The sequence below is a fragment of the uncultured Slackia sp. genome (genome assembly GCF_934630525.1).
GTDB lineage: Bacteria > Actinomycetota > Coriobacteriia > Coriobacteriales > Eggerthellaceae > Slackia.
This window is the reverse complement of sequence record NZ_CAKTVX010000001.1, coordinates 1-57,671: the sequence shown is the minus strand read 5'-3', so window position 1 is coordinate 57,671 and position 57,671 is coordinate 1. Positions and strand designations below refer to the sequence as shown.

The window sequence follows — 57,671 nt, the reverse complement described above, 5'->3', positions numbered from 1 at the left end:
CTGTTTGGGGGCGACCAGAAAAATGCACTGCGATGCACGTCGCACCGCGGCGAGCCATGCGCCACATGGCAACGGGCGAATCGATGCCCGAAGAAAGCAGGCACACCACTTTGCCAGCCGTACCGACCGGCAAGCCGCCCACGCCGCGCATGGTTTGCGCGTACACATATGCCATGCCCTGCACGACCTCGACATGCACTTCGACGTCGGCGCCCTTCATCTTCACCTTTTTATCGGGGAAAAGCCCGCATAGATGCTCGCCCACGATTTGGTTGATTTGCATAGAATCAATGGGGAAATCGGTATGATTCCTGCGACCGACGACCTTCCACGTGCAGAAATCGCCCGCTTCGCCGAGCGCCTGATGCGCCGCCTCGCAAATATCATCCATATTGCGCTCGCACGCGAAGCCGCAGCTTACGCGGGCAACGCCGGGAACGCGCGCAATAAGCTGCGCAGCCTTCGCAGGAGCGTCGGCGCCCGCAGCCGCATCGTAGACCACGAGCACGCGGCCGGAAATGCGCGTGATTTCATGCACGGGCGCATCTTCGAGCAGCACTTCCAAATTGCGCATAAGGCGCTTCTCGAACGTGGCACGGTTATGGCCTTTCAGGCCAAGCTCATGGTAATGCACGAGCGTGATTCGCTGAAAATGCATCGGAGTCGCTTTCTCTCGTCTCTTGTTGGGCTGGAATGCACAAGGGCATCCCAGGCAAACGAAAGGCCCTCTTCAACGGAAGAGGGCCCGGTGCGCAGGTGCGCTTATGCGCATAAACGCTTAGTGCTCTTTGATATCGATCGTCTCGGGATCGAAGGAAACCTCGCCGCGAGCGATTTCAGCGAAAGCCATGGAAAGCGGCTTCACGTGATTCGCCTTGGCGATTTCGACAGCGCTGGAAAGCTGGATGGCGCGATCGCGCTGGCCACGCATCATGTCGTTGATATCGTGGGCGCGCTTGGACGCCAGAGCGCACAGCAGGAAGCGGTCGTTGTCGGTTTCGTCGAGCAGGACGTCGATTTCAGGGTCGATAATGCTCATTTGCTATTCCTCGCACATCTTAGCTTGGCTCTCGATGTATGCGACCAATTCATCGGTGCATGCTTCGAGATCATCGTTCACGAATTGCTTATCATACTCCATTTTATGCGAAAGCTCCACCTGCGCGTTCTTCATGCGCACGGCAATGCTTTCTTCGGAGTCGGTGCCGCGGCCGCGAAGCCGGCTTTCGAGCACTTCGAGCGACGGAGGCTCGATGAACACGAGGTGGGCCTCGGGAATTTGCTCGCGAATCTGGAAGCCGCCCTGCACGTCAATCTCGAGAAGCACTTGGCCGCCCTTGGCCATGTGTTCCTCGACGCGGGCGCGCGGCGTTCCGTAACGATTCTCGTGGACACGGGCCCACTCGAGAAAACCGCCCGTTTCGACCAGCTGGTCGAACTCGGCATCGTCGACGAAGAAGTAATGCACTCCGTCGATTTCGCCCTCGCGCGGAGAGCGCGTGGTGTCGGAAACCGACAGCCACGCATCGGGCACGCGTTCAAGAACCCTCTTGACCAGCGTGCCCTTGCCCGCGCCAGACGGCCCGGACAAAACAAACAAGTTGCCCTTGCGCTGCATGCCACAGACCTTCTTCAAATCGAATTACGCGAGGCGCTCGAGCAAAGCTGCTTCCTGGCGCTCGCCAAGGCCCTTGAGGCGACGGCTTTCGGCGATCTTGAGTTCGCCCATAATTTTCTCAGCCTTGGCCTTGCCATAACCGGGAAGCGTCTCAATGAGCGTGGAGACCTTCATGCGACCAACGATAGGATCGTCTTTCATAGCGAGAACGTCCTGCAGCGACAGCTTTCCATTTTTGAGGTCGTCACGAACCTGCGCACGCTTAATGCGGGCAGCCTTAGCCTTTTCCAGCGCGGCCTGACGCTCTTCAGCACTCAATTGTGGGATAGCCATACGTTGTTCACTCCTTCAGTAAAAACCCGTCTTCGATGACGGCGATTCGGCATAATAGCATATCAAACCGCTTATTCAAGAATTCGGTTCTGCATTATTCGAATACTGCGCTTTTCTCTATGAAATGGCAACATATTAGGCTCTGACCTGTGCATTTCGTGAATTAAATCGCAAAATGCACAGGTAAACGAGAACTTAGAGCTCGGTGACGATGGCTTCGAACGCTGCGACGGGATCGGCGGCCTGGGTAATGGGGCGGCCTACCACGATATGGGAAGCGCCCGCATCGAATGCGGCCTTCGGGGTCGCGACACGGCTCTGGTCGCCCAAATCAGCGCCCGCGGGACGCACGCCCGGGGTGACGATAAGGGCATCGGGGCCGAGCAACTCGCGAAGCATAGCGGCTTCCTGCGGAGAAGCGACAACGCCCGAAAGGCCCGCCTCTGCTGCACACGAAGCAAGCGTTTTCACCTGATCGGTGAGCTCGCGCGTGACGCCCGTGGCGGCGAGGGTTGCGGCATCCATGCTCGTAAGAACCGTGATGGCCAGCGTCGCGGTGTCGCAGCCGGCGTTGTCGACGGCAGCCTGCGCGGCCTCCATCATGGGAACGCCGCCCACAGCGTGCATGGTGATCATGTCGGCGCCCGCCTCGACGGCCGACGCAGCAGCGCCTGCGACCTGGTGCGGAATATCGTGGCACTTCAGGTCGAGGAACACCTTATAGCCCAGAAGCTTGAAGATTTCGACGATAGCAGGGCCTTCGGAGTAATACAGCGTCATGCCGATTTTGAGCCACTTGGCCTTGCCCTGCAGCGCAACGGCAAGATCGAGCGCCTTGGCACGGGGGCAGTCGAGCGCGACGATAACGCGGTCGGCGCGGGGAATGCTTTCAAATGCTGCTAACATTGCAGCCCTCCAATCAAATCGTTCACGTCTGCGACGCCTTGCTCTTCACAATATGCCTCAATGCCGGCGATAACCTCGTCGACCGCATGGGGATTGGTGAAGTTCGCGGTGCCAACGGCCACGGCGGTAGCGCCGGCGAGCATGAACTCCACCGCATCGGTTGCATTGGAAATGCCGCCCATGCCCAAAATGGGAACTTTCACCGCGTTGTGGCACTGCCACACCATGCGCAAGGCAACAGGCTTCACGGCCGGGCCAGAAAGGCCGCCCACCACGCGGGCAAGCACGGGCTTGCGCGTGCGGGCGTCAATCGCCATGCCCAAAAGCGTGTTGATGAGCGAAATGGCATCGGCACCGGAAGCTTCGGCGGCCTTCGCGATTTCGGCGATATCGGTGACGTTCGGAGTGAGCTTCACGATCATGGGCTTGGTGGCCGCCTCGCGGCATGCGGAAACCACGCGCTCGACGCTGGGCACATGCGTGCCAAACGTAAGGCCGCCGGCGTCGACGTTCGGGCACGAGATGTTGATCTCGTACGCGTCGGCCTGGCCATCCTCTTCAAGCGCCTCGACCACGGAAACGTATTCTTCGAGGCTGTGGCCCGACACGTTCACGATAGCCGGCACGCCCTGGCTCTTAAGCCACGGCAAATCGACTTCGCACAAGTGCTTTACGCCGGGGTTTTGCAAACCGATGGAATTGAGCATACCCGAAGGCGTCTCGGCGATGCGCGGCGAGTCGTTGCCTTCCCAGCCGTTGAGCGAAACGCCCTTGGTGGTAACCGCGCCCATTCCGGCAACGTTCACGAAGTCGGAGTATTCGCGGCCAGCGGCAAACGTGCCGCTGGCATCGGTCACGGGGTTGGCCATAACGAGGCCACCCAAGTTCACCTGCATATTCACGGCCATTACCACACCAGCTCCTTCGCGTTGAACACCGGGCCGTCAACGCATGAGCGGCGCTTGCCCGCCTGCGTTTCAACCACGCACGAAAGGCATGCGCCCACGCCGCACGCCATGCGCTTTTCCATGGAAACCCAGCACGGCACACCCGCCTCTTCGGCGATTGCCGCAACCGCGCGCATGAGCGGAGTGGGGCCGCAGCAATACACTGCGGAATAGCCGCCGCGCGCAAGCTCCTCGCGCACGGGCTCGGTGCAAAAGCCCGCGTGGCCGAGGGAGCCATCGTCGGTGGCCACAATGGGATCGCGGCCCAAAAGGCTCGCGTAGTCGTCACGCGTCACCATCATGCTGGCAGTTTGGGCGCCAAGCACCACTTCGACCTCGCGGCCTTCACGAACGAGCTGCTCGGTGAACATGAACAAAGGCGCGGCACCCACGCCGCCGCCCACGATGAGGCTTTTGCCCTCGCTCGGCTGCCAGCCGTGGCCCAAAGGCGAGATGAGCGAGCATACGGCGCCCGCCTCAACCTCGGTCAAATACGCCGTGCCCTCGCCCACCGTTTGGTAGATGATTTCGACGTTGTCGCCCTTGGCGGCATACACCGAGAACGGACGGCGCAGAATATGCGCGCCGAAGCCCGGCAGCAGCATGTGCACGAACTGGCCGGGACGAATGGCCGCAGCGGTTTTCGGAGCGGCCAGCGTGATTTTATACAGGCGCGGACCCAGGTTCTCGTTCGAGACGACGCATGCGCGCTCCTCAAACGCCGGGGTGCCGTTATGCGCTTCGCATTCACACATGGAAAACCCTTCACTTCATAATACAGATGAGGGCAAAGGCGCATTCGCGCCTTTGCCCGATATATCATACGCGAGCGAGCCACGATTGCGCCCGCGCACATGTTTGCTATTCGACGATAGCGCCGTCGCAAAGCGTTGCTTCGCCACCGACGAACACGTCGGTCGCGCGGCCCTTGAGCGCGCATCCGACGAAGCCGGAATTGTGCGCCTTCGAGCAGAAGTCATCGACGGCCACGGTCCATTCGACGCTCGGGTCGAACACAGTGATGTCGGCGACGCTGCCCTCGGCGATCTTCACCGGCTCCAGGCCGAGAATATCGCGCGGGGCGACGGCCATGAGGTCGACCATGTCGGACAGGTCGATGATGCCCGGCTCAACGAGATTCGTGAGCACCAGGCCGAGGCTCGTCTCGAGGCCCGTCATGCCGAAGGGCGCGAGTTCGAATTCACGAGCCTTCTCCCATGCGGCATGCGGCGCATGGTCGGTGACGATGGCGTCGACCGTGCCATCTTTGATGCCCTCGATAAGAGCGGCGGCATCGGCGGCGGTACGCAGCGGGGGGTTCACCTTCAGGCTGGTTTCATAGGCGTCGGTCAGCGCATCTTCGGTAAGGAAGAGATGATGCGGCGTAACCTCGCAGGTCACAGGCAGGCCGGCTTCCTTGGCCTTGCGAACCATCTCGAGGCCCTTGGCCGTGGTGATGTGCTGGATGTGCAACGGGCAGCCCGTGAGCTCGCACAGCTGGATGTCGCGAGCGATTTCGAGCTCCTCGCCCGCAGCCGGCCAGCCGAGCATGCCGAGGCGCGTGGAAACGACACCCTCGTTGACCTGGCCGTCGCCGACAAGGCCGTTATCTTGGCAGTGTGCCATGAAAACCTTGCCGAACATCTTGCCGTAATCCATGGCGCGGCGCATCATGCCGGCGTCCTGCACGCCCTTGCCGTCATCGGTGAAGGCAACGGCGCCGTGGGCAACCATGTCGCCCATCTCGGCGATGATCTCGCCCTTCAGGCCGTGGGTGATGGCGCCCGACGGGTACACGCGACACTTGCCAACCTCGGCAGCGCGGCTCTTCACGTATTCGATGACCGCGCCATCGTCGGCGACGGGATCGGTGTTGGGCATGGAGCAAACGCCCGTGAAGCCGCCATGGGCAGCCGCGCGCGTGCCGCTCGCGATGTCTTCCTTGAACTCATAGCCGGGCTCGCGCAGATGCACATGCATGTCGATAAGACCGGGCACGAGCACCTTGCCCGTAAGGTCTTTCACCTCGGCGCCTTCGGCGGCAATGCCCTCGCCCACCTGGGCGATTTTGCCATCTTCGACCAACACGTCGCACACGCAGTCGAGCTCAACCTGGGGATCGATAACGCGGGCGTTCTTAAGCAGCATTGCCATTATTCGGCACCTCCCAAAAGCAGATACAGCACGGCCATGCGCACGCAGATGCCCGCATAGACCTGTTCGAGAATGACCGAGCGCTCGGGGTGGTCGGCCATGTAGCTGTCGAATTCCACGCCGCGGTTGATGGGACCCGGGTGGCACACGATGGCGTCGGGGCGCATGAGGTGCTCGCGCTTCTTCGTGAGGCCGAACAGCTCATGGTATTCGCGAAGGCTCGGGAACGGCGCACCCTCGAGGCGTTCGCGCTGGATGCGCAGCATGTACACCACATCGAGCTCGGGCAAAACGTCGTCGAGGTACGGCGTCACATGGTCGGCGCCCAGCATCTCGGGGCATGCCGGCATGAGCGTAGCGGGACCGACGACGGTGACTTCGGCACCCATGATTTTCAGTGCGGGAATGAGAGAACCGCACACGCGAGAGTGTCCGATGTCGCCCACGATGCCGACCTTCAGGCCGTTGAAGTCGTGCTTATGCTCCCAGATGGTGTACAGGTCGAGCAGCGCCTGCGTAGGATGCTGGTGCTTGCCGTCGCCCGCGTCAACGACGCTTGCCGGCGTATGCTCGGAAATGATACGCGGCGCGCCCGCATGCTTGTCGCGGACGATGATCATGTCGATCTTGTACGCATTGAGCGTTTCCACCGTGTCGATGAGGCTCTCACCCTTCACGGAGCTCGTGGAGGAGCCGCCGAAATTCAGGCTGTCGCAAGAAAGGCGCTTCTCGGCCAGCTCGAACGACGAGCGCGTACGCGTGGAAGGCTCGTTGAACATGTTCACGACCGTAAGGCCCTTGAGCGTGGGGACCTTCTTGATCTTGCGCTGATTGACCTCGGACAGCGTTTTGGCCGTCTCGAGAATCGTCATGATGTCGGTATCGGAATACTCATTGATGTCGATGAGATGCTTGTGTTCGAAAGCCATACGACTTATTCACCCCCCAGCGGCGCCGCATGCGCGCGGTCGCCCGGCTTCATATCCAGAATTTCAACCGCAGACGTTCCGTCGACCTCTTCGAGGAACAGGCGGACGTTCTCGTCGCGCGACGAGGGCACGTTTTTGCCCACGTAATCGGCGCGGATGGGAAGCTCGCGATGGCCACGGTCGACGAGCACCGCAAGTTGAATGGAAGCGGGACGGCCCAAATCCATGAGGGCGTCGAGCGCGGCGCGAATGGTGCGGCCGGTGTAGAGCACGTCATCGACGAGGACGACGGTTTTGCCGTCGAGCGAGAATGGGATGTGCGTGCTGTGCACTTCGGGGGAAAGGTAGGTCAGGAAGTCGTCGCGATAGAAGCTGATGTCCAAGCTTCCCAAGGGCGGCTGCTCACCTTCGATTTCGGCGATCTTGTCGGCCAAGCGCTTGGCCAAAACGTCGCCGCGGGTGACGATGCCCACGAGCACGATTTCATGCGCGCCGTGGTTCGCCTCCAGAATTTGGTGCGCGATGCGCGTGAGCGATCGCTCGATCTCGGATTCGTCCATCACGATCGATTTCACCTGGTAGGCGTCTTTCATACACACTCTCCTCTCTTTGACTGAGTGCGTACAGCTGACCCGTGCTGCCGGCCCACCAGGGCAAAAAAAATGCCTTGGCCAGGGCTGGCTAAGGCTTCCGTGGGCACCATTATGTTCACGATCGGTGCCTATCGCGTGCCTTGCCGGTCTCTCTGTACCGTCTTAAAGGACGCTTGTCAGTATACACACCCGTCCGCGCTCACGTAACCCCCTGGCGCGAATTTACGGAAAATGGTGGCGAGCGGCACATGCGAGAATCGGCTTTCAAGCATCGCTCGATTCGAGATGGTTCCGTCTGGCATGGGCCCGCGCGGAAACCCTCTGCGTTCAAGCTCGTTCTTCTTTCAAAGTTGAACGCAGCGAGGTGAGCGCATAGTGAGCCGAAGGCGAACGGTAGCGAACCGTGGTTCCGCGCGGGCCCATGCCAGGCGGAACCACGGACGAGAATAGCTCCAAGCGAAGTTGCTTTAAAAAGCCACGACGCGCAGTCGGAGAGAGGCGCGGCCCCTACCCCAGCAAGCCTGCGAGTTTCGGGTTCATGAACAGGTTGTAGTACGTCGCGAGGGCAATGGCGATAAGCCCCACGACAATGCTCGCAACCGCCCAGATTTTTTGACGCTTCAGATAGGTTTCCTTCGATACCCCCATGCTCAAAGCTCGATGGAGCGCGAACGGCTGCGATACGATGGAAAACGCCACCGTTCCCGCCGTGAGCATAGCGAATACCAAAATGCCCAGAGCAATGGCCACGGGCGTATGGAAGGCAATGGCGTTCACGAAGCAGGTGTCGGCCACGATCCACAGCGGATAGAAGATGATGGTCGCCCACATGCCATGCGCCGCTCCCCAGATGGGCGGCATGAACAGCGCGCCAATGTTCACGCGCGGCACGCCCTGCAAAAGGCGCTCTTCGGCAGCATATTGCTCTTCCGTGATGACCGGCGCGCTCTGCACCGTCTCGTTGCGTTTGCTCACAATCTATTCCTTACGGGTCGAAAATCCAAAATCGGCAGGCTTCGCAGGCTCGATCGCCTCGATGGCGTCGACACGCTCGGCGTCGCTTGGCGAAGGCGGCACAAAGGGAGTGCCGTCGGCGTTGCGGAACTGCACGCCCAGGCGCACAAGCTCAGCAAGCACCGAATCGACAAGCAGGGGCAAAGCCGCATGAACCTGAGGCGTGAGGCCCTCGATAAAGCTCGCAGGGCTCATATTCTTCACCTGAATGCCGAAGCACACGCCATCGGCCTCGTGGCCCATAAGCGATGCAGACGCGAGCAAATCGGACAGGCGCATGTCGTGCAGCGACTGCATGACGCCGTGGCCCGCAATATCGCCCGGAGCGAAACGGAACACCGTGCCAGGCTGCTCGCCCGTTCCATCTACCGCGTCGACGACGATGACGAAATCGGCTTTGCACACATGCGGCAGCAAGTCCATAGTCATGCACCCCGCATCGTAGAGCGCGACATCGCCGCCGAAGCAATAGCCCGCCTCAAGCGCGTCGTACACCGCCGGCCCCACACCGTCGTCGAGCATAAGGCGATTGCCAATGCAGAGAATCGCGATTTTCATCAATGCCTCCTACTGACCGAGTTCCACGGGCGTCACACGCGTCGAGCGGCTCGGGTCGATAGTCATGCTCTGGAAGCGGTCGGCCATGAAATCGTTGCCGTAGTACTCCTCGAAGAATCGCTCCATGGCATTCACCGGCTCCATTCCAGCCTCGCGCTGATACCAGCAGTCGAATGCGAGCATGGTCATAACGGCATTGACGAGCATGAGCGCAGCGCACACCGAGGTAAGGCCGTATCGCCATTTCCAAGGAATCGCATTCACGATCTTGAGCATGCGCGGCAAAAGCAGCTTGATCCACACGCAGCCCAAAACGCCCCACATGGCCATGAACATGCCATTGGTTCGACCGTCGATAGAGAGGAACGTGCCCGTGTAATCCCAGGCCATGATGCCGAATGCGAACTGGAAGAACCAGCTCACCAAATACTCGAACGCGCCGCCGATAACGGCGCTCACCAAGAAAATCACCAGGAAATTGGCCTTGTGGAAGCGGTTGAGCGCAATGGTCATGAGCACCGCCCCAATGCCGTAGATCGGCGAAAACGGCCCATACAGAAGGCCCGCGCGGTCTTGGTAGACGCCTGGCTCAACGACGGCCATGTGGTAGATAACCTCGATAATCAAGCCGAGCACGCAGCAAACCACGAAAATCCAGAACAAGTTGAAGAAGTTCAACTCGATATAGCCCTTGCCCGTTTCGTCGCGGCCGAGGGTTCCGTCTTCGGCGCGCTCGCGCGTCTCAAGGTCTGCCAGCTTGCGCTGAAGGCGACGCTCTTCCGAAAGAGAGGGGTCGATATACGACAACAGGGCGACAAGGAACACCAAATGCAGCACTTCGTAGAGGCCTGGGCCATGTAAGCCCGAAAGCATGACCTCGCACACCATGACGGCGACGTTGATTGCCACGAGGATTTCGGCCGCAATGCGCGCGCCGCGACGGCGGTCGCGAAGCATGCGCACGCCCAAAACAATAGACATAACCGCGCCAACGCCCGTAAGCGCAATTTGGATTATGGCGATAACAAGCGTCGTCGTGTCGATCGGCGTTCCGGCATCGCTGGTAAGCGACGGCAGGTAAAATCCCAGAATCGCCGCAATCGGAATCGAGATTACCGACAGCGCGATGAGCGCAACCGCATATATCTTAAGCAGCAGCGGGAGTTTCTTTTTTGGAGGCGTCGCAAGCGAAGTCGATACGGTCATATACCTTGGGCCCTTCCCAATCTTTCGAACATGCACAGCAGTGTTCCTATAATAACCATGCGCAGCGCGTCAAAAGCACGCAGGCACCCGTTCTTCGCTCAAAAGCCAAGTTGCCCAGGCGAAGGCCACGCATCAGAAACGCTGCGCGTCGCATGGCGCAATTGGCAACAGGGGCAACGCACCGGCCGAGCCGCGCAGCCCACGCGAAATCGCAAAAGCGAGAACGCATCGGAACTTGCATGGCTCGATTAGATCACCGCGCAGCGCGCAGCGCCAGTTTGGTTACGGCACCGTCACGCCCCGCGAAGTTGGTTACGCCGCCGTTACCTTCTTGCGATAGAATCGGCGTAAGAAACAAGCACGAACACGGACGCGTTACTCGCTTTCAGAGAGGCAGCTATGGCTTCTTCCAAAAACATCGGCGACCAGATTTTCAATGCGGTGCAAAACGCCGTGGACTCGCAGGATTTCAGCAATCTTCAGTCAACCATCGAGAAAAGCATCGGCATCGCCGCCGAGGGAATCGCGCGCGGCCTAAGTTCTGCGTCGGATGGCATTCGACGGGGCCAGGAACAATATGCCCTTGCACAGGCCAAGAAGCGTCACGAAGAACAGATGGCGGCGATTTACGCGAACCCCAGCGGGCAACGCAGCGTTGGCATCGCGCTCGTCGGATGGGGCGTCGTTTTGGGCGTGCCGGGCCTCGCTGGAACGGTTTTCACGATTGGCGCGGGCTCGATTCTCGTGGGAGGCATTCTTGCGGCGGCGACGGTCGCAGGCGGCGCCCTGTTCGCGATGGGCATCAAGCGCCTGAACCTCGTGAACCGTTTCGAGCGCTACCGCGATGCCATTGGCCTGCGCGATTTCTGCTATCTCGACGAAATCGCGGCCAGCACCGCCGACACGACCGAAAACGTGCGCCAAAACGTGAAGGCGATGCTCTCGCACGGGCTTTTCAAGCAAGCGGCGCTCGGCGACGGTGAAAACTTCTTGGCGCTCACCAACGACGCCTATCAGCAGTATCGCCAGGCGCGCGGCAAGGCGCTCGAAAAGAAGCAGCAGCAAGCACTCACGCAAAGCGAGCATTCGCAGCTTGACGCCGAAACGCAAGCCTTGCTCGCACGCGGAAATGCCTATATCGCGCAAATCCGCGAGAGCAACAAGGCCATCCCAAACCCGGAAATCAGCAAGAAGATCGACCAGATCGAGCACGTGGTGCGCACGATTTTCGATCGCGCGGCCGAGCGGCCCGAAGTCATCGACGACCTCGACCATTTGATGGATTACTACCTGCCCACCACGGTCAAGCTTCTTGATGCCTACCGCGACTTGGACGCGCAGCCCATCCAAAGCGAAACCATCTCGCAGTCGAAACGCGAAATCGAAGGCGCGCTCGACAGCCTGAACGTCGCGTTCGAGAAGCTGCTCGATTCGGTATTCCGCGATATGGCAATCGACGTTTCCTCAGACATTTCGGTGCTGCATACCGTGCTTGCACAGGAAGGCCTGGTGGAAAGCCCATTCGATAAGCAAAAGAGCGAATAGTCCCCCTGGGACGCGCGAGTCTCAAAGAAAGGCATAACCATGACCGACGTCAAAACCGAAACCCCCACCGTCGAGCTCACGCTCGCGCCGACGCTCGATGCCGCGCCGGTGCCCACGCTCGCCAACGCGAACGGCGACGCCCTGGCCCCCGCGAGCGACGCCGCCGAAGTGCCTGCGAAGCTCGACGACAGCATGCTGACCGAAGAAGAGAAGAAGATGGTCGAAAGCTTCTCGCAGCAGATCAACGTACGCGACACCGCAATGGTCCTGCAGTACGGCGCCGGCGCCCAAAAGAAAATGGCCGATTTCAGCGACACCGCGCTTGAAAGCGTGCGCACGAAAGATTTGGGCGAGGTCGGAGGCCTTCTTACCGACGCCGTGACCGAACTGCGCAGCTTCGATGCGACCGAGGAAAAGGGCCTGTTCGGCTTCTTCAAGAAAAGCGCCAACAAAATCGAATCGCTGCGCGCCCGCTACGACAAAGCCGAGGCTAATGTCGACAAAATCGTGAAGGCGCTGCAAGGCCACCAAATGACCCTCATGAAAGACGCCGCCACGCTCGACAAGATGTACGAGCTCAACCTCACCTACTTCAAAGAGCTCACCATGTACATTCTTGCCGGCAAGAAAAAACTCGCCGAAGTACGCGAAGTCGAGCTGAAGGAGCTTGTAGACAAGGCGAAAGCCACGGGTCGCGCCGAAGACGCGCAGGCCGCGCAAGACCTCGATGCCATGTGTACGCGCTTCGAGAAGAAGCTTTCCGACCTCGACCTGACGCGTACCATCGCCATGCAAACCGCGCCGCAGATCCGCCTCGTGCAGAACAACGAAATCACGCTGGTCGAGAAAATCCAAACCACCATCGTGAATACCATTCCGCTGTGGAAGAGCCAAATGGTTCTGGCGCTCGGCATAGCGAATTCCGAAGAAGCCGTGCGCGCGCAAACCGCCGTCACCAACATGACGAACGATTTGCTGAAGAAGAATTCCGAGATGCTGCACTCCTCCACCGTCGAAGTGGCGAAGGAATCGGAACGCGGCATCGTCGACATTGAAACGCTGAAGCAGACCAACGAGACGCTCATCAAGACGTTCGACGAGGTTCTGCAAATTCAAGCCGAAGGCCGCCAGAAGCGCGCCGAAGCCGAAGTGGAGATGCGCCGCATCGAGGCCGACCTCAAGCAGAAGATGCTCGAGATTCCGCAACTTCCTTAAGCAAACCCCCGCCGAACGCTTTTCGCGCATTCGCATCGCACGAAAAAGGCGCCGCCCCTCTCGCAGGGACGGCGCCTTTGCTTTTAACGGCTTGCGATTTAGAGAGCTGCGCTCAAATCGCCCGCAGCCTTCACCTTCACGCGGTTGGTGTGGCCGGGGTAATACTGCAGCGGAACGTCTTCGGAATCGATGATTTCGACGGTTTCGCGCACAGCGCCCGCCTCGACAGCAGCCTCGATTGCGGCAGCACGAGCAGCCTCGAGCGCCTGGTCGCGAGGAGTCTCGTCATAATCGATGAGCGCCTCATAGGTGCCGCTCACCTTCGAGATGGCGGAACCGATCGCGTTCGCGCATCCCGAGAACTCGGGCTTCACGCAGGTCGCGGTACCAGCGAGGTCGGTCGGTAGAATGATGCAGCCACCGCCCACCAGAATGGCGTCGATGTCGTCGTTGGACACCTTCATCATGTCGATGCCCTCTTCGACCATCTCGCGCATGGCGGCCATGGCCTTCTTGGCAAACTCCTCGTCGATATGCGCGACCTTGCTCGCATCGCCCACTTCGGCCATGCCAAGGCGCACCGCGATGTCGGTTGCAGTAAGAGTGTCGCCGCCGAACACGAGGGCTTTCTTGGTGATTTCGTAACCCACGGAATCGGGGCCGACGGTCACGCTGCCATCTTCGTGCTCGCGAACGATGGAGCCGCCGCCCAAACCGATGGAAATGACGTCGGGCATGCGGAAGTTGGTGCGCACGCCGCCGATGGTCACGGCAACGCCGCTCTCGCGCGGGAAGCCGGCCTGCAGAACGCCCAAGTCGGTGGTGGTGCCGCCCACGTCAATGACGATGGCGTCGTCCATGCGGCTCAGGTAGCTTGCGCCGCGAATGGAGTTCGTGGGGCCGCATGCGATGGTGAGAATCGGGTAACGGCGAGCGTGATCGATGGTCATGAGCGTGCCGTCGTTCTGAGACAGATACACGTCGGCCTCGGTAATGCCACGCTCGGCCAAGCTCTTCGCAAAGCCCTCGGTGAAGCGCTCAGCAACCAGGTGGAGCGCCGCGTTCAAGATGGTGGCGTTCTCGCGCTCGACCAGGCCCATAGAGCCGATCTCGCTCGAGATGGAAATGCGCACATCGTCGCCGAGCACCTCGCGGGCGATGGCGGCAGCAGCCAGCTCATCATCGTTGCGCACGCCAGCGAACACGCAGCTAATGGCGACAGAGTCGACCTTGCCCTTCACGCCCTCGAAGAAGGCGCGGCACGCAGCCTCGTCGAAATCGGCCAAACGCTTGCCGTCGAATTCGAAGCCGCCGCCAATAATGGCAGTATCAACGGCAACCGCGGAAATATCGTCGGACCAGTCAACCATGGGAGGAATGCCCACGGAAGCAGGCGCGCCAATACGCAGAATGGCGATGGGAGCCAAGCCCTTGCGCTCGACGATGGCGTTGGTGCACTGCGTGGTGCCAAGCATAGCCTGCTTAATGAGTTTGCGATCGATGTTCGCCTGGGCGAGCACGGCGTCAACTGCGCCCATGATGCCCTCGTAGATATCGCCCGAGGTGGGGTTCTTCACCGCGGCGACGACCTTCAGGTTCTCGTCGATCAAAACGGCGTCGGTGTTGGTGCCGCCGACATCAATGCCAAGTTTGTACATATCTCCTCAACTTTCTTCAAGTTGCAGTTCTTCTTACCGCTCAGCCGGCTTCGCAGCCGAACCGAGCTCAAAACACGGAGCTCCTACCGCTCGCTTCGCTCGCTATGCGTCGCTCCTCGCATTCTCAGCATTAGAAAAAGAAGTTTGAGAAATGCGAAGTTTTGTTCTCGGCTCGGCTGCGAGGCCGGCCCGCATAACGCATTGGGCTAGCAGCTCCCGCACGCGGAGGCGTTGGCGAAATTTCGTTTTCCTCATTCTTACTTTATAAAAAACTGGAAAAAACGAGGCGCAACGCATAGCGAGCAAAGCGAGCGATAGGCGCGCCGCATTTCGCAGACGCCTCCGCGCGCGGGAGCTGCGGGCGAGATTCGCTACCCCTTACATCTCTCTTCGACAGGGACGTAATCGGTATTGAGGCCGAAATAGCGCGGTCCCACCAATTCGATGCCCTTCTCGGTGCGCCACAGGTGGTAGCACGGAAGGCCAACGACCAGCACGCGCTTGCCGTACTTCAACGCGTCGGTGGGCACGGGCGTGAACGTTTCGGTGTCGACCAGGCAAATGAGGTCGGGGGTCGTGGCGAGAATTTCGCCGTTCACCGTCGCGCACAGGTTCTCGTTCTGGAAATCGACTTCCGCATGACCGCCCTTGTCTTCGCCGATGCCCTCAAGCACGACCTTGCCGAAGTTGAATCCGCCGCGGGTCTCGCGCAGCACGTCGGCGATCTTGCCCTTGAACAGGCGGAAACCGCCGGTGTAGTCGAAGAAGTATTCCTCGGGCGTCATATTCTCGGGGCAGTTCTTGATGCCGCGAATCGCACGACCCAGTTCCTGGCTGCGCGTGACAATGCCGCGCACACCGAACTCGCGCACCTGCGAAGCCGTCATGACATACTCGGTCGACACCACGCTGCCGCCGCATGCGGTGCAGCCGGCGCGGCAAATGTTCTCGACCCACTTGTTGTTGATGGTCTCCATAAGGCCCATGTTGCCCTTCTCGTCGATGAAGAGCATGGGGCTTGCCGACACGCCGCCAATGGTGAACGTGACCATTTGGATTTCGGGGAACGCGCGGCCCATGCCGTCGACGTCGACCATAGGAAGGCCCAAGCGCGCTGCCGCGGCGATGGGCAGCATGGAATTCACGCCACCGGCCTCGATGGGCATGATGGCCGTGATTTTCTTGCCGTAGTAGGAACCCACCATATCGATGAGCTTGGTGAACTCGTTGGAACCCACGCCCTTCTCGGTGAGAATCGTCGGGGCGCCCACGCTTGCCACGGGCACGACGATATCGTCGTCGGAAAGCTCGTCGACATCGATAAGCGACACCTCGCCGCATTCCTTTACAGCGCCAATGGCGAGCAGCTTGCCAATATAGGGGTCGCCGCCGCCGCCCGCGCCCAAAAGCGCTGCGCCCAAAGCGATGTCTTCGATATCGGAAATGCCGATCTTACGCATGGCTCTCCTCCTTCGAAAACTCGGCGTAACGCTCCTCGATAGGGCGATACTCGACGTCTTTCAAGCCGAACCATGCGGGACCGGCGAGCTCAAGGCCGCGAGGCGTACGCCATGCAGCGTCGCACGGCAGGCCCACGACGAGGGCGCGCTTGCCGTATTTCAGGTTCTCGGTGGTAATGGGCACGAACGTCTCGGAGTCGACCAGGCAAATGAGGTCGGGCACCGTAGCCACGATTTCGCCATCGACTTCTGCGTAGATGTTCTCGTTCTGGAACTCGACCACGGCTTTCTTGCCCTTGTCTTCGCCGATGCCCTCAAGCGTCACGCGGCCGAAGTTGAAGCCGTCGCGCGTTTCGCGCAGCACGTCGGTGATTTTGCCCTTGAAGAAGCGGAAGGCTCCGCTTTCGCCGAGGAAGAACTGCTCGGGGTTGTCGGCGTCGGTCGCCGTGCGAATGATGCGACCGAGCTTTTGCGCGTAATCGACCGTGCCAACGACGACGCTCGTCTTCATCTTCTCGCCGCTCATGGGCGATGCGAGCGTGGTCACCTGGCCGCCGCATGCGGTGGTGATTTCGCGGCCGATTTCCTCGGTCCAGTCGTTGTTGATGGTCGTGAGCACCGTGCAGTTGCCCTTTTCATCGGCAATGATGAAGGGGTTGGTGGACACGCCGTTCAGCGTGAACGTGTCTTGCTGAATGCCCGGGAACGCGCGACCCATGCCGTCAGCGTTAATGAGCGGCAGGCCCGCTCGAGCGGCGGCGGAAATAGGCACCATGGAGTTCATGCCGCCCGCTTCGGAAAGCAAAAACGCATCGAGCTTGCGGCCAAGCATGCGCTCCATCATGGCGCGAACCTTGGGATACTCGATTCCGTTCGTGCCTTTCTCGAGCGACACGCTCGGAGCGCCGACGCCACAAATAGGCGCGACGGTCCAGGTATCGGGCACTTCGTCAATGTCAAGCAGCTCGACGGGGCCATACTTCTTCACGGCTGCGATGGCCTCCAAGCGACCCATGTACGGATCGCCGCCGCCACCCGAACCCAAAAGCGATGAGCCAAGCGCGATGTCGTCGATATCTTCGATTCCGATTTTCCTCACGCGAGCCCCCCTTCCTTGTTCAGCCCCGCCACACGCGGCAGGGCGCTTTACACATATGCCGCTTACCTTCAGGCGCCCTCGCGGGGCACCCCAATTAAAGCAAAGCCGCCCTTGCGAGCGGCTCGTAGCGCAACAGTTCTAGACTACCCTATTCGGCCGACTTCTTCGTGAAAAGCACGATAGAACCGTCAAATGCAGGCAGCTTCATGGCCTTGTAGATAACCACGTACAGAATCATCGAGACGACGATGCCATTCACGGGGCCAATAAACAACGGGAAATCGAGCATTTCGAGCGGCGTGCCCACGAACGTGCCGCCCGTCACCATGGCAAACACGGCGCCCACCGCGAAGCTCACGACGCCCGGCACCGAGATGCCCTCGAGGGGCTTGAAGTTCTCGGGGCGGCCTTTACGAATGAGGAAGTAGTCGGCGATCATGGTGCCGGCGAGCGCGGGAACCATGGCCGAAAGGAACGTTAGGAACGTGGTGAAGTAATCCATGATGCCCACGGCAGCGGCAATGAGGCCGACGATGCCGGCGATCATCGTGGTGACCTTGTACGATTCCTCGCCCTTGCCCGCCATGGCCGTAAATGCCAAGCCGGCGGAATAGGCGTTGCCAACGTTGACGGCCCACGTGGAAGCCACAATAGCGACCACGGAGATAAGCGCCAAGCCCATGCTCGACAGCACGAGCGTGATGTCGCCGCCCGAATCGGGAACGGCAATGGCGAGCACGGCGCCCATCATAAGCACGAGAATGTTCACCGGCCACACGCCGACGACGCTCGAAACAACGGCGGCCTTGCGGTCTTTCGCGTAACGCGTGAAGTCGCCTACGCCTGCGCCGCCTACGGCAAACAGGCCGACGGAGATGCTAATGCCGGCAGCCAAGCCCATGCCCTCGACGGGCACATAGTTGAAAATGGAGTCGGTGCCGGTGCCCGCGATAGAAATGCCCAAGCCGTACACGCAAATGACGAACAGCAGCACCGCGGAAACCGTGTTCACCCACTTCACGCCATCGAAGCCGTAAATCGCCGATACGAGCATAAGCGCGCCAAGCACGACGGCGGAAATCCATACGGGAATCTCGAAGCCCGTAAGGTCGGCGAAAGCGACCGAGAACGACGCACCGCACACGGCCGCCTGCACGCCGAACCAACCCACGAGCGACACGCCCATGATGAAGCCGACGATGTAGCGTCCGCCCTTCTTGCCAAGCGCCGCCGTTGAAAGGGGCGCCGTAGGAAGTCCCACGTCGGCCGATTCCATAGCCACGAAGCTCATGTAGGCGACGATGATGCCGAAGCCGATGAACGCGGCCAAGAAGCTGTCAAACAACGTGAGGCCCGCGCCAAGCGCGGCACCAGTAATAAGCGTAGAGACATTGAAGCCGTTGCCAATCCAAATACGAGCGATTGACCACCAACCCTGGCGTTCCGATTCCGAAACGTACAGGCCCTCAGCTTCAAAGCTCATGGCTTCTTGTTCAGAAGACATGGGAAATTCCTTCTTTCCAGACGGGGCAATAATTCGCGCAGTTTAGCACACTAAAGCACGAATGTGGTAAAGAAGGACCGCCATAACGGCATATTCAAGAAAATGCATATTGCAGAGGATTATTCAGAACCTCGTTCGAAAACGGGCGAAAAGCGGGCGCTACCTTCCCTTGCGCGCCCAGGCAAGGCGGCCAGGCGATTCGGTGGCGGGCATTCGGCACATTGCCCGGTCCTATGCCAAACCGAACTTTCTGCGCACGCGCTCGAGCTTGCGACGCCACGGGCCGTACAGGGCAAGCAGGAACACAACCGTCGCCACGCCGTGCACGATATCGAAAGGCAGGGCCGTCGCATACACCGCCAAAATGCCCGCCCATCCTGACGCCTGAGCGTGGAAGAAGCTCAAAATGCTCCACGCGTTCAAAATAAAGCCGTACCCGAGGCACGCCAAGAAACCGTATGCGTACACGATGATGGGATGCGCATCTATAAGACGGCGGGCGGCGTAGGCGCAATTTTCTTTTCCAGTGTGCGCTTGGCAAGGCGACGAGGCGACGCTTTCCAACTCCCCATCGGCCGAAACGGAGCACAAGGAACCGCACGTCATACCGAGCGCTTCCCCACCACGAACTCGGCGAGATGCTTTCGCACCTACCGCCCTTTGCTTTGCAGGCACCATCGCGAGCAGCCCGGCTCCGTAGCCGACCAAACCCCAGGCATACATTTGCCACGGCGTCCATGGGCCTTGGCCGAAGAAGAAATTCGAAGCGAGCGCCGCCAAGGCACCCACCATGAAGCCGCTTTTGCGCCCAAACGCGACGCCAGCGATAATCGCGATGGCGCTCACCGGCTTGAAGTCGGGAATGGGCGCGAACAGGATGCGACCCGCCGCGGCAAGGGCGGCCAATACCACCGTGGGCATGATGTCGCGCAGACGCGGACGCGACGCCTCGTAGCTCGCGAAGAAGATGCCCATGCTCGCAAGCACCACGACGAGCGTGAGCAGCGCAGTCTGGTCGAAATTCGCGATGGTGCACGCCGCCAGCACAGCAGGCGTGGCCGCAATGGCGACGATTTCGGCCGCGATGCGAGCGTAAGCGCCAACGCTCCTGTTTGCTGCGTCCATTACGCACGCTCGCCTTCTGCCGCGATTTCGCCGAAAAGACGGCTTTCGGCGTTCGGTCGATAGACGATGTTATTTGCAAAGAACGCCTGAACAGGCTCGGTGCACGCGATTTCCCCATCGAAGGGCATCGACACGAAATCGGCCGTGACAAGCGCGAAATCAAGATCGTGCGTCACGAAAACGATCGTTTTGCCCCCATCGGCCAGGGCGCGCACAATTCGAGAGACCTCCGCGCATGACGCCGGGTCGAGGCCCTTGGTGGGCTCATCGAGGAAGAGCACCTCGGGGTTCGCGAGCAGAAGCTTCGCGAGCGCGAGTTTTTGCTGTTGGCCGCCCGAAAGGTCATACGGATGGCGCGCGCCCAAGTTCGCAAGCCCGAAGCGCTGCGCCATTGCCGCGGCTTCACGCTCCCCATAACTGCAGCGAGCCGACCACTCCATAAGCTCCTCGCGCACCGAATCGCATACGAACAAGGCTTTCGGATCTTGTGGAAGCAGAGCCTGGGAATGCCGCAGAGCGTTGTCGATACGGCCGCGCTGGGGCTTCAGCACGCCCGCCAAGCAGCGCAGAAGCGTGGTTTTGCCGCAGCCGTTGCCCCCTACGAGCGCATGCACGCAACCGCGCGCGATATTCAAATCGATGCCGCGCAACACCCACGGATCGTGGCGGTCGAAGCGAAAGTGCGCATCGCGAACGCGAATCGCCGCATCGGCGTGCGCGCATGCCGCCGCACGCGCCTCCCAACGGGACGCAAGGACCGCTTCCGCCGATTCGCGCGGCGCAGGAGCGCCTGATGTATCCAGGTCGATGCGCTGCGTCGCGTACGCCTCAACATCTTCAGGGGAATGCGTCGCGACGACCACGGTAATGCCAAGCTCACGATTCACGCGGCCCAACAGGAACAAGAACTGCTTCACGGCATTCGGATCGAGCTGCGCCGTGGGCTCGTCGAGCAGCAGCACGCGCGGACGCAGCGCCAACACGCTCGCCAAGTTCACGATTTGCTTCTGGCCGCCCGAGAGGTCTTCGGTTTTCTTGCGCACCCAAGGCTCGATGCCGAAAAAGTGCGCGACTTCCGCCACGCGCCTGCGCATTTCATTTTGCGGCATGCCGACGTTTTCAAGCCCGAACGCAAGCTCATGCCATACCGTATCGCATACGATTTGCGCGGCGGGGTCTTGCATCACGAAGCCAATCGACTGCGCCGACTCAAGCGCCGTAAACGTTTGCTCGCCCCGCACGCCTTCCCCACTTGCGACACGGCCCAAAACGCGTGCCCAGCCGCGATATACGCCCGCAGGCACAAGCTCGGGCTTCAACGAGCGCAAGAGCGTGGTTTTGCCCGAACCCGTCGAACCCACCACGACGCAAAAAGCGCCTTGATCAATGCGCAGGTCGGGCCACGAAATCTCAAACGCGGGCTCGCCGCTGCCCACAGGGTATGCGAACGCAAGCCCACGCGTTTCCACGGCGGGCGCGGTATTGTGTTCGTTCGTCATTCGCACGACCTCCATTGCAACCAATCGCGCAGCCACAACGCCGGAGGCACCAATATGAGCAGCGCATAGGGAAGATACAGCCAAAACGGCGCGACGCCCGCGACCACGGGATAAAACGAGAAGCCAGAAAACGCCAGCCACGCGCACACCGCGCTTGCAAGCGCGAGGGCGACCAGCGCAGCAAGCACCGCGGTGTCAGATGCGCCCAGGCGAAAACGAGCATATGTCGTGCGCCGCGCACCGCAATCGTAGCCGCGTGCGCGCATGGCGCAGCTTCGCCCCAGGGCGTCTTCCATGCCCCAGCCCATGAGCACACTCACGATGCGCATGCGCCCCTGCGCGGCATCTTTCTTCGTGCGGAAAGCCGCGGCGCTCATGCAGTCTTGCACGTCGGCGATGGCACGGCCGCGCGAAACGAATTGCGGCACCAAGCGCAAAACCTGCGAGACCATGAGCGTGGTGACGGGCGCGGCGTTTCCGAACAACGCGAGCGAGTTTTCGGAATCCATGCAGGCCGAATACGACGCGAACCACAGGAACACCGACGCGAACATGCCGCCCGAGCACAAACCGTACAAAAGCGCCTCGGCATAGATGGCGCGATGCCCGATTCGCAACAGCTCGGTTGAGCCCGAAGCCACGAAAAATGGGTTCGCTGCGGCAATGACCAGGCACAACGGCACAACCCACCGAAGCGAGAGCAGCGTGGCGCGGCCGCCGCGACACACGCACGAGCACGCGAGGGAGCCCGCGAGCGACAAGGTCGTGAACACGGGATGCAAACACGCCATGGACAGCGCAAGGGCGCTTGCCAAATAGACAAACGCCACTGCAGGATGATATGTATGAAAAACGTTGGTCATACTAGCCCGTCACGTAATACCAGGAAACGGAATCGCCGTTTGAGAGCACGTAATTGCTGCATGCCGTCATGGGAACGGCCCCGTTCACCGAGTACATCCAGCCGCTATTTCCGCCGTGTTCTTTTTCGGCAAGGCCGCCAATGGCCCTTACATATATGCCGTAACCCGTGTTCGACGCACTCATCGAAAGGCCGCACGCGCACAAGGCATCGTAGACCGTCGCACCTTGGTTGAATGTGAAGGTTCCGCCGCCCGAAACGGGGTTGCCCACCGCCGAGCTCGATACGGATACATATACGGTTACCGTGCCGGCAGGTGCGGAAGCGCCCGGCTGAGACGAGCCGCCCGCCGAAGAACTCGAGCTTGAAGGGCCCGACGAGCTCGAAGAGTCACTCGAGGAAGAGGAGCTCGACCCCGAGCCTGCGTTCGAAGACGAAGCGCCGTTTGAAGACGAAGAGGTGCCAGAGCTCGAATCGGAAGAGCCGCTGGAGCCTGAGCTGCCAGAGGACCCATCGCCTTCCGATTTCGACTCGTCACTTCCGGAGGCTTCGTGCGACGCGTCTTGCTTATCTTCAGATGTGCCATCAGCTTTATCGGCTTTGTGCGATGCGGCGCCCTTGTCAGCCTTCGCATCGTCGGCACCATTGACGGACGAGTTTTCGACATCGGACGTGCGAACGATGCCGATGCTTTCCGCGGCCTTCATGACGGGCGAATCGGCCGGAAGGCCAAAGCCGTTCGTCAAAGCGAATGCCGAAGCGCCGATGAACAGCACCGACACCACCGCGAGAGCCGCGATGCCCACGCGCGTCGCCAAAGAGAGTGATGTGCGCTTCGATGCCGCACCCGAAGACGCCGTTTGAGATAAGGAAGACGAAGACGGCGACCCCACGGTAAGGGCCGCCGCTTCCGCCGAATCACGGCGAGGAGCATCCCCCGCCGTGATTTTCGCGTCTTCCGAAGCGGATTTCATTTCGTCAGACATGTTTCGCTATTCATCCCCATCACGTTTGCGGCGGGCGACAACGAACCACACGATGGCGGCAGCAAGGCCAGCGACGCCGACTGCCAAAACAATGTAAGGCCAGATGGGAGCACTCTCGGTTGAAGACGCGCCGTCATCTGCGGCAGCCGCCGACTCGATAGCGCCATCGTTTTCGGCCTTCGAGGAAGACTTCGCATCGCTTGCCTTCGCGCCCTTCTGGTCGTCGGCCTTCTTGCCGTCGTTGGCCTTTTCATCATCGCTCTTGGAAAGCGCGCTTTGCGACAAAGGAAGCGAAGAGGGTGCCACGGAACCGCCCTGCGAAGCTGCCTGCGTGCCCGTGTTGTCCTTCTCGCCATCGTCCGCATTATCGGAGCCAGACGACGATCCAGACGAAGACGTCTCGTTCTTCGTCCACTTGGCATACAGCGTCATATCGGACGTCACCGCAGTCGCGAAATCGTAGGCCTTCGTGCATGCTGCATCGGTGTACCAGCCACCGAAGGCATACCCTTCGCGCGTCGGATCGGCAGGCTTGGTGACCGTCGAACCAGACGCGGGCGTCTGGTTGCCAACAGAAGAGCCGCCCTGCGAATCGAACTTCACACGATGAGCTTGAGACTTCACGCAGAAGAGGTGGCCCGAATCGTTGGTGTAGTACAGATTGCCGAACCGATCGCAGACAACCGATGCCATGCAGTAGTTGGCATACCCAGAACCGGGAACGAATACCTCGGTCGCCTCGGCATCGCCCAGCTTGTACATGTACACGCCACCGCCGCTAGTGTAATTAGGCCAATTGCCCTTGGCACCGTTCAAGGTGAAGTATACGTACGTCTCGCCATCATGCGTCGAGACGAGCGGTGTGCTCTTGGACTCAAAGCCAAGCTCTTCGCCATCGGCCTTCGAAATCTGCTTCACACTCATATCGGAAAGATCAACGATTGAAAGCAGGCCCTTAGCGTTCCAATTGTTCGCGGTTGCGCCGCCAATAAAGGCGTAATTTCCGCTGAAAACAGGCGTCGAAGTCGAATAGGCGGCAAACTGAACTGCCGCAGCCTCAGTAAGAGAACCATCAGAGCCAATGGCAAGCCTGTGCAACGTGCCGTCATCGCGCGTAACGGCATATATATAGCCGTCATGAACGGTGAGCGCCGAGCGAATATTGCCGCCAGAGAGCTTAATCGAGCCAACAAGCTTAGACAGATCTGCGGAATACACGCGCACCTGGCCAAAGTCTCCGCCAACGACATAGTAGCCGTTGACCATCAGGCCACCAGACCAGTAGTAACCGCCGTCGGTAACGGAGGCGCTTCCAGCAACGGCGCCCGTGCGAATATTGATACGCTTAACGGTACCGTTTTGCACGTCGTTGTCAGACCAATAATCCAGGGTGTTGATATAGACGTAATCGCCATCAACGGTCAACGAAGACAGATTCTGCTTAGTGAACGCGTCGGAATACCACAGCGTTTCAAGCGTCGTTGTCGAAACAGCTTGCAGATAACCGCCCGAAAGCGGAATCAAAATGATGCCTTGCGCAACAACAGGACGGCACGTGCTGTCCATGGAAGAACCGAGCTCAAGAGAGCGCACAACGGAGCCCGTTGCGGGATCGATCTCGTTGAGAACAGCGTTCCACGTCTTTCCACCCCATACCGAAGCGCCCGTAATAAGGTACACCTTTCCGTTCGCGACAATGGGGTCAGACGCAGAGACGCTTGCGCCCGCCTTCTGCTGCTCTTCGGTCAGAAGGTTGAGCGCCCATGAGGGCGTATCGGTCTTTGCCGTAGGCGTAAGGGCATCCGTTGCAGAGCCAGCACCGCCATTTGCAAAGCCGTTCCACGGGGCATCGACATCGGGATGTTCCGTTCCAGGATTGGTAGCGGGTGCCGTCGAGGGCTTCTGCGTGCCGTCGCCCTTGACGTAACGGAATTCAACGCAATCATCGTTCTTGAGGTAGTAGCTCGGAGCACCAACGCTCGCGTACCCATTGTTCACAAAGAACGACCAGTAGCTGTACGGCTCAGTGCTCGTCGTGCTAAGCACGCGACCATCAGGCATCGTCGCGCTCGTAAGGCCCCACGCATTCGTCTCGAGGTCAGTGCAACCGGCAGTCGTCATGAGCTGCTCGAGGACCGACTCGGCAGTCGTGTCTTCGTCGGCAGGAAGCGTGAGCTCGGTCAACGGCACCACCGACTGCTCGGTGTAATTGCCGTCGGCATCGCTCGCGGAAACGCCCGTGACCTTGGCCGTCACCGTAATAGTCTTGCCCTCGTTCGGGTTATCGAGCCCCGTCGTTCCCTTGACGGTCACCGTCGCAGAAACGTCCATGCCGGCGAGCGCGGCATAGTCTTCATTTTCGGGATAGCGTTCAGCGTAACGAGCAAACCGCTCGCTTTTAAGGCAACCGCTAATCGTGACTTCCGTGTTGTACTCGGGCTGCGTAAGCAGAAGGTTCTCGTGCGAGATTACGCTCGGCTTGCTCGACTTGAGCAGACGATAGGTATTCTCCGTGCCGCCGGGGAGTTCGCTGAACACAAAGCCATAGTGGCCAGCGGCTTCCTCGGTGGTGTAGCACCAGTTAACAGCATGTCCCTGGCCATACACCTTGAGCGGCGCATGCAGGTTTCCAGTCACATTGGAGACATCCTGGCCGTCAAGAATGGCCTGATAGAAAGACAACTTTGCAAGGCTGAGGTGGAGCAGCTCAGTATTAAGCTCGTTCTGATCCTGCGGAGCAATGGCGAAGTCGAGGGCCTTGCTTGCCGTGACCTCGGCGTTCGACTTATCAGTCACCGTGAGGGTGATCTTGGTGTTTGCAGCCTTGGCTCCGGGCAGCGGCTGATAGACCGTGCCCTTGTAACCGTTGAACGTGATGTCATCGGTGCTGGCGGAGTACTTGACCTCGTAGTACTTGCCGTCGATATTGAGCGTGCTCGTACGCGGCATCTGCAGGTCGGCGGTCAGGCCGTCCTTGTCGGCAACCGTGTCGGTACCGGAGTACTTGATGTTGTCGTAGGTAAAGGCCGCATCGACCTTCTCCTGCAGCGCCTTCTTGTCGGCGGCGACCTTCTCGGGATCGCCCTTGACGGTCACGGTGAAGTCGCGCGTGCCCTTAACGTCAGACGGGCCGCCGCTCACAAACGAGACCGTCGCGGTCAGCATAATGTCACGATCACTCGAGAGACGCGTCACCTTGCCGGTGTAGTCGCTCCAGCCATAGCCGGAGGGCCAAATGACATCGCCGTCGGAGCTCTTCCAGCTGACCTCGAACTTGCTCTTGGAGCCTGCGCGATATGGCAGCGTGAGGTTGGACGTTACAGACTCGGCCGAATCGCCCGCGGCATAACCGATGGCGATTTGCTCGGCAGCATCGTCGAGCATCTGCTGCACGCGAGCCTCGTCCCAAGCAACCTGCACCGTCTTGTTAGGCTGGTAGTACTCGGTCTTGCCGTCGCGCGAGAGCTCAAACACCACGTCGGCGCTGCGCAGGCCGTCGATGTTATAGCCCGTGTAATCGTTAGGGTCGATATAGAAGAACGTTACATCGCCATTGGTCTTATCCTGAGCGTCGGAAATGCCGACCGAAGCCTTGGCATCCTCGGCCTTAAAGAGCACGCCGCCCTCGGAGACCTTGACATCGATATCGGTAAAGCCCAGATCGGCAAGCTGCGCCTTCAGCGCATCGTTGACGTTTCCGCCCTTGGCACTGTAATCGACAACAATCTGCTTGTTGCTATCGGTGAGCTTTTGGACCGCGGCCTCGAGCGAGCCCGCGGCGATAACCTTGTTGGCGGAGACGAGCTCGACCGTCGAGCTGCCGCTCGTGGCAACAGCCTTCAGATACTTGCCGGCAGCAGAGGCCGAGACCACCGCCTCGGCGCCCGACATATCGGACAGCAGCGTCCAGTCGGCCGCCGGAGCTTTCGCATCCTCAGCCGCATACCACACAACCGTCGTCTGAGCGGTCACGTCAATACCATTGGTGGTCGAACCGTCAGCGCGCTTGGCCTGCACCGTCGCCTTGACACTGTCGCCCGAAACGAGATGAGTCGAGTCGCTATTGATTTGCGGGTTGGCGATCACGCGCAGCAGGTTGTACTCCCCCGCCGCGGTAACGCTGTCGGACGAAACCCACTCAACAGTGTTGTCGAGGGCGCTTGCCGTAACCTTGATCTTCTTGCCAACAAGCGCGTCCGAGATGGTCAGGCTGCCATCGGTCGTATCGATGCCGTCGGTAAGCTCGGTCCAGTCGGTACCGTTCTCGCTGGCATACCACGCCATAGTGAGCTCGGCATCGTCGGGCACGTCCTTGGTCGAGCCCGACCAGCTGCCCGGAACCTGCACGCTCGGCGTGATCTTTGAACCCACGTTCAGCGTAACGTTCTTATCGGCAAGCTCAATGCCTGCCAGCTTGTATTGGCCCTTGAGCGTCACCGGACCGAGCGGAGCAACAGACTGCGTGCCGTACGAACTCATCTTCTGCGTGCTGGAAATGGTATTTTCGCTCGTCACCTTAACGCGCAGGTACTTGCCGGCATAGGCGGCGTCAACGGTATAGGTGGCCTCGGTAGCACCGGGGATATCGGTATAGGCGGGGTCATCGCTCGAGCTGGAATTTGCATACTGCCACTGGTAGGTCACATTATCGGTGCGGCCGATATAGCTGTAGCTCGAACCATCCTTTTTGCGGACCTTAGTCTTGAGCGTATCACCCACACGTACGCCGTTGGTGGCAGGAGAGCCCTCAAACTGCACGTCGTAAAGCTCAACCTGGCCAGCGACGGAGACAGGACCCGCCGCGTAGTAAGAAGAAGGCCTCTGCTCGCCGTAGCCGCCGTTGGCCTTCGCCACGACGTAGCAACCCTTAAGGGCAGCGGTCACCGTAAGGGTATTGCTGGTCTCGCCTTCAATAGGCGTATTGCACGAGCTCGCGTAGCTCGAAGTTCCCTTGTACCATTGCCACGTGACGTGCGAATCGGAGGTAACGTCAGCAGAACCCGCTTTGGCGGTTGCCGTAATCGTAGATCCGACCTCGACCTTGCCCGAAGACGGGCTCATGGTCACGCTCGTGACGTTAATAGAACCGGAAGCGGCAACAAGAGCGCCCGTCGAATTAGTCAAGCTCGAAGAGCCGATCTTCGAGGACACCTTGCACTTGAGGTACTTGCCACCCAAAGCGTCGGTAAGCTCGAGGGTCTCACCCGTAGCGCCCGCGATATCGGTATACGCGCCGTTCTTGGTGTCAGAGCACTGCCACTGATAGTTGAGCTTGCTCGTGTCGACGAACGCGCCGTACGCGCCGCCCTTCTCTTTGGCGCGGGCCTTAGCGGTATCCCCCACCGCGAAGACACTCGTGTTGTCCTTGGTGTTAACGATAGACACGGCCGAAATCTCGACTGCGCCGGCCTGCTTGACCTTGCTGGAGGTGGTCTTGGTCACCGTATTAACGCCAGCTGTAGCCTCGACTTTGATGTACTTGCCTTCAAGGTTATCGGTCACCGTAAGCGTAGCGCCCGTCTCGCCCTCAATCTTGGTAAAGCCAGAGGAAGAAGAGGTGGACGCGAACCAGGTGTAGGTAACCTTGGCGTCAGAGCCCGCGGGGCTCGACCAATCTTTGTACGGAGTCGCCGTAAGGGTGTCGCCTATGCTTGGCGTGTCGCTGTTCAGCTTGACGCTGTAAAGCTCCATCTGCCCGGCGCCCAGCACGGGGCCAGGAATGTAGTTGGCATTGATGCCCGAGCCGTAAGAAACAGACGGACCGTAGTAGTCCTTGCCGTCAGCTGTTACCTTGCAGATGAAGTACTTGCCTCCCATCGCGGCAGTGACGGTGAGCGACTGCTCGTAACCTACGACATCGGTGTAGTCGGCGACGTTGTCGCTCGCCCTAACTGTGCCGGCGAGCCAGGTGTAGGTCCAGGTGCCGGGGTTGGCAACCGATTTGGTCTCGGTCGTAGGGTCGCCCCAGTAGTCCTCGGTCTCGACCTCGTCGTACATGTTGGCCCAAAGCGTATCGCCCGCGTTGAGCGCACCAGACTTCCACTGGGAAGAATAGGAGTTGTCCTTATCCTTGGCGTCTTGGATGAAGACCTTGGCCTCGCTGGAAAGCGTCGCGGCGGAAGCGGCGGCAACGGCGTTTGCATCGCCCTGGTCCGAGGAAACCGCAGCCACAGAGGCGGGCGCTTCGGAGTTCACTTCTTCAGCATTCGATAAGTCGCCAGAAGGCGCCTCATCGGCAAAGGTGCCCGCAACGGCCGAAGCATCGCCCGCAGCACCAGCAGCGCCAGCAGCATCGGCGCCCTGTTCAGCGGATGCGTGGTCCGTTCCAGCTTGGGAATCGCTTGCGTCCGCATCGCCCGAAACAGCATCGGAAGAAGCAGAAAGCGCTGGCTGGTTAGCAGTAGCGCCCTCGGCGTTTTCATTTGCGAAGGCCGCGCTCGGAGTAAGCGACGTCGCCATAGACACCGCGACAAACACGGCGACCACGCGCTGCCAAAGAGCCTTTGTATATTGATGGGAATCATTCTTGGCGACGCCGCTTGGGGGCGTGCCATCCGTCGCATTGCGACGAGTTGCGAGCATTTCTCCGCGCGCAAAGAGTGGACCGAATCTCATCGGTACCTCACTTCCAGGGCTCAGTGCGATGGATGAGTGTTCCGACTTTGCCTCACTTGAACGGCCCACGTGCCCGCGGTTTTACTTGCAAGCCATTACGGTATGAAGCATACGCATCATCACTATCGCATGCACGTTCCATTACGCAACAGCCAGCCCGTCCATCGGCGTATACGGTTCCTGGTAGAGCGCGGGACTTCCACCCGCATTCCCTCAAGCGTGCGCGCTCTTCGCCCACGCCCGCGTCGTGCCCGACGCAACCATCTTGCCAATAACCTCTGAATTTTACCATGACTCGCATGCGCATGCTCAAAAGCACCCTCGAATGTGGCATAGTTCCGCAGCCTCAAACAGCACTGCTCCTATCTCATCTTATTTTCCCAGGTCAAAAGCCCGTCAGTTCAACTGCATCTGAGAGTTTCGCGACGCAGCGCCAGAAAGGAGCCAAATATGCCACATTCGAACCCCTTTTATACAAAAGTCTTAATCAGCTGGCGTCCAACAACATCCACCCAAGAAGCCTCTCCTCAACGCGCCGCTTCCAACAATGTTCCGCCCAAGCGACCCCTTTAATGCACGGCATCCAATATGGCCCACCCAAGAGCATCCCCTATGCTCGTGCGCGCTATCCAATTCCGAGAGCATCCCCTCCTAGACAGAAAAAGCCGCCCCACAAACGTGGAGCGGCTTTCTATAAAACCATGCGAAGTTTCAACCGGGCTTGGGTTCAACCATCCCAAGCCTTCGATCAAGAACGTGCTCGGCGCGAGATTTACTCAGCGGCCTCTTCAGTCGCGGGCTTCTCAGCCTTGGGAGCAGCAGCCTTCTTTTTGGGCTGACGCGGCTCGGGAGCCTGGATGGTCTCGTCGACCTCAACCTCAAAGCCCAGGTCGTGAGCAGCGGCCTTCATGGACAGGCTGATGCGACGACGGTCGGGGTTGATGTCCATAACCTTGACCTTGACGTCCTGGCCGACCTTGACGACCTGCGCCGGGGTGTCGATGTGCTTGGCAGCCATCTCGGAGATGTGAACCAGGCCCTCGACGTTGTTGCCGAGCTCGACGAAAGCGCCGAACGGAACAACCTTGGTGACCTTGCCATCAACGATGGTGCCCACGGGGTAGCTCTCGATGAGCTTCAGCCACGGATCCTCGGTGGTCTGCTTCAGGCCGAGCGAGATGCGCTCGCGCTGCAGGTCGACGTCGAGAACCTCAACCTCAACCTCGTCGCCAACCTTGACGACCTCGGAGGGATGGTTGACATGGTTCCAAGACAGCTCGGAGATGTGAACCAGACCGTCGATGCCGCCCAGGTCAACGAAGGCGCCGAAGTCGACGATGGAGGAAACGGTGCCCTTGAGGCGCATGCCCTTGACGAGCTTGGAGAGGATTTCGGCACGCTCGTTCTTGCGGCCTTCCTCGAGCAGCACGCGGCGGGACAGCACGACGTTGTTGCGGTTGCGATCCATCTCGATGACGCGAGCTTCGATTTCGGTGCCCAGGTAGGCGTCGAGGTCCTTCACGCGGCGAAGGTCAACGAGGGAAGCAGGCAGGAAGCCACGCAGGCCGATGTCGAGGATGAGGCCGCCCTTGACGACTTCGATAACCTCGCCGGTGACGGTCTCGCCGGCCTTGAACTTCTCTTCGACGCTGATCCAAGCGCGCTCGTACTCAGCACGCTTCTTGGAGAGGATCAGGCGGCCGTCCTTGTCTTCCTTCTGAAGAACAAGAGCCTCGATTTCGTCGCCCAGGGCAACAATCTCGGAAGGATCGGCATCCTTGCGGATGGACAGCTCGCGAGCAGGGATAACGCCCTCGCTCTTGAAGCCGATGTCGAGCAAGCACTCGTCATGCTCGATTTTCACGACAGTGCCCTTGACCAGATCGCCTTCGTCGAACTCGGTCAGGGTGCCATCGATCATCGCGTTCATCTCGTCGTCGGAGATGTCCTCGAAATCGATGACATTCGTGTTCTTGATTTCGGTCAAAACGGACCCCTTTCAAGTACAGGGACCCTTCGTCATGGTGGTTGAACTCAACATGTCTCGGGGGCCTACAGATACAAACCCGCGCGGTTTTCCGAACGGGACCTGGCGCCTTTCGGCGCACAAGCTCGGTTAGTTTACCATAACGCGCGGGTTTTCGAGACCTACTATTTTGCGCATATGCGCAGCTTCACAAGGTTTTTGCAAACCGCGTCGGTAAGCGGTCGCAGCCCTCCGTTGCAGCAATTGGTCGCGGCTTTCGGTCTACTCGGCCTTGGCGGGCGCGTCGAATGCAGCGGCGCAATGCGGGCAGCGCGTGGCGCCTTCCTTGACTTCCTCCAAGCAATACGGGCACACAGGCGCAGCCTTGGGGGTCTCTTCTTCCTTGCCCGTGAGCTTGTTACCCAGATCCTGAGCCTTGTTCACCGCTTTCACGAGCAGGAACACAACGAAAGCGACGATGAGGAAATTGATGCAGGCGCTGATGAACGCGCCGAAATCGATGTCGGTACCGGGAACAACGAGGCCCGAAATGGTGTCGGCGCCGCCGCCCGCGATAACCGAGATGAGCGGGTTGATGATGTTCGTGGTGAGCGCGGTAACGATGGACGTGAATGCGCCGCCGATGATGACCGCAACGGCCAAATCCATCACGTTGCCGCGGTTGATGAACTCCTTGAATTCGTTGAGGAACTTCTTCATGATGCTTCCTTTCTTCGCTTGCGGGCACATTGTAAACGAAGCGGGACAGAAAAAGAGGAAGGCCTCGCCATGGGTGAAGCCTTCCTGCAGCATGGTATGTTTTGCCTGATTTGCGGCGTTATTTCACAACGAGCACCGGTACCTTGGTTGCGCCGAGCAACTTATGGCTCACGCTACCCAAATACTGCTTCATGCCCGAAAGCCCGCGCGAACCGATAACCACCATGTCGTAGCCGTTCTTTTCGATAAGCTTGGCGATTTCCGATGCGGCGTCGGTTCCTAAAACAAGCAGCGTATCCACGCCGTTTTGCTGATGCTTGCCTTCGAACTGGTTCAAAGCGTCGGCGAGCACCTCTTCGGCGTCGGATTTCATAAGGTCCAAAATCGCGGCGAAGCTCGAAGCCTGATCATCGGAAAGCATGGGAATGGAAACCACATTCACGATATCGAGATGAATGCGAGCGTCGGGCGCGATGAGTTCGGCGGCGGTGTCGATTGCACGCTTCGAGGTTTCAGAGCCGTCATAGGCGACGAGAATGTTCTTCATGGCAAAAGCCTCCTTCTTATGTGCGCTGGCGACAATCCCCTGCCAACGCTCGTCTCAAGTATAGCGCTGCACGCCCGCAAATACGCCCGATGACGAAACGTTATTCGGCCGTTGCCAAAGATACCGCCGCCACAAACTCGAAAACCTGTTAAACGCTACGAGCATTTAGCAGGTCGGCAGGCTCGCCTACTCCGCGAGCTTCGCGCGCAGAATGCGCAGCGCGTTGCCGCGATGGCTGATAGCGTTTTTCTCGTCTTGGGAAACCTCGGCGAGCGAGCGCTCGAAACCAAATTCCTCGGGCATGAACATGGGGTCGTAACCGAAGCCCTCGCTGCCGCGCAGCTCGTGCCCAATGCGGCCTTCGACCGTGCCCTCGACCGTCGTTTCGTTTCCCGCTTCGTCGATGAATGCGAGCGCACACACGAAACGCCCCGTGCGTTGCTCGTCAGGCACGCCCTCGAGCTCGGCGAGCACCTTGGCGTTGTTCGCGGCATCGTCGCCGTGCGTGCCCGCATAGCGCGCCGAGTACACGCCCGGCCTGCCATCAAGGGCGTCGACCACGAGCCCCGAATCGTCAGCGAGCGCTGCCATTCCCGTGGCCTCATGGGCGGCGCGAGCCTTGATGAGCGCATTGCCGACAAACGTATCGGCGTCTTCCTCAGGCTCGGGATACGGCTCAACCTGCGACAAAGTCAGAAATTCCCAGCCCGGAAAGTCGAGCGCGGTCTCGATTTCTTCAACCTTGTGCTTATTGTTGGTTGCGATAACGACTTTCATTTCTCTCTTGCTCCATTCCGCGAACGAAAACTGCGTGCGCCACGAATCCCGCACGCGGCCGCCTTCCTGCTATTCGATGCCAAGCACTTCTTTCTGAGCGGCCAGCAGCACCTTAATGCCCTCTTCGGCCATATCCAAGAACTCATTCAGGCGATCGCGCGAGAAGCTCACCTGCTCGCCGGTACCCTGGATCTCGACGATCTCGCCCTTGGCATTCATGACGACGTTCATGTCGATTTCGGCGTTCGAGTCTTCCTCGTAATCGAGGTCGAGCATGAGGCGGCCCTCAACCAGGCCAACACTCACCGCGGCAACCTGGCCAAACAAGGGGTTCGTCTTAATGCGGCCCGCGGTCTTCCACATCTCGAATGCATCGTAAGCGGCAACCCACGCGCCCGTAATGGCGGCCGTGCGCGTGCCGCCATCGGCCTGCAGCACGTCGCAGTCGATGGTCATGGTCACTTCGCCGCCCATGGCGTTCAGGTCGCACACGTTGCGCAGGCTGCGGCCAACGAGGCGCTCGATTTCCATGCTGCGGCCATTGCGGCCGTTCGTCTCGCGGCGCGTGCGCTTATTGCCCGCAGCAGGGAGCATGGCGTATTCAGCCGTGAGCCAGCCTTTACCCGAGCCCTTGCGCCAACCCGGCGCGCGGTCTTCGATGGTCGCAGTGCACAGCACGCGCGTGTCGCCGAATTCGGCAAGGCAGCTGCCGTTGGCGTTCTTCATGACGCCGCGCGTAAGCTTCACATCGCGCATGGCGCGATCGTCGCGATCGTTTGCCCTGTTAGCAAGCATGGTTTCCTCCTATCAAGCGGGCAGGCCCGCATACATACAGAAAAGGCCGACGCAATGTCGGCCTTCAGATTATAAGCGAGAAAGATCGATATGGGTCGGGCGCTCGATGGGTTCGCTGAACACGCGAGACCCGAACGACTGGAATTCATCCAAATTCGGCGCGGAAGTGAAGAACTCATGCTTGGCGATATTGCCCTCATGCGCAAGCTCACCGCGCATGCTCAACGTCTCGCGCACCTCTTTCGCCATTTCCTCGGCGGAAGAGACGAGCAGCACATTATGACCGACAACGCCGCCGATAAGCGCTTTGAGCATGGGGTAATGCGTGCAGCCAAGCACGAGCGTGTCGATTTCGCAACGGCGCAGCGGCTCTAAGTAGTCGCGAGCAATCTCTTGGAACGCGGGGCGAATGTAGACTTTGCTCGCAAGGCTCGTGAGGTCTTCGATGGGGCCCCTCGACATGCGAATTCCCTGCTCGACGATGTCGACGAACTTCGGCGTGGCCGTGGAAAACACCGTGATGCCCGCATCGATATTGCGAATAGCCTGCGGATAGCAGCCCGATTCAACCGTGCCTTTCGTGGCGATAACGCCCACGCGGCGGTTTTTCGTCGCACGTGCGGCGGCGCGAGCGCCAGGAATAACGGCGCCGATCACGGGAATGCTGAAACGTTGCTGCGCGTGTTCAAGGCCAGCGGCGGTCGCGGTGTTGCACGCGATAACGAGCAGCTTCACGTCGCGGCCAACGAGCCATGTGCAAATTTGTTGCACGAAACCGTCGACCTCGTCTTGGCTGCGGGGGCCATAGGGGCATCGCGCCGTATCGCCAAAATATACGATGGATTCCTCGGGCAGCTCCTTGGCGATTTCGCGCGCCACCGTAAGGCCGCCAAAACCGGAATCAAAGATGCCGATAGGGGCGTCATTAAACGGCCTATTTGATAGTACCCTGTCAGAAGAAACGATCATGCATCCTCTTTTTAATCAATGCCCGGTTTATTTACCCTGGGCTGAATAATGTCGCTCGTTACCAAGCAATTGCCATTTTCATAATAAAGCCTATCGCACAAACCGCAAAACGAGCATTGGCACGCACGCGAATAGCGGAATCCAAAATGCGCGGCAAAACGGCGATTAAACGGGCGCATGCCTCCTTAAAAGCACGAAAGCGCACGTCAGAAGCCTCTTTTGCCAAGCCCTCAAGATGCCCAACCCTTACGGACATCCACAAAAAACGCCGCTCAAAAGAACGGCGTTTGTTGATTCTGGTGGAGGCGCGGAGAATCGAACTCCGGTCCATACTACGTTCTTGCTCAGGCTCTACAAGCTTATTTCGCGATCGAATTTCGGAAGATGTCGGTTCGCGAACCAACGTCGAGCTTCCTAGCCCGTTCTTTCTTTTCCAAAGCCATACAGACTACGTGCTTTGAAGCAGTCCCCTAAAATGACGTCGCGCTCGAGTCGGGGACAACCCGAGGTTGACGTGCCAGGTGCTATTAAGCAGCCATGGCGAGCGCAGGAGCGCTCTGATAAGATTTTTTGCCAATTAACTTGACTTTACCCCTGTTTAACGTGGCGAGGAGACCACGACCTGCTCCTCAGTTCAAACGTACCATGTCGAAACCAGTCGCCCCCAAATGCGTGCCGCGCGGGCACCGAGGGTGCTGTCCACCATGCGATATGCTTTTGTCAAGCACCATGCCGGGTTGTCCCAGCGGAAAACCTATTGTATCGAGGCGGCGGCCAATGTCAAATGCCGACACGCTCCCGAAACCTTATTTCAACAGTTCCTTGAGGTTCATGCCACCCGTGATGTCGTCGAGGGCCTCTTTCAAATCGCGCGCCGCGAGCGCCGTCTCGCGCGCAAGCTCGACGCCGCCCTTGGCAGCATTCTTCACGTCGCCCTGAGTGACGCCCTTGAAAAGGACTTTATCGTCTTCGTCTTCCTCTTCTGCCGGGCACCAATCGTAGTGCTCGCAGTTATCGCAGTCGCCATCGCAGCCATCTTCGTAATACGCCTCGGCGGCAGCCTTCGCGGCACGCTCCTCGTCGGTGAGTTCGACGTCGTTTTCCTCTTCGACCTCGACTTCAACGGCTTCGTCAGTTTCAGCGCCCTCGTCAACATCGGGAGCCACGGCTCCCTCGCCTTCAGCTGCGGCAGACTCGGCCTTCGCGTCTTCGGCAGGTGCCTCGTCCTCAAACACGCCATCGAAATCGTCGGGGCACCAGTCGTAGTATTCGCATGTCTCGCACTCGCCGTCGCAGCTGGTTTTGTAGTATTCCTTCCACTTTTCGGTCATGAGCGCATTGTATTTCTCCTGCAGCTCATCGTATTCGGCGTCAGAATGCTGCGGCGCTGCCGGCTCGGCAGACTTATCGCCCTTGTCCTTCTTGGACTTCTCGTCTTCGGGCGCGATAATCTGCCTTGCGGCGTTTTTCGCCACGCGACTGCCCAAGCGAGTTGCTTTTCTGAAAATACCCATGTATGAACCCCCTGTTCAAGCCCCGCAGGGCACCTTGCCAATTAACGAGAACGCATTTTCAACGCGCGAGCGATTTCGCGTTTGGAATCGCGTTCCGCCATCGCCTGGCGCTTATCGTGCAGCTTCTTGCCACGGGCAAGCGCGATTTCAAGCTTCACCAAGCCGTTTGTCGAGAAGTAAATTCCAATAGGAACAATTGCCAGTCCCGCCTCGCGCGTTTTCTGCTCCAAATAGCGAATCTGCTTGCGATGAAGCAGCAGCTTGCGCTTGCGGTCGGGGTCGGGATTGTTCAAATTGCCATGCGAATACGGCGAGATATGCAGCCCGTTGAGCCACGCCTCGCCCTTGCGAATGAGCACGAAGCAGTCAGTAAGCTGGCAGTTGTTCTCGCGCAGCGAGCACACCTCGGTGCCCGTGAGCGCGATGCCCGCCTCAAACGTTTCAATTATTTCGTAATCGTGGAAAGCCTTGCGGTTTTTCGCGATTTGCTTCTTTTCGCGCGCCACGCGCCACCTCTCATTCGTGCTTCACGCCGCCGAAAAACGCGGCAGCTCGCGCCATTATACCGTTCGATGCGCTCATGGAGTGTCATGCAGATTAAGGAAACCGCCCCTACCCCTGCAACAACTCGTACAAATCGTCGGCATCGAGCGATGCGAGTGAAATTCCGCCCGCGCCCACAACTTGGTCGGCGAGTTCGCTTTTCGTTTGTTGCAGACGCACGATGCGCTCCTCGATCGTGTTTTTCGCCACAACCTTTTCGACGCTCACCACGCGCGTTTGTCCAATGCGGTGCGCGCGGTCGGTCGCCTGGCTTTGCGCCGCGGCGTTCCACCACGGATCGGCATGAATCACGACCGACGCGCCCGTAAGATTCAAACCCGTGCCGCCCGCCTTCAGAGAAACGAGAAACGCAGGGGTGTCGTCTTCATTGAACGCATCGACGAGCCGCACGCGTTCTTTCTTCGGCGTAGCGCCCGTGATGGAATAATGTGCGATGCCCGCCTTGCGCAGCCGCTCGGCAATCAGCTCAAGGAAACTCGTGAATTGCGAGAACACGAGCGTCTTTTCCCCGCCCTCCACGGCGGACGAAACCAAATCGACAATCGCGTCGAGTTTGGCGGAAGGCCCACGGTAATCTTCATACACCAAACGCGGGTCGCAGCACAACTGGCGCAAGCGCGTGATTTCGGCGAGCACCTCGACGGTTGACACAGGCTTTCCCGCAGCGCGGGCCGCTTCGCGTTCTTTGCGGAACATGCGCTGCTCGGTAAGCTCTTCGCGAAGGCGCTGCTCGTGCGCGTCGTAGAGTTTCCTCTGCTCGATATCCATGTTCGCATACACCACCGATTCGAGCTTATCAGGCAAATCGGTGAGCACGTCGGCCTTCAAGCGGCGCAGCATGAAGGGGGCGACGATGGCCTGCAGCCGGCGAGCCACCGCGTCGTCGCCGCCCACGATGGGAGACTCGAAGCGCTCGCGGAAGCGCGCATAAGGTCCCAGCAACCCGGGCATAAGGAAGTCGAAAATGCTCCACAGCTCCGAAAGACGGTTTTCCATAGGCGTGCCCGTGAGCGCGAACTTGTGGTCGGCTTCAAGGCTTTTCACCGCGCGCGTCGTGAGCGCCGCGGGGTTTTTGATATATTGTGCCTCGTCGAGCGCACATATGAACAGGCGGCGGCTCGACCAATCGTCGATATCGATACGAAGCAGGTCATATGAGGTGACCAGCACGTCAACGCGTCGATGGCCGCCGAATGCCTCGAGGCGCGCAGCCCGGCGCTCTTGCGCGCCACCCGCCACGGCGACCACGGAAAGCTCGGGCGCGAATCGCTCGAACTCGGCCGTCCAGTTGTACACAAGCGACGCCGGGCACACGATAAGGCTCGGATACGGCTGCCGCTTGGCATGGCGGGCCAAAAGAAGGGAAATGAGCTGCAGCGACTTGCCTAAGCCCATCTCATCGGCCAAAACGCCCCCGAAATTGGCATCGCAGCGCGCCGAAAGCCAACGGAAGCCCGACTCCTGATACGGCCTGAGCACCCCTGCAAGCGTTGGCGGCACAGCATAATCGGCCTCGTTCACGGCCTTGAAGTGATCGATATATTCCTGAAAGCTTCGGTCACGCTCAAGGTTCGCTTCTTCGTTCAAATAGAATGCGCGATATGCCGGCAAAAGTGCCTTCCCGCTCGCAAGCTCGCGCGCCGTAAGGCCCAAATCGCCCGCGAGGCGATCGAGTTGAGAAAGATCGGCTTCCTTCAAATCGATGAACGCGCCCGAACGCAAGCGGTGGTAGCGCTTGCGGCGTCGATAGCTCGAAAGCAGTGCCGAAAGCTCCGACGCCGGCAAATCACCCGCATCGACCACAAGGTTAATCAAGTTGCCCGAAAGCGATACGCCCATGGTAACGCGCGGCTTCACATCGCGAATAAGACGATCGAACGCGGGCGTGGTGAACACCGTGCCCGCCTCGCGGAATTCCACAAGGCCGCCGAAAAGCAGCGCGCCCACCGCATCTCCGTCGGAAAGCGCGAGCGATGCGCCTGCCCCGAAATAACGCGCGGCAAGACAGCGAGCCTTCGCTTCGCGCTTCACATCGCGCACGGGAAGAGGCACGTCCACGGGCTCGGGGCGATCGGTGAGTTCGCCCACCAAATCGTAACGAATCGCGCCATACACAGCCTGGGCGCGCATAGTCACGCTCGTTTTGTCTTTGTCGAAAAAGAACTCGAGCGAGCACGTGACAGGGCGGTATTTATCGATATCGGAAGGAAGGTCGACGCGCAAACGCTTCTCAATCGCAGGCAACGCCGTCGCGCAAAAAAGCGGCATGTCGCGCTCGGCTACAAAGGGGCGGTTTTCCTCGCTTCCGTAAACGCCGCGCAGAAAATCGGCGCACTTCATGAAGTCGTTCGAGCATCGATAGAATTCACTGCCGCCAAGCCACACGAAAAGTTTCGAGCCGCGGCCCGCAAGCCAAATGCGGCTGCCGCGCTCAACGGTAAAGCCGCCTCGCGACGAAGGCCGAACCGCAAGCGCGATTTCAGGGTCGGCATCGACCACACGCACGCGCGCCACGCTCGGCGCAATGCCATCGGCGCCTTTGATGGAAAATGTCTCGCCCGCCAGGGCTGAAAGCACATCGACCATATCGCTTTCGGAAAGGGACATGGTACGGCCAATGCTCGGAGCAGCGTATCGCCACGAGGAAAGCGGTGCCGTACGGCGCTGGGCATCGACAATGCCCGCGACGAGCTGGACTATCGCGCGACCGCGCTCCGTGAAACGCGAAGGCACGTGGGTGAATGCGAGCTTCTTTCCATACTCGAAAAACGTGCCCTCATCGAGGCGGCGGCAAAAATCGGAGATGTTCTTTACGATGTACGTCGCATCGTCGGTCGCCACGCGCAGCCCCATGGACCATTCGCCGTATTCCACGGTGAAATCGCACAGCACATCGACGCTTCCATCGGGCGTGTCGTCACGCTCGAGGCGTTCGGCGCGCTCCATGAACGCGGCGATGCAGTCGGAAGATACTGCAGAACGATCGCGGCGAAAGCCCGCATAGCTATCGGAACGAGCTGCGTAATCGAGCGCGAGCGCCACGGCATGCTTGCACATGCCGTCGTACTGAAACGCCGCCGGACACGTACAGGAGTAATCTTCGACGAAATCGGCGCCCTCGTTGAGCTCGACCATAACGCGATAGCCTTCGGTTGAGCTCGTTTGGGAAGCCACGACCGCGTTGATGATGGTCGACTCGCCATCGTAGCGCACGCGGCGATCGTACACCGAGCGCCCGCCTGCAGCAATCGAGCGCCCGCGATGCAAAACGCGCGGCGCGCACATATGAGAAAGCGATTCCTCAGAAAGCACGATGGCCCCTTCCCTACGGTATTGCGAACCTTGAGTATACCGCGACGCCGCGAAGAGAAAAGGCGCGCCAGAAACAGCGCATTACTTTCGGGCGACGAGCCTGGGGCCGATGCGGCGCACAAGGTCGAAGTCGGCGCGGCGAGCATAGGGGTACACCGACGAAATGCGCACGCGCACCTTCGTGCCCAAGCGATAGACCACGCCCGAATCGGAACCGAACAGCACGCGTCGCGCCGCATCGAGCACAAAGTATTCCCCCGTATCGCGCAGCGAAACGAAGCCTTCGCACGTATCGGCCAGGCGCACGAAGAAGCCCTGGGCCATAACGCCCGAAATCATGCCATCGACCTCATCGCCAATGCGCTGCTCGAGCAGCTCGAACAGCTTGAGCTCCTGAGATTCGCGCGCGGCTTCTTCGGCGGTGCGTTCCGCGGTCGATGCATGGTCGGCAATGCGCGCCAGGGCCGATTCCAAACCCGAGGTCTCACCCGTGCGGCCGAAAAGCGCCACTTTCAGCATGCGATGCACCATAAGGTCGGGATAGCGGCGAATGGGGCTCGTGAAGTGCGTGTATGCCGTGCTCGCGAGCCCGAAGTGCCCCTCGCACGAATCAACGTACACCGCGCGCTTCATTGCGCGCACCACAAGCGACGACACGAGGAATTCCTCGCTGCGCCCACGCGCGAACGAGAGCACCTGCTGGATGGCGAACGGATCGCCCGCCTTGAAATTCGCAAGCGATACGTGCCTGTCGTAGCCAAATTCCTGAAGTATTGGCACGAGTTCTGCCAAATCGCCCGACGAAGGCGGCTCATGCACGCGAAAAATCGACGGAATTCCCGCATCGCGCAAATATCGAGCAACCGCCTCATTGGCGGCGATCATGGCCTCCTCGACAAGTGCCGTCGCATCGGTTTTGCGACGAATAGCCACGCTGACGGGCACGCCTTCATCGTTTAAGCGAACCTTGGCCTCTTCACTCTCGAAATCCATGCCTCCACGACGCACGCGATTGGCGTGGAGTGCCTGAGCGATTTCATGCAGAACGCCAATCGATTGCGCGATGTCTTCGGCAAACGTGCCAGCCATAGGCCGCAGGGCCGCAACCGCCGCCTGAAAATCGCCAGCCTGCAAAGCGTCAATGGAAACTTGCACGGCGCCATACGTGAGCCGCGCTTTCGACTTGATGACCGACGGGGTTATTCGCGTGTCCCGAACAAAGCCCTTTTCATCGATGAGCATCTCGACGCTCATCGCGCGGCGTTCTTCATGTGGCCGCAGCGAGCACACATCGTTCGAAAGCGTCTCGGGAAGCATGGGCAGCACGCGATCGACCAAATACACGCTCGTCGCGCGTTCGCGAGCCTCGAAGTCGACCTGAGAATTCCAAGGAACGTAGTGCGATACATCGGCAATATGGACGCCCAGAATGAAGAACCGCGCGCCTGCAGCCGAAGAAGCATCGTCTGCCGCGCAGGCAATGCCCAGCCCGGAGCTGCCCTCCTTCTTGGCGGCAAGCGCCCTATGGGCACTGCGAAGCGTTGCGGGGCCATCGAGCCAAACGCACGCCGCGCTTACGGCATCGTCGAAATCTTTCGCATCATCGGGGTCGACCGTGAACGCGAGCTCGCTTCTCAAATCGACATAGCGTCCGCTGTTGAAAGCGGCGTCGGCATCGACGTCAGCGCCTTCAACTTCGGCAAGCGATGTTGCCGAAAACGATGTTGCCAGCTTATGGCGAGCAATAATGAGCTCGACATCGGCCCCAGGCTGGCCTTCGTGCCCAAGCACTTCCTCGACCACGCCCTGCGCGGGCTCTCGCCGCGACGGGAACGAGGTCATGCGCACGCGCACGATGTCGCCATCTTTCACATGGGGAGCATCGCTGCGCAAGGTGAAGATGTCATGCTTGATGCGGGGGTCTTCAGGAACAACGACCCCAAAGGGTTCGGCGATTTCATATCGCCCGACAACCGTTTCGTGAGCGCGGCCAACCACGCGAACCACGCGCCCACGAAGCCTATCTTCAAAGCCACCCTCGCGTTCGCCATCGTGAATGCAAGCGACCTCCACCACATCGCCATCGAAAGCGTCAGCCGTTTTAGAGGCGGGAATAAAGAACTCCCCTTCGGAAGTCTGCACAAAACCGTATCCAGCGCCCGACATCTTCAAAACGCCTTGCGGCAAAATGCGCGGGGTGCGGCGGGCAGAGCTTTTTCTTGTACGTGAACGAGACATAGCATCCCTTCATAGGTCAAATGGAATATGAGTAAAAGAAGCAGCTGCGAAGCCCACCGAAGCTCGCAGTTTGTCGAGGCATAAGCAAAAACGAGATTACTTTCGCATAGAACTCAGCAAGAAGGAAGAGTCGAAAGCGAACCGTAACCGCAAAAACCCATGAAGCGCCGAGGAGGCATGAGCCCCGCCAAAGGCAAACCTACGCAACGAAACAACAAACCGAGGTCACGAACAACGTCGCAACCTCGGCTTGGAGGCAATCATATGTAAATACAGCGCCTGTCCTAGTCGACAACGAGCGAGCCAGCCGTCTCGATGGCGATTTCCTTCTGATTGTCGACCGACGATCCCTCGCGCAAGGAAATCACTACGTCAGGCGACACGCCCACGCCATCGATCGTATACCCCGAAGGGCTCTTGTAACGCGCGGCGGTATAGCGCAACGCGCCGCCGAACGAAAGCGGCTTAGTAACCTGCACAGAACCGCGGCCCATGGTATTGACGCCCACCAACGTCGCACGGTTCGAATCGCGCAACGCAGCCGCGAGAACCTCAGCGGAACCTGCGGTGTTGCCGTTCACGAGAACGACGACCGGCGCATCGGTTGCCACATTGCCCGAAACTTGCTTGGTAGTTTGGGCGTCGACCGTGTCGATTTCGACCACGACGCCGCTCTTCACGAACAGCGAAGCCACGTCGACCGCCTTGTTCAAATAGCCACCGGGGTTATCGCGCAAATCGAGCACGAACGACTGAGCCCCTTGCGAAGAGAGCTCTTCTATCGCCTGGCGCACGAGCGAATCGGCGTTCTGCGTGAACTGGCGCAGTTTGATATAGCCGACGTTGTTCTGCAGCTGGGCAGTCACATTCGGCTCAGTGTAATCGGTGCACACGAGCGTCGTGGTGAATTCATCGCCGCCCGAAGCATCGAGGGACGTAGGCCGACGCCACGTAATGACGACGGTCGAGCCAGCCTCGCGCTGCACGGCATTGATAACTTCAGTCGACGTCCATTCCTGCGAACGATCGCCATCGATGGCCACCACGAAATCGCCCGGCAAAACGCCCGCGTCGCTCGCCGAAGAGCCCTCAAACACATCGAGCGCATAGGCTTGGCCGTTGTATTCCGAGAAGAACACGCCCACGCCTGGATAATCCTCCGACGCCGTTACGTCGACATAGGTCGAATAGCGATCAGCGGAATAGTAGCGCGTGAAGGTGTCGTTCGTGGATTGCAGGAACGAATCCAAAACCGCAGACGTGCAGGCATCGGTATCGTAGGAATCGAGGCTCGATTTCGCCAAAATGCCTTCAACCTCGTTCAGACGCGAGGCAACCTCGCCAGAATCGGCCGAAGCCGCCTGGACGGCGGCTTTCGTTTCCGGCTCTTCAATTCCCAAACGACTCATAAGGTCGTGGTTTCCGCGCACGACGAAACCGGCGCAAAAAAGCGCAACCGCGCACATGCATAAAGCGAGTTGCTTTATGATGCGCGCGTTGCGGGTCGTTACGTCGATGTGGCCTTTGCGGTGTCGCACAGACATAGACATGGGGGCTATTTACACCTTCAAGTAGCGTCGCATAGCGAACAGCGAACCAATACCAGCAATGACCAAGCCGGCGACGATAAGCGCGGCGTAGATCATGAGATACGACGTCATGGACAAATCGATGGGTAGCCATGCCAAGGTGTTCGAAACCTGCGGCAGCGCGAAGCGGCGCAGCATTTCAATGGTCAGAATGGCAAGGGCCGAACCGATAACGGCATGCATCGCGCCTTCCATAAGGAAAGGCCCGCGAATGAAGCCGTTGCTCGCGCCCACGAGACGCATGATGGCGATTTCCTTGCGGCGTGCCAAAATGGCCAAGCGGATGGTGTTGTTGATGAACACCAGCGCAATGAAGATGAGCAGGGCAACGAGCGCGACGCCGATGTAGCGAATGTAGTTCGTGAGCTCGAACAGGCGTTTCACGCTGCTCTGACCATACTTGATGCTGTCGGCGGGGTTTTCCTCGTCGGCGATTTTCGCGAACGTGGAGTTACCCTCGATTTGAGAGGCGATGCCCTCAACCATCTGCGGGTCGGCGAGCTCAACGTCGATGGAAGCCGGCAGAGGATTCATGCCATCAAGCTGGTCGACGATTTCGCTGGAGCTCATGGAATTGCTGAAGTTCTGCAGGGCTTCGTCTTTCGTGGTGAAGCTGACGCTTTGCACGCCGTCCATCTTCTCGATGGCCTTCATGACCGTATCGATGTCGGATTGTTCGGCATCGTCAGACACATACGCCGTGATGGAAACCTTGTCTTCCACCGACTTCACCGTGTTGTCGACGATAAGGCCGCCAACAAGGAAAATGCCGATGATGAGCAGGGATAGGAAAATCGTGATAATCGAACCGAGCGTCGTGGAAAGGTTTCGCGTAAAGCCCGTGAGCGATTCTTTGAAGAAGTAGAAAAGACTAGACATCGAAACCGTACACACCCCTATCTTGGTCGCGGGTCAACTGGCCGTTGTCGAGAGCGATAACGCGACGACGCATGTTGTCGACCATTTCGCGGTCGTGCGTTGCCACGAGCACCGTGGTACCGGTGCGATTAATGCGCTCGAGCAGATCCATAATGCCGCGCGAAGTTTGCGGGTCGAGGTTGCCCGTGGGCTCGTCGCACACCAGAAGCGGCGGACGATTCACAATGGCGCGCGCAATGGAAACACGCTGCTGCTCGCCACCAGAAAGCTGATCGGGACGCTTGTTAAGCTTATCTTGCAGGCCAACCAGGCGCAAAACCTCGGGGACCTGAGTCTTAATCACGTGGCGGCTCTTGCCGATAACCTCGAGCGCGAACGAAACGTTCTCGAAAACGGTTTTGTTCGGCAGCAATTTGAAGTCTTGGAAAACGCAGCCAATGTTGCGGCGAAGATAGGGTACGCGCCAGTCGCGCATGGTCGTAAGATCTTCATCGGCAACATAAATATGGCCGCTCGACGGCTTGAGCTCGCGGGTAATGAGCTTGATGAAGGTAGACTTGCCCGAACCCGAATGGCCAACGAGGAAGACGAACTCGCCCGCATAGATTTGCAGGGAGATATCGTGCAGCGAAGGCTTGTTCGGCTGCGCCTGGTAGACCTTCGTCACATGATCGAAGGTGATGACAGGCGCACCCATGGGCTGGGACTGCTGCGCGTCTTCAAGCGAAAGCGAAGGAAGCGCCGCCGACAAGTCGGAACGAATGGCCGGCTGGGCGGGAGCATGGTGACCGCGGCCAGCGTGGCCGGGTGCAAGTTTGTTCATTGCGGGGAGCGCGCCAGTTGCCTGGGGGCTCACAGCGCGGTTTGCCGAAGTGGCGCCCGCGGATTGAGCGACGTTGGAGCCTGCATGGGCGGCATGGCGGCCCACAGGCGGCGTCACCCGCGACGTAGCCCCCGCTTCGAGGGGATCGCGACGTCGCGCGTCATTGGTGTTCGTCACAGAGTGCTCCGTTCAAATAATGGTTACTGGACTCAACCCGCTTATTCTACCAAGACACGCAAATCCCTGCTCGCTTCGCTACGAAACAAACACTGCACTGAATAGAGCCTGAAAGCATGGAGGAGCGCCGCACCTAAGAAACTCGCCGGCATAAAGAAAAGGCCGGGCAAAACCCGGCCTTGAACAAACGACGCCCTGACGCGCTATTTGCGAGAGATGGCCTTTTTGGCCGCCTCGGCGATAGCGGCGGCATCCATGTGGAATTCCACGAGCAGTTCCTCGTAGCTTGCCGACGTGCCGAAGCAATCCTGCATGCCCACGCGCTCGAGCGGAGCGGGATGCTTTGCGGCCAGGCATTCCGCCACGGCGCCACCAAGGCCGCCGATAACGGAATGCTCTTCAGCGGTCACAATGCAGCCCGTCTTCTCGACCGACGCCAAAATGGTGTCTTCGTCGAGCGGCTTCACGCAGAATGCGTCGATAACCTCTGCGGAAATGCCTTTAGCGGCCAGCAAGTCAGCGGCCTTCAGGGCCTCATCGATTTCGACGCCGCAGGCGACGATGGAAACATCGCTGCCCTCGCGAAGCACGTATGCGCGACCCATCTCGAGCTCTTTGCCCGGCTCATAGACGCACGGCACCGATGCGCGGCCCATGCGCACATACACGGGGCCCGGCGTTTCGGCGGCCAGCTTAATGGCGGCCTTCGCAGCGTAGTAGTCGGCGGGAACGAGAACGCGCATGTTCGGCAGCACGCGCATAAGGGCGATATCTTCGACCATCTGATGGCTGCCGCCGTCGGGGCCTACGGAAATGCCGGCATGCGTAGGGGCGATTTTCACGTTCAGATTCGCATAGCACACGGTGTTGCGAATTTGATCATACACACGGCCAGTGCCGAACACGGCGAACGAGCCAGTGAATGCGGTGTGGCCCGTGAGCGAGAGACCAGCGGCCACGCCAACCATATCTTGTTCGGCGATGCCGACGTTCACCAGGCGCTCGGGATGCGCAGCGCCCAGCTTTTTGGTGGTGGTGGAACCAGAAAGGTCGGCCTCAACGGCTACGACGTCGATACCCTGTTCCACCAATTCGACCAGCGTCTCACCGTAGGCGGCGCGGGTTGCTTTTTTCTCTGCAGCCATTATTTAGCCTCCTTGTTCGCGGTGAGTTCGGCGAGGGCCTGCTCGGTTTGCTCGGCGTTCGGCGCCTTGCCATGCCAGCCAGCCTGGTCTTCCATGAAGGAAACGCCCTTACCCTTGGTGGTTTCGGCGACGATCACGCACGGCTTGCCGCTGCGAGATTCCTTAGCACTTTCAAGCGTGGCGAGAATGGCTTCCATGTCGTTGCCGTCGCACTGGAACACCTGCCAGCCGAACGAGCGGAACTTGTCGCCCAAGTCTTCCGGCGAGCATACGGTTTCAATGCGGCCGTCGATTTGCAGGTGGTTGTGGTCGACGATGGCGACCAGGTTATCGAGGCCCTTGTGAGCCGCGAACATCGCAGCTTCCCACACCTGGCCCTCTTGGCATTCGCCGTCGCCCATAAGGGTGAACACCGAAGACTCAGAACCGTTGAGCTTCAGGCCGAGCGCCATGCCGGCAGCGATAGAGAGGCCCTGGCCGAGCGAGCCCGTAGATGCCTCAACGCCCGGAAGCTTCCTGCAATCGGGATGGCCCTGAAGGCGGCTGTGCAGCTTGCGCAGCGTGGCGAGCTCTTCTTTCGGGAAGTAGCCAGCCTCGGCAAGCGTGGCGTAAAGCGCCGGTGCCGCATGGCCCTTCGAAAGAAGGAAACGGTCACGGTCTTCGGCCTTCGGATTTTCCGCATCGTGCTTGAGCACGCCCCCGAAATACAACGCGCACATAATGTCTGCTGCCGAAAGCGAACCACCCGGATGCCCGCTTCCCGCTTCGGCCACCATTTTCACGATATCGACGCGGATATCGCCGGCCATGCTCTTTAGCTCTTCGAGATTCACGACGCCCCTTTCTGTCGTTCAAGAAAAAAGCGCCCCGCATGCGCGGGACGCCTCATCACGCAATTGATTGCATCGTATCGCAAATTCGCGTTTCGGGCTATTGGGATACGCGCCAACGATGATAGCCCACAACGAATTCATCGATATCGCCGTCAAGCACAGCATCGACGTTGCTCGTTTCGACGCCGCTACGCAGGTCTTTCACAAGCTGGTACGGATAGAGCACGTAGTTGCGAATCTGGCTACCGAAGCCGTTTTCCTGTTTTTCGCCACGAATGGCATCGAGTTCGGCATCACGCTTTTGGCGCTCAAGCTCGTACAACCTGCCGCGCAGCACCTTGAACGCGGATTCCTTGTTCATAAGCTGGCTTTTCTCGTTTTGGCAAGTAACGACGATACCCGTGGGAATATGCGTGAGTCGCACGGCCGAATCGGTGGTGTTCACGCACTGGCCGCCTGGACCGCTCGAGCGGTATACGTCGACGCGCACGTCGTTCGGGTTCAAATTCACCTCGATGTCGTCGGACATCACGGGCATGACCTCCACACTGGCGAACGTCGTTTGGCGGCGGCCCTTGATGTCGGTCGGCGAAATGCGCACGAGTCGGTGCACCCCATGCTCACTGCGCAGCATGCCATAGGCGTTTTTGCCTTCCACCTGGAACACCGCGCGATCAAGGCCAATGCCCTCGCCCGGCACCACATCGAGCACTTTGAGTTTCCATCCCTTTTTCTCGACGTATCGCGAGTACATGCGATAGAGCATGTCGGTCCAGTCCTGCGCCTCAAGCCCGCCTTGGCCAGGGTTTACCGACACGATGGCGTCAGAGGAATCGAGGTCGTCGGCGAACCAGGAATCGATTTCGAATTGATCGAGCATGGAATCGAGGCGCGAGAGGCACATTTGAACCTCGGCGGCGAAGCCTTCGTCTTCACTGGCGAGTTCATCGGCAGCACGCGCATCGTCAAGCAGGCCGCACGCGACGTCATACGCATTGAGCGTGTCGCGCAGATTGCTCGCCTTCTTCGAAACTTCCTGTGCCGCAGCCGCGTCATCCCAGAAACCAGGCTGCGCGGCCTTATGGTCGAGATTGACGAGCTCGGCTTTGGAGTCCTCGATATGCAGGTATTCACGCGCCGCAGCCAAACGCTCGGCAACATCGTCGATATTCAGGTTTTCTTTCTCAGCCATAGCTCAAACCATTCAGAATTCAAAAACAGCATTTCGGCAACGCGCCCCAAGGCGAGCACGCAAGCCCTGATACAAGCAACGGCCCGACAATACATCGGGCCGAGCAAAAGCAGATATCGTTCCAACGCCGAATCCAGCAGAAAGCGAAATGCAATTCAAATGCAATCAGCGCCTCACTGCGAGATTGGCCGTCAAGCGGTGTACGACATCCATCACCGCGCCGCCCCTCTAGACGGCGCGATATTGCATCACCTATTGAAACCGTGGCACTTCTTGAACTTCTTCCCGCTTCCGCACGGGCAAGGATCGTTCGGCTTCACGTTCACATAGGGATCGGAATCTTCATCTTTGCGATACGTCTTCGGCTTCGCCGTCGCCGCGGGCTTCGGCGGCTGGCCAGCGGTTGCCTGCGTGGGACGAACACCGCGGCCGGCGATGGTATTTTCGGAAAGAGCGGCCTCGGGCGAGGAATAGCTCACCTTGCCATCGAGGGGCGACGACTCTTCCTGCTCCACGGGAGCAGCGATGCGCAGGCGCAGCAGCGTGCGCAGAAAGTCTTCGTACATCGAAGACGTGAGCTCCGAGAATGCGCGATGCGCTTCTTCTTTATATTCGACGAGCGGGTCGCGCTGGCCGAAGGCGCGCAGGCCAATGCCCGTCTTCAAATAATCCATCGCCTGCAGGTGGTTCATCCAACGCACATCCATGATGCGCAGCATAACCTGGCTTTCGAGCTGGCGCATCGCGTCGGCGCCAAGGGTTTCTTCCTTGGAGCGATACGTGCCCATGAGATATTCCTCAAGGGCGTCTTCGAGAGCCTCGGGGTCGTCTTCATGGTCGACTTCCTCGGCCTTGAAGGAAGCTTCGCCCGTCATATTCGCCGCCCACACGTCAACGGCCTTCATGTCCCAGTCGTCGCTCGGCAGCTTGGCCGGGCAATTCTCGTCAATCACAGCATCGACTTCGTCGTCGACGATTTCCTCGATGCGAGAAGACAAGTCTTTGCCGTCGAGAATCGCGTTGCGCTCCTTATAGATGGCATTACGCTGCAGATTCATGACGTCGTCGTATTCGAGCACGTTTTTACGAGCGGCGAAGTGCATGGCCTCGACCTGGCGCTGAGCGCTTTCGATAGCCTTGGTCACCATGCCCGCTTGAATCGGCATGTCGTCGGTCGCGCCGGTTTTTTCCATCATGCGGCTGATGGAATCCATGCGATTGCCGCCGAACAGACGCATGAGGTCGTCTTCGAGCGAGAGGTAGAACTGTGTGAGGCCCGGGTCGCCCTGGCGGCCGGCGCGGCCACGCAGCTGGTTGTCGATGCGTCGGCTCTCGTGGCGTTCGGTGCCGATAACGGCCAAGCCACCCGCACGGCGCACCTGTTCCTGCTCGCGCTTGCACGTTTCCTTCGCCTGGGCGAGCGCCGCATCGCGATCGGCCTGCGTAGGAACCTTCAGCTGGTTCTCGCCTTCCTGCGCCTCGGTCTCGGGGGTTGCTTCGGGGTCGAAGCCGCGCTGGCGCAGCACGTCGTCGGCGAGCACCTCGGGGTTGCCGCCGAGCAAAATGTCGGTACCACGGCCAGCCATGTTCGTCGCGATGGTCACAGCGCCCAGGCGGCCCGCCTGCGCGACGATATGCGCCTCGCGCTCGTGGTTCTTCGCGTTCAAGGTCTCGTGGGGAATGCCGCGCTTGTCGAGCAGACGCGAGAGCTTCTCGGAGCTTTCAACCGAAACGGTGCCAACCAAGCAAGGCTGGCCGGCCGCATGGCGTTCCTGCACGTCATCGGCCACGGCTTGATATTTCGCCTCGATAGTGCGGTACACCAGATCGTTTTCGTCTTTACGAATGACGGGCTTGTTCGGCGGAATGGCCACGACGGGCAGCTTGTAGATCTGACGGAACTCGGCATCTTCGGTCATGGCGGTACCCGTCATGCCCGAGAGCTTGTCGTAGAGACGGAAGTAGTTCTGCAATGTGATGGTCGCGAGGGTTTGGTTCTCTTCGCGAATGCGAACGTTTTCCTTCGCTTCCATCGCCTGATGCAGGCCTTCCGACCAGCGACGGCCTTCCATAATGCGACCCGTGTTTTCGTCGACGATTTTCACCTCGCCGCCCACTACAACATAATCGATATCGCGATGGAACATGAAGTGGGCCTTCAAGGCCTGTTGCAAGTGGTTCGCAAGCTGGCCCGAAGGGTCGTCGTAGATATCGTCGATGCCCAAGCGGGCCTCGATTTTCGCCAAGCCAGTCTCAGTCGCGAAGATGGTCTTTTTCGCCTCATCGAGCTCATAGTCTTCGTCGCGAACTAGACCGAACATCGCCTGGGAGAACTTCTTGTAGGTATCGGCGGCCTTCACGCCCGCGCCGGAAATGATGAGCGGGGTGCGTGCCTCGTCGATAAGGATGGAGTCGACCTCGTCGACGATGGCGAAGTTGTGGCCGCGCTGCACACGGGCGCTCGCGCGGGTTACCATGTTGTCGCGCAGGTAGTCGAAACCGAATTCGGCATTGGTGCCATACGTCACATCGGCTTTATATGCGGGAATACGTTGGGACTGGCGCATGCCATTTTGCACCAAGCCCACTTCCATACCCAAGAAGTGATACAAACGGCCCATCCACTCGCTGTCTCGGCGAGCGAGGTAGTCGTTCACGGTAACGATGTGCACGCCTTCGCCGGAAAGCGCATTCAAATAACCGGCAAGCGTAGAAACGAGCGTTTTGCCTTCGCCGGTTTTCATTTCGGCAATTTGGCCTTCATGAAGCGCCATGCCGCCAATGAGCTGCACGTCGAAATGACGCATGCCCATAACACGCTGGCCGGCCTCGCGCACCGTGGCGAATGCCTCGGGCAGAAGGCTGTCAAGGCTTTCGCCATTCGCCGCGCGCTCCTTATAAGCAGCGGTAAGAGCCACGAGCTCGGCATCGGTGAGCGCCTGCATGGATGGCTCAAGCGAGCCGATTTTGTCAACGAGCGATTGATAGCGCTTGAGCTGCTTGCCCTCGCCAAACGTGAGGAGCTTCGAAAGAAATCCCATGGTCTTCCTCATCTCGCCCACGAACGCATAGTGGGCGGCATCGATTTTCGAATGATATGCGCGAATACACGCGTAGCTATACACGCTCGGCAACTTTACCACAGCGAACAGGAACAGAGGCAAACGGGCATCAAGCAAACAAAGAACCGTCACCCAATAGTTTCATTCGGCCGACTTTTGCATCGGCTCTTTCCCATTGAGCAGCTCGCAGTACATTTCCCGCATGCGATCGCCCGGGTCGATGCCCAGCTCCTCGGCAAGATGCTTCGCGCACAGCCGATAGGTTTCCATAGCCTGGACGCGCTGACCACTCGCCGCCTGCGCGCGCATAAGGGCAAACGCGGCATCTTCGCGGCCGGGACACGCATCCGCCGCGACTTCGGCAAACCACAGCGCCGTATCCGCTTCGCCCGCATCTACCAGCCGCAACGCCGCACTGACGTACGCGTCGATTCGTCGCGCACGATACTTCAAGCGCATGGCGGCAATGAAAGCGTTCTCCGTTTCAGACGGAAGCAAATCGCACGAGAACGACTCCTCCATCTTCTCGAATACGGCAAGCCATGCGCGGGCGTTGGGCTCGTCGAACAGAAGGGTGCGGCAAAGCGCATCGAATTCGTCCACGTCGCTTTTCACATAACGCGTATCTACCATGACGCTTGCGCGATGGCGCACAAGGTAGGGGCAATCTTCGTCATGCTCGGCACCAAGAGCCCGACGAAGGCGGCACCATAGCGAATAGAAGTTGTTCGTAGCGCGCTCGGGCGTCGCATCGGGCCACATAATGCGAAGCAATTCAGGCCGCGCGATTTCCTTCCCGCGAAACAACACGAGCACGGCCAACAGCGTTTTCGTACGCTGCTTCGCGAACAAATGGGGGTCGACCGCAACCCCGCCAATGGTCACTTCCATTCCTCCGAATATATTCACGCGCATCTCGGGAATAACGGCAGGGCGAGGGCTCTGCATGGCGCAATCGCCCAAAGGCATCTGTGCCGGCGCAAGGCTCGGCTGCGTTCGACCGCGTCGCTGTTCGGCGAGTCCAGCCGCCAGCGCATCGCATGCGCGCTGGCGGCTGGATGAAAGAGGCACATCCACGCCAGATTCCACAACGGCTGCAACCAAAATCGCTTCGCACACCGTTGCCTCTTCGGTCGAATCGACCATGCGATCCACAAGCGCGCGAGAGGCTGAAAGCACCATGGCGAGGTCCTCCCCGTTCGCACGGCGGAAGACGCGCCTCAGCAGCGTCGCGCAATACACCGTCGCCGTGCGCAGCACATGGGTATCGACGCCTGCATTGCGCAATGCCCGGCACGCCGCCGCGACGTCTCCCTTATGAAGCGCGATCGCCGAGACGGCGATACGACCCGCCAATGCGTCGTTCGCAAGAACCTCAACCTTGCCTGCCGCGATATTCCCGAGCGTCTCGAGCGCCGCACTTCGCGCCGATTCGCCGCCCGCATCAAGCGCGACGAGCGCGCACATGAGCGCATCGGTTGACGATATTCCCCGCATACCCAATGCGCAGCGCGCGACAGACGAGGCGCGCTCCCTCTCGCCGAGCACAAACAATCTTCCCGAAGCAGCAGCTACCATCGAGGCGTCAAGACCCGTGCTTCGAGATCCCAAGCTCTCGAAGAGCTCCTGCAAAGGACGCACGCATCCCGAATCGAACAGATGCCACTGCTGCTGCAAAATCCACGAAATTCGACGCTTGCGGGCGCAGGCTATCTGCATGATTTCGCATGCGCGCGGCCCCATTCCACGAGCAGCGAGCATGCAGGCGACCTTCGCAGAAAGAGCATCGCGCGCAGAGGGGGTTGCGACTCGGCCAAGCGAATCAATCGACTCCCCCAAACCCTCCATCACCTGCGCTACATCAAACCCGTGCGCCTCGAAAGTCTCATCGGCTAAATCAACGCCCACATAGGGGTAATGTTCACTGATGAAGCGGCGCGCATCGGCTCGCACACCTCCGGAAACGGCCGACAGGTCATCGAAGGAGCCCACTTGCAAGGCTTCCATCACGAATACGGGAGCGCGCATTTCTGAAGGCATCTCTCCAAGGCGCATACCGCGCAAAAACTCGCGCATGCCATCTTGCCCGCCCCATAAAAAGCAGGAACGCGATCGCATTCACGCAAGCCCTCAACCGACGCCACATGGCTCGAGGAAAGCTCGCAATCGTCGACAAGCAAGTCGCGAGCTCCGACGATAACGCAATCACGCTGGGCATCAGCGATAGCGCCGAACGCAGGCGTCGTGGTAACGAGCACTTCGCAACCCGCCTCAAGAAGCGCATCAATTTCATGCGAGAAACACTCCGAACGTGCATCCGCCAAAAAGGGGACGTCGTCGAACACCACAAGGCCCAACTGCGCCGGTCGCGCAATAAGCGTTTTGGCAATTATCCCCGCATCCAAATCGCGCAGAAAGCATGGGCTCGAGCAATCGAGCCAATGAACGCCGCGAAACGAGAACATCGATGCCGCATATTCGAGTCCTAGACTTGTTTTGCCGAAACCCGAAGGGGCGACCACGAATCTCGCGACATCGCGCTCTGCCACCAATCGCTTAACGAGACGAGGCCTTGAATAAATCCTTTGCGGCCCAATCTTCTTCGGACGCCTCCCATTGCAAGCGGCATTTTCAAGGTACCCCATGAGTCAATCTCCTCCTCGTGTCAAGTCGCGAATGCCCCATTAATCATCCGCAACGCCTGAGTTGTTTTGCGCGGCGATCGTCGCGCGATTCGAGGAACGGACAGCGATTCTATAGAAGAAAAAGCTCCAGCGAAATATCAGCGAAAATGCCAGGGAAGCCATTTAAAGAAGAAAATCGAAGAAAGTATCAATCGGTGTTTTCGGGCTTTGCAAAAAATACGTGCTACATCGCAAAACACGGACTTCAACCAGCACTTTTCCACTATGCTTTCCCCATGGATACTCGAATCGACATAATAGCCCACTCCCCTGCGGCATTGGCAATTCGCGTCCTTGAAAAAAGCGGTTACCAAGCGTGGATTGTAGGCGGCTGGGTACGCGACACGCTCATGGGGCGCATGCCCCATGACGCCGACATTGCGACAAACGCGCCCTGGGAGCATACCAAACGTATCATGCGCGACGCCGGATACGCCGTGCACGAAACGGGAGTGAAGCACGGCACCGTTACCGCCATCGTAAGCGGGGAACCCATCGAGATCACCACTTATCGCATCGAAGGGCCCTATTCCGACTCGCGACACCCCGACTACGTGGAATTCGTCGACAGCATCGAACTCGACCTCGCACGGCGCGACTTCACCATGAACGCCATCGCCTTTCACCCTACGCGCGGCATCTTCGACCCGTTCGACGGCGCGAGCGACATCGAGGCCCGAACGATTCGAGCCGTGGGCGATGCGCGCAAGCGTTTCGAGGAAGACCCCTTGCGCATACTTCGCGCGGCGCGCTTCGAAGCGCAAACCGGCTTCGAGATCGAGCCCGCCACGCGCGATGCCGCATTCTCATGCGCGCACCTGCTTGACAGCGTTGCGCGCGAACGCACGGGAAGCGAATTGACCAAGCTTTTATGCGGGCCCTATGCGGGACGTGTCATTGAAAACGAATTCCCCATCGTCGTACAAGCCATAAAGGAGCTCGAAGTCGCACGTGGCTTTAAGCTGAAATCGAAACGACACGCTTACGACTTACTCGGACATCTCGCCCATAGCGTCTCCGCCGCGCCGGAAAACGAGGCGCTACGTTGGGCGGCGCTCCTTCATGACATCGCCAAGCCCGAATCGAACCACGACCACGCGCAGCGTAGCAGCATCGCCGCCACGCGCATCATGCAACAGCTTCGAATCGGACGGCAGCAGACGCAGCAAGCCGCTGACGCAATCGCATGGAACATGACGAGCTTCCCGCCAAGCGAGGAGGCCCTGCGTCTTTTCGTCGCCTGCCTAGGCGGCGATGTACCCCGCGCGCGACGGGCACTCCTACTCCAGCGAGCCGACGCGAGTGGACACGGCCCAAAGGGAGACGCGCGCGAAAAAGAGGTCGATGAAGAACTCGCCATGCTCGATGCGCTCGAATGCAGCGGAAAGCCGCTCGGCGCGAAGCAGCTCGCACTGTCGGGCAAAGAGGTTGCAGACTTGGGAAATCTTCATGGTTCGGAAATCGGCAGAACCCTCGATGCTCTGCTTGCCGCAGTAGTCGAAGGCGAGGTCGAAAACACCCCCGAGGCGCTGCGTTCTCATCTGAACTTCGCGATTGAAAACGCCGAAGAACAAATTTTTCAAAAAAAGTTGCGAAAGTTCTTGACGAAACGCTAGGAAGTCCGTAATATACCAACTCGCGCCGCAAGAGCGCACAAATCACTGGGGTGTCGTCTAATGGCAGGACAGCGGTTTCTGGTGCCGTATGTGAGGGTTCGACTCCTTCCACCCCAGCCATTTTTGGCCTGGTCGTCTAGCGGTTTAGGACGCCGCCCTCTCAAGGCGGAGATCGGGGGTTCGAATCCCCTCCAGGCTACCATTGAATGTTACAGGTCAGGCGATTGCCTGGCCTGTTTTGTTTTCTGGTCAGGTTGCGGGGATTCGAACCGATGAGGTGGAATTCCGTCAAGAAAACTGCCCAGTGGGCAGTTTTTAGGAATTCGCCCGAAGGCTTTAGCCTGAGGGTTCGGGGCGCGCGCAGCGGGCATATAGGACAAAAAGTGTGTCTCATCTAGGGGCATCGGCGCAGGTCGATGCCCCTTTCTCGTTCGTTTAAATTC

At 59.4% G+C, this 57,671-nt stretch carries 45 protein-coding genes, 2 tRNA genes and 1 other RNA gene (1 of these 48 running past the window's edge); 5 read left to right on the top strand and 43 right to left on the bottom strand.

Translation table 11 applies throughout. The features are described 5' to 3' along the window. The 13 genes from thiI to Q0D41_RS00180 all read right to left on the bottom strand — a co-directional run. A protein-coding gene (gene thiI / locus Q0D41_RS00240) for a tRNA uracil 4-sulfurtransferase ThiI (RefSeq protein WP_294373485.1) crosses the window boundary here: on the bottom strand, positions 1–658 show its 5' portion. 560 nt of this gene lie to the left of the window's left edge; only the first 658 of its 1,218 coding nucleotides appear in the window; its start codon is at positions 656–658; its stop codon lies off the left edge, out of view. Positions 659–778: 120 nt separating this feature from the next. Further along, a complete protein-coding gene (locus Q0D41_RS00235; RefSeq protein WP_114614960.1) occupies positions 779–1,039 on the bottom strand; it encodes a DNA-directed RNA polymerase subunit omega in 261 nt (86 codons plus the stop codon). A 3-nt stretch (positions 1,040–1,042) separates the two neighbouring features. Next, complete coding sequence (gmk, locus tag Q0D41_RS00230) at positions 1,043–1,618, bottom strand: guanylate kinase (RefSeq protein ID WP_114614959.1); 576 nt, start codon at positions 1,616–1,618, stop codon at positions 1,043–1,045. 24 nt (positions 1,619–1,642) lie between these two features. Further along, on the bottom strand, positions 1,643–1,951 hold the full coding sequence (mihF, locus tag Q0D41_RS00225; RefSeq protein WP_114614958.1) for an integration host factor, actinobacterial type: 309 nt from the start codon (positions 1,949–1,951) through the stop codon (positions 1,643–1,645). A gap of 195 nt (positions 1,952–2,146) precedes the next feature. Continuing rightward, entirely contained in the window at positions 2,147–2,857 is a 711-nt protein-coding gene (gene pyrF / locus Q0D41_RS00220; RefSeq protein WP_294373473.1) for an orotidine-5'-phosphate decarboxylase, read from the bottom strand. Further along, entirely contained in the window at positions 2,851–3,765 is a 915-nt protein-coding gene (locus Q0D41_RS00215; protein WP_294373470.1) for a dihydroorotate dehydrogenase, read from the bottom strand. Before Q0D41_RS00215 ends, pyrF begins: the two co-directional genes overlap by 7 nt. Next, on the bottom strand, positions 3,765–4,559 hold the full coding sequence (locus tag Q0D41_RS00210) for a dihydroorotate dehydrogenase electron transfer subunit (RefSeq protein ID WP_294373468.1): 795 nt from the start codon (positions 4,557–4,559) through the stop codon (positions 3,765–3,767). The genes Q0D41_RS00215 and Q0D41_RS00210 overlap by 1 nt, the downstream gene beginning before the upstream one ends. Before the next feature lie 106 nt (positions 4,560–4,665). Further along, a complete protein-coding gene (locus Q0D41_RS00205) occupies positions 4,666–5,958 on the bottom strand; it encodes a dihydroorotase (protein ID WP_294373466.1) in 1,293 nt (430 codons plus the stop codon). Then, positions 5,958–6,887, bottom strand: a complete 930-nt coding sequence (locus tag Q0D41_RS00200; RefSeq protein ID WP_294373462.1) for an aspartate carbamoyltransferase catalytic subunit — start codon at positions 6,885–6,887, stop codon at positions 5,958–5,960. Before Q0D41_RS00200 ends, Q0D41_RS00205 begins: the two co-directional genes overlap by 1 nt. A 5-nt stretch (positions 6,888–6,892) precedes the next feature. Then, on the bottom strand, positions 6,893–7,480 hold the full coding sequence (gene pyrR / locus Q0D41_RS00195) for a bifunctional pyr operon transcriptional regulator/uracil phosphoribosyltransferase PyrR (protein WP_294373459.1): 588 nt from the start codon (positions 7,478–7,480) through the stop codon (positions 6,893–6,895). A gap of 507 nt (positions 7,481–7,987) precedes the next feature. Further along, positions 7,988–8,455: a DUF2628 domain-containing protein gene (locus Q0D41_RS00190; RefSeq protein ID WP_294373454.1), complete on the bottom strand. Its 468-nt coding sequence runs from the start codon at positions 8,453–8,455 to the stop codon at positions 7,988–7,990. A 3-nt stretch (positions 8,456–8,458) separates the two neighbouring features. Continuing rightward, entirely contained in the window at positions 8,459–9,052 is a 594-nt protein-coding gene (locus tag Q0D41_RS00185; protein ID WP_294373451.1) for a hydrogenase maturation protease, read from the bottom strand. 9 nt (positions 9,053–9,061) lie between these two features. Then, a complete protein-coding gene (locus Q0D41_RS00180; protein WP_294373448.1) occupies positions 9,062–10,258 on the bottom strand; it encodes a putative ABC transporter permease in 1,197 nt (398 codons plus the stop codon). 399 nt (positions 10,259–10,657) lie between these two features. On the opposite strand from Q0D41_RS00180, the gene Q0D41_RS00175 reads away from it, so the two are divergent. Together Q0D41_RS00175 and Q0D41_RS00170 are read left to right on the top strand one after the other, a co-directional pair. Then, complete coding sequence (locus Q0D41_RS00175) at positions 10,658–11,803, top strand: 5-bromo-4-chloroindolyl phosphate hydrolysis family protein (RefSeq protein ID WP_294373446.1); 1,146 nt, start codon at positions 10,658–10,660, stop codon at positions 11,801–11,803. A 39-nt stretch (positions 11,804–11,842) separates the two neighbouring features. Next, positions 11,843–13,018, top strand: a complete 1,176-nt coding sequence (locus Q0D41_RS00170; RefSeq protein ID WP_294373444.1) for a toxic anion resistance protein — start codon at positions 11,843–11,845, stop codon at positions 13,016–13,018. A gap of 98 nt (positions 13,019–13,116) precedes the next feature. On the opposite strand, the gene Q0D41_RS00165 is transcribed toward Q0D41_RS00170, so the two are convergent. The 30 genes from Q0D41_RS00165 to Q0D41_RS00020 all read right to left on the bottom strand — a co-directional run bounded on the left by Q0D41_RS00165 (position 13,117) and on the right by Q0D41_RS00020 (position 55,477). Beyond that, positions 13,117–14,676, bottom strand: a complete 1,560-nt coding sequence (locus Q0D41_RS00165) for a hydantoinase/oxoprolinase family protein (RefSeq protein ID WP_294373441.1) — start codon at positions 14,674–14,676, stop codon at positions 13,117–13,119. A gap of 371 nt (positions 14,677–15,047) precedes the next feature. After that, on the bottom strand, positions 15,048–16,136 hold the full coding sequence (locus Q0D41_RS00160) for a DUF917 domain-containing protein (RefSeq protein WP_294373437.1): 1,089 nt from the start codon (positions 16,134–16,136) through the stop codon (positions 15,048–15,050). After that, positions 16,129–17,235: a DUF917 domain-containing protein gene (locus Q0D41_RS00155; protein ID WP_294373433.1), complete on the bottom strand. Its 1,107-nt coding sequence runs from the start codon at positions 17,233–17,235 to the stop codon at positions 16,129–16,131. Before Q0D41_RS00155 ends, Q0D41_RS00160 begins: the two co-directional genes overlap by 8 nt. Before the next feature lie 148 nt (positions 17,236–17,383). After that, positions 17,384–18,739 carry a cytosine permease gene (locus Q0D41_RS00150; RefSeq protein ID WP_294373431.1) on the bottom strand — a complete coding sequence of 452 codons (1,356 nt, stop codon included), beginning with the start codon at positions 18,737–18,739 and terminating at the stop codon, positions 17,384–17,386. Positions 18,740–18,970: 231 nt separating this feature from the next. Further along, complete coding sequence (locus tag Q0D41_RS00145) at positions 18,971–19,864, bottom strand: ECF transporter S component (RefSeq protein ID WP_294373427.1); 894 nt, start codon at positions 19,862–19,864, stop codon at positions 18,971–18,973. Further along, positions 19,864–21,363 (bottom strand): ABC transporter ATP-binding protein, encoded by a 1,500-nt coding sequence (locus Q0D41_RS00140; protein ID WP_294373425.1) that lies wholly within the window; start codon positions 21,361–21,363, stop codon positions 19,864–19,866. The genes Q0D41_RS00145 and Q0D41_RS00140 overlap by 1 nt, the downstream gene beginning before the upstream one ends. Next, a complete protein-coding gene (locus tag Q0D41_RS00135) occupies positions 21,360–22,226 on the bottom strand; it encodes an energy-coupling factor transporter transmembrane component T (protein ID WP_294373422.1) in 867 nt (288 codons plus the stop codon). The genes Q0D41_RS00140 and Q0D41_RS00135 overlap by 4 nt, the downstream gene beginning before the upstream one ends. A gap of 1 nt (position 22,227) precedes the next feature. Then, positions 22,228–23,211, bottom strand: a complete 984-nt coding sequence (locus Q0D41_RS00130) for a DUF4430 domain-containing protein (RefSeq protein ID WP_294373419.1) — start codon at positions 23,209–23,211, stop codon at positions 22,228–22,230. Between the two features lie 6 nt (positions 23,212–23,217). Continuing rightward, entirely contained in the window at positions 23,218–29,826 is a 6,609-nt protein-coding gene (locus tag Q0D41_RS00125; RefSeq protein WP_294373416.1) for an InlB B-repeat-containing protein, read from the bottom strand. A 772-nt stretch (positions 29,827–30,598) separates the two neighbouring features. Then, on the bottom strand, positions 30,599–31,813 hold the full coding sequence (rpsA, locus tag Q0D41_RS00120) for a 30S ribosomal protein S1 (protein ID WP_114616003.1): 1,215 nt from the start codon (positions 31,811–31,813) through the stop codon (positions 30,599–30,601). A gap of 261 nt (positions 31,814–32,074) precedes the next feature. Then, on the bottom strand, positions 32,075–32,512 hold the full coding sequence (mscL, locus tag Q0D41_RS00115) for a large conductance mechanosensitive channel protein MscL (protein ID WP_294373410.1): 438 nt from the start codon (positions 32,510–32,512) through the stop codon (positions 32,075–32,077). 118 nt (positions 32,513–32,630) lie between these two features. After that, positions 32,631–33,059, bottom strand: a complete 429-nt coding sequence (locus tag Q0D41_RS00110) for a universal stress protein (RefSeq protein WP_294373407.1) — start codon at positions 33,057–33,059, stop codon at positions 32,631–32,633. 186 nt (positions 33,060–33,245) lie between these two features. Continuing rightward, complete coding sequence (gene rdgB / locus Q0D41_RS00105; RefSeq protein WP_294373404.1) at positions 33,246–33,836, bottom strand: RdgB/HAM1 family non-canonical purine NTP pyrophosphatase; 591 nt, start codon at positions 33,834–33,836, stop codon at positions 33,246–33,248. A 69-nt stretch (positions 33,837–33,905) separates the two neighbouring features. After that, positions 33,906–34,631, bottom strand: coding sequence for a ribonuclease PH (gene rph, locus Q0D41_RS00100; RefSeq protein ID WP_294373402.1), 726 nt, complete (start codon positions 34,629–34,631; stop codon positions 33,906–33,908). 69 nt (positions 34,632–34,700) lie between these two features. Next, entirely contained in the window at positions 34,701–35,600 is a 900-nt protein-coding gene (murI, locus tag Q0D41_RS00095; RefSeq protein WP_294373399.1) for a glutamate racemase, read from the bottom strand. 58 nt (positions 35,601–35,658) lie between these two features. Next, positions 35,659–35,931, bottom strand: a complete 273-nt coding sequence (locus Q0D41_RS00090) for a hypothetical protein (RefSeq protein ID WP_294373398.1) — start codon at positions 35,929–35,931, stop codon at positions 35,659–35,661. After that, positions 35,898–36,266: a transfer-messenger RNA gene (ssrA, locus tag Q0D41_RS00085) on the bottom strand. Before ssrA ends, Q0D41_RS00090 begins: the two co-directional genes overlap by 34 nt. A 140-nt stretch (positions 36,267–36,406) precedes the next feature. Continuing rightward, complete coding sequence (locus Q0D41_RS00080; protein WP_294373395.1) at positions 36,407–37,087, bottom strand: hypothetical protein; 681 nt, start codon at positions 37,085–37,087, stop codon at positions 36,407–36,409. Positions 37,088–37,155: 68 nt separating this feature from the next. Continuing rightward, entirely contained in the window at positions 37,156–37,620 is a 465-nt protein-coding gene (gene smpB / locus Q0D41_RS00075; protein WP_114615995.1) for an SsrA-binding protein SmpB, read from the bottom strand. A gap of 106 nt (positions 37,621–37,726) precedes the next feature. Further along, complete coding sequence (locus tag Q0D41_RS00070) at positions 37,727–40,990, bottom strand: SNF2-related protein (protein WP_294373386.1); 3,264 nt, start codon at positions 40,988–40,990, stop codon at positions 37,727–37,729. 81 nt (positions 40,991–41,071) lie between these two features. Continuing rightward, positions 41,072–43,228: a ribonuclease R family protein gene (locus Q0D41_RS00065; protein ID WP_294373382.1), complete on the bottom strand. Its 2,157-nt coding sequence runs from the start codon at positions 43,226–43,228 to the stop codon at positions 41,072–41,074. A 284-nt stretch (positions 43,229–43,512) separates the two neighbouring features. Further along, complete coding sequence (locus tag Q0D41_RS00060) at positions 43,513–44,778, bottom strand: S41 family peptidase (protein WP_260162487.1); 1,266 nt, start codon at positions 44,776–44,778, stop codon at positions 43,513–43,515. Positions 44,779–44,787: 9 nt separating this feature from the next. After that, positions 44,788–45,696 carry a permease-like cell division protein FtsX gene (gene ftsX / locus Q0D41_RS00055; protein WP_294373372.1) on the bottom strand — a complete coding sequence of 303 codons (909 nt, stop codon included), beginning with the start codon at positions 45,694–45,696 and terminating at the stop codon, positions 44,788–44,790. After that, the gene (gene ftsE / locus Q0D41_RS00050) at positions 45,689–46,393 is read right to left on the bottom strand and encodes a cell division ATP-binding protein FtsE (RefSeq protein ID WP_280176478.1); all 705 of its coding nucleotides are present in this window, start codon (positions 46,391–46,393) and stop codon (positions 45,689–45,691) included. Before ftsE ends, ftsX begins: the two co-directional genes overlap by 8 nt. Before the next feature lie 506 nt (positions 46,394–46,899). After that, positions 46,900–47,841 (bottom strand): transketolase family protein, encoded by a 942-nt coding sequence (locus Q0D41_RS00045; protein WP_294373368.1) that lies wholly within the window; start codon positions 47,839–47,841, stop codon positions 46,900–46,902. Continuing rightward, entirely contained in the window at positions 47,841–48,674 is an 834-nt protein-coding gene (locus tag Q0D41_RS00040; protein ID WP_123218734.1) for a transketolase, read from the bottom strand. Before Q0D41_RS00040 ends, Q0D41_RS00045 begins: the two co-directional genes overlap by 1 nt. Before the next feature lie 97 nt (positions 48,675–48,771). Next, positions 48,772–49,866 (bottom strand): peptide chain release factor 2, encoded by a 1,095-nt coding sequence (prfB, locus tag Q0D41_RS00035; protein WP_123218733.1) that lies wholly within the window; start codon positions 49,864–49,866, stop codon positions 48,772–48,774. Between the two features lie 248 nt (positions 49,867–50,114). Further along, positions 50,115–52,907 carry a preprotein translocase subunit SecA gene (gene secA / locus Q0D41_RS00030; RefSeq protein WP_294374423.1) on the bottom strand — a complete coding sequence of 931 codons (2,793 nt, stop codon included), beginning with the start codon at positions 52,905–52,907 and terminating at the stop codon, positions 50,115–50,117. A gap of 162 nt (positions 52,908–53,069) precedes the next feature. Further along, a complete protein-coding gene (locus Q0D41_RS00025; RefSeq protein WP_294373359.1) occupies positions 53,070–54,956 on the bottom strand; it encodes a BTAD domain-containing putative transcriptional regulator in 1,887 nt (628 codons plus the stop codon). Continuing rightward, the gene (locus Q0D41_RS00020) at positions 54,935–55,477 is read right to left on the bottom strand and encodes a hypothetical protein (protein ID WP_294373356.1); all 543 of its coding nucleotides are present in this window, start codon (positions 55,475–55,477) and stop codon (positions 54,935–54,937) included. Before Q0D41_RS00020 ends, Q0D41_RS00025 begins: the two co-directional genes overlap by 22 nt. A 371-nt stretch (positions 55,478–55,848) precedes the next feature. Between Q0D41_RS00020 and Q0D41_RS00015 the strand changes: the two genes are divergently transcribed. The 3 genes from Q0D41_RS00015 (at position 55,849) to Q0D41_RS00005 (ending at position 57,430) form a co-directional block, all read left to right on the top strand. Continuing rightward, positions 55,849–57,228 (top strand): CCA tRNA nucleotidyltransferase, encoded by a 1,380-nt coding sequence (locus Q0D41_RS00015; protein WP_294373353.1) that lies wholly within the window; start codon positions 55,849–55,851, stop codon positions 57,226–57,228. Between the two features lie 46 nt (positions 57,229–57,274). Further along, positions 57,275–57,348: transfer RNA gene (locus Q0D41_RS00010), tRNA-Gln, on the top strand. Between the two features lie 5 nt (positions 57,349–57,353). Then, positions 57,354–57,430 (top strand) — tRNA-Glu (locus Q0D41_RS00005). Positions 57,431–57,671 lie beyond the last annotated feature (241 nt).

Bases quoted from the DNA above. Each gene is read 5' to 3' on its own strand.
- secA (WP_294374423.1), bottom strand. From the start codon at position 52,907: ATGGGATTTCTTTCGAAGCTCCTCACGTTTGGCGAGGGCAAGCAGCTC.
- Q0D41_RS00215 (WP_294373470.1), bottom strand. From the start codon at position 3,765: ATGGCCGTGAATATGCAGGTGAACTTGGGTGGCCTCGTTATGGCCAAC.
- Q0D41_RS00170 (WP_294373444.1), top strand. From the start codon at position 11,843: ATGACCGACGTCAAAACCGAAACCCCCACCGTCGAGCTCACGCTCGCG.
- mscL (WP_294373410.1), bottom strand. From the start codon at position 32,512: ATGAAGAAGTTCCTCAACGAATTCAAGGAGTTCATCAACCGCGGCAAC.
- Q0D41_RS00130 (WP_294373419.1), bottom strand. From the start codon at position 23,211: ATGTCTGACGAAATGAAATCCGCTTCGGAAGACGCGAAAATCACGGCG.
- rph (WP_294373402.1), bottom strand. From the start codon at position 34,631: ATGCTTGCTAACAGGGCAAACGATCGCGACGATCGCGCCATGCGCGAT.
- Q0D41_RS00025 (WP_294373359.1), bottom strand. From the start codon at position 54,956: ATGCGCGCTCCCGTATTCGTGATGGAAGCCTTGCAAGTGGGCTCCTTC.
- Q0D41_RS00150 (WP_294373431.1), bottom strand. From the start codon at position 18,739: ATGTCTTCTGAACAAGAAGCCATGAGCTTTGAAGCTGAGGGCCTGTAC.
- pyrF (WP_294373473.1), bottom strand. From the start codon at position 2,857: ATGTTAGCAGCATTTGAAAGCATTCCCCGCGCCGACCGCGTTATCGTC.
- Q0D41_RS00210 (WP_294373468.1), bottom strand. From the start codon at position 4,559: ATGTGTGAATGCGAAGCGCATAACGGCACCCCGGCGTTTGAGGAGCGC.
- Q0D41_RS00200 (WP_294373462.1), bottom strand. From the start codon at position 6,887: ATGGCTTTCGAACACAAGCATCTCATCGACATCAATGAGTATTCCGAT.
- Q0D41_RS00060 (WP_260162487.1), bottom strand. From the start codon at position 44,778: ATGTCTATGTCTGTGCGACACCGCAAAGGCCACATCGACGTAACGACC.
- mihF (WP_114614958.1), bottom strand. From the start codon at position 1,951: ATGGCTATCCCACAATTGAGTGCTGAAGAGCGTCAGGCCGCGCTGGAA.
- Q0D41_RS00090 (WP_294373398.1), bottom strand. From the start codon at position 35,931: ATGGACCGGAGTTCGATTCTCCGCGCCTCCACCAGAATCAACAAACGC.
- murI (WP_294373399.1), bottom strand. From the start codon at position 35,600: ATGATCGTTTCTTCTGACAGGGTACTATCAAATAGGCCGTTTAATGAC.
- Q0D41_RS00110 (WP_294373407.1), bottom strand. From the start codon at position 33,059: ATGAAGAACATTCTCGTCGCCTATGACGGCTCTGAAACCTCGAAGCGT.
- Q0D41_RS00205 (WP_294373466.1), bottom strand. From the start codon at position 5,958: ATGGCAATGCTGCTTAAGAACGCCCGCGTTATCGATCCCCAGGTTGAG.
- Q0D41_RS00065 (WP_294373382.1), bottom strand. From the start codon at position 43,228: ATGTCTCGTTCACGTACAAGAAAAAGCTCTGCCCGCCGCACCCCGCGC.
- ftsX (WP_294373372.1), bottom strand. From the start codon at position 45,696: ATGTCTAGTCTTTTCTACTTCTTCAAAGAATCGCTCACGGGCTTTACG.
- Q0D41_RS00145 (WP_294373427.1), bottom strand. From the start codon at position 19,864: ATGGACGCAGCAAACAGGAGCGTTGGCGCTTACGCTCGCATCGCGGCC.
- gmk (WP_114614959.1), bottom strand. From the start codon at position 1,618: ATGCAGCGCAAGGGCAACTTGTTTGTTTTGTCCGGGCCGTCTGGCGCG.
- Q0D41_RS00045 (WP_294373368.1), bottom strand. From the start codon at position 47,841: ATGGCTGCAGAGAAAAAAGCAACCCGCGCCGCCTACGGTGAGACGCTG.
- Q0D41_RS00165 (WP_294373441.1), bottom strand. From the start codon at position 14,676: ATGTACAAACTTGGCATTGATGTCGGCGGCACCAACACCGACGCCGTT.
- Q0D41_RS00235 (WP_114614960.1), bottom strand. From the start codon at position 1,039: ATGAGCATTATCGACCCTGAAATCGACGTCCTGCTCGACGAAACCGAC.
- Q0D41_RS00135 (WP_294373422.1), bottom strand. From the start codon at position 22,226: ATGACCAACGTTTTTCATACATATCATCCTGCAGTGGCGTTTGTCTAT.
- Q0D41_RS00160 (WP_294373437.1), bottom strand. From the start codon at position 16,136: ATGCGTAAGATCGGCATTTCCGATATCGAAGACATCGCTTTGGGCGCA.
- Q0D41_RS00185 (WP_294373451.1), bottom strand. From the start codon at position 9,052: ATGAAAATCGCGATTCTCTGCATTGGCAATCGCCTTATGCTCGACGAC.
- Q0D41_RS00180 (WP_294373448.1), bottom strand. From the start codon at position 10,258: ATGACCGTATCGACTTCGCTTGCGACGCCTCCAAAAAAGAAACTCCCG.
- pyrR (WP_294373459.1), bottom strand. From the start codon at position 7,480: ATGAAAGACGCCTACCAGGTGAAATCGATCGTGATGGACGAATCCGAG.
- Q0D41_RS00015 (WP_294373353.1), top strand. From the start codon at position 55,849: ATGGATACTCGAATCGACATAATAGCCCACTCCCCTGCGGCATTGGCA.
- rdgB (WP_294373404.1), bottom strand. From the start codon at position 33,836: ATGAAAGTCGTTATCGCAACCAACAATAAGCACAAGGTTGAAGAAATC.
- Q0D41_RS00140 (WP_294373425.1), bottom strand. From the start codon at position 21,363: ATGACGAACGAACACAATACCGCGCCCGCCGTGGAAACGCGTGGGCTT.
- Q0D41_RS00125 (WP_294373416.1), bottom strand. From the start codon at position 29,826: ATGAGATTCGGTCCACTCTTTGCGCGCGGAGAAATGCTCGCAACTCGT.
- Q0D41_RS00175 (WP_294373446.1), top strand. From the start codon at position 10,658: ATGGCTTCTTCCAAAAACATCGGCGACCAGATTTTCAATGCGGTGCAA.
- prfB (WP_123218733.1), bottom strand. From the start codon at position 49,866: ATGGCTGAGAAAGAAAACCTGAATATCGACGATGTTGCCGAGCGTTTG.
- ftsE (WP_280176478.1), bottom strand. From the start codon at position 46,393: ATGGGTGCGCCTGTCATCACCTTCGATCATGTGACGAAGGTCTACCAG.